At 58.6% G+C, this 56126-nt stretch carries 55 protein-coding genes (2 of these 55 only partly in view); 34 read left to right on the top strand and 21 right to left on the bottom strand.

Annotation, left to right across the window (positions count from 1 at the left end; genetic code table 11):
* Positions 1-199, bottom strand: the 5' portion of a protein-coding gene (pnuC, locus tag ACP7AJ_RS12025; protein ID WP_426060448.1) for a nicotinamide riboside transporter PnuC. It extends 452 nt beyond the left edge of the window; only the first 199 of its 651 coding nucleotides appear in the window; the start codon lies at positions 197-199; the stop codon falls past the left edge of the window.
* Positions 200-267: 68 nt separating this feature from the next.
* Between pnuC and ACP7AJ_RS12020 the strand changes: the two genes are divergently transcribed.
* Complete coding sequence (locus ACP7AJ_RS12020; protein WP_426060447.1) at positions 268-600, top strand: rhodanese-like domain-containing protein; 333 nt, start codon at positions 268-270, stop codon at positions 598-600.
* Positions 601-603: 3 nt separating this feature from the next.
* On the opposite strand, the gene ACP7AJ_RS12015 is transcribed toward ACP7AJ_RS12020, so the two are convergent.
* Positions 604-951 carry a hypothetical protein gene (locus tag ACP7AJ_RS12015; RefSeq protein WP_426060446.1) on the bottom strand — a complete coding sequence of 116 codons (348 nt, stop codon included), beginning with the start codon at positions 949-951 and terminating at the stop codon, positions 604-606.
* 301 nt (positions 952-1252) lie between these two features.
* Here ACP7AJ_RS12015 and ACP7AJ_RS12010 point away from each other — a divergent pair, with 301 nt between their 5' ends.
* From ACP7AJ_RS12010 to ACP7AJ_RS12000, 3 genes are all read left to right on the top strand, one after another.
* Entirely contained in the window at positions 1253-2041 is a 789-nt protein-coding gene (locus tag ACP7AJ_RS12010) for a YqjF family protein (RefSeq protein WP_426060445.1), read from the top strand.
* A gap of 9 nt (positions 2042-2050) precedes the next feature.
* Positions 2051-4654 (top strand): ATP-dependent helicase HrpB, encoded by a 2604-nt coding sequence (gene hrpB / locus ACP7AJ_RS12005; protein WP_426060444.1) that lies wholly within the window; start codon positions 2051-2053, stop codon positions 4652-4654.
* A gap of 108 nt (positions 4655-4762) precedes the next feature.
* A complete protein-coding gene (locus tag ACP7AJ_RS12000; RefSeq protein ID WP_426060443.1) occupies positions 4763-5500 on the top strand; it encodes a DUF2490 domain-containing protein in 738 nt (245 codons plus the stop codon).
* An 8-nt stretch (positions 5501-5508) separates the two neighbouring features.
* Here the strand turns inward: ACP7AJ_RS12000 and ACP7AJ_RS11995 are convergent, their stop codons facing one another.
* Positions 5509-6351: an FRG domain-containing protein gene (locus ACP7AJ_RS11995; protein ID WP_426060442.1), complete on the bottom strand. Its 843-nt coding sequence runs from the start codon at positions 6349-6351 to the stop codon at positions 5509-5511.
* Between the two features lie 111 nt (positions 6352-6462).
* Complete coding sequence (locus ACP7AJ_RS11990) at positions 6463-7314, bottom strand: oxidoreductase (RefSeq protein WP_426060441.1); 852 nt, start codon at positions 7312-7314, stop codon at positions 6463-6465.
* A gap of 597 nt (positions 7315-7911) precedes the next feature.
* On the opposite strand from ACP7AJ_RS11990, the gene ACP7AJ_RS11985 reads away from it, so the two are divergent.
* The 10 genes from ACP7AJ_RS11985 to ACP7AJ_RS11940 all read left to right on the top strand — a co-directional run bounded on the left by ACP7AJ_RS11985 (position 7912) and on the right by ACP7AJ_RS11940 (position 20268).
* On the top strand, positions 7912-8886 hold the full coding sequence (locus ACP7AJ_RS11985) for an alpha/beta hydrolase-fold protein (RefSeq protein WP_426060440.1): 975 nt from the start codon (positions 7912-7914) through the stop codon (positions 8884-8886).
* Positions 8887-8974: 88 nt separating this feature from the next.
* Positions 8975-10453, top strand: coding sequence for an IMP dehydrogenase (guaB, locus tag ACP7AJ_RS11980; RefSeq protein WP_426060439.1), 1479 nt, complete (start codon positions 8975-8977; stop codon positions 10451-10453).
* A gap of 176 nt (positions 10454-10629) precedes the next feature.
* Positions 10630-12723 (top strand): PP2C family protein-serine/threonine phosphatase, encoded by a 2094-nt coding sequence (locus ACP7AJ_RS11975; protein ID WP_426060438.1) that lies wholly within the window; start codon positions 10630-10632, stop codon positions 12721-12723.
* Between the two features lie 21 nt (positions 12724-12744).
* Positions 12745-13074 carry an STAS domain-containing protein gene (locus ACP7AJ_RS11970; RefSeq protein WP_426060437.1) on the top strand — a complete coding sequence of 110 codons (330 nt, stop codon included), beginning with the start codon at positions 12745-12747 and terminating at the stop codon, positions 13072-13074.
* 101 nt (positions 13075-13175) lie between these two features.
* Positions 13176-13589, top strand: coding sequence for an ATP-binding protein (locus tag ACP7AJ_RS11965; RefSeq protein WP_426060436.1), 414 nt, complete (start codon positions 13176-13178; stop codon positions 13587-13589).
* Positions 13590-13965: 376 nt separating this feature from the next.
* Entirely contained in the window at positions 13966-16296 is a 2331-nt protein-coding gene (locus ACP7AJ_RS11960) for a peptidylprolyl isomerase (protein ID WP_426060435.1), read from the top strand.
* Positions 16297-16522: 226 nt separating this feature from the next.
* Entirely contained in the window at positions 16523-17914 is a 1392-nt protein-coding gene (locus ACP7AJ_RS11955) for a peptidylprolyl isomerase (RefSeq protein ID WP_426060434.1), read from the top strand.
* 129 nt (positions 17915-18043) lie between these two features.
* Positions 18044-19009, top strand: coding sequence for an AAA family ATPase (locus ACP7AJ_RS11950; protein ID WP_426060433.1), 966 nt, complete (start codon positions 18044-18046; stop codon positions 19007-19009).
* Between the two features lie 61 nt (positions 19010-19070).
* The gene (locus tag ACP7AJ_RS11945; RefSeq protein WP_426060432.1) at positions 19071-19520 is read left to right on the top strand and encodes a hypothetical protein; all 450 of its coding nucleotides are present in this window, start codon (positions 19071-19073) and stop codon (positions 19518-19520) included.
* Positions 19521-19701: 181 nt separating this feature from the next.
* Positions 19702-20268, top strand: coding sequence for a GNAT family N-acetyltransferase (locus tag ACP7AJ_RS11940; RefSeq protein WP_426060431.1), 567 nt, complete (start codon positions 19702-19704; stop codon positions 20266-20268).
* A gap of 3 nt (positions 20269-20271) precedes the next feature.
* Here the strand turns inward: ACP7AJ_RS11940 and ACP7AJ_RS11935 are convergent, their stop codons facing one another.
* Positions 20272-21300, bottom strand: a complete 1029-nt coding sequence (locus ACP7AJ_RS11935) for a hypothetical protein (protein ID WP_426060430.1) — start codon at positions 21298-21300, stop codon at positions 20272-20274.
* A 391-nt stretch (positions 21301-21691) separates the two neighbouring features.
* Here ACP7AJ_RS11935 and recA point away from each other — a divergent pair, with 391 nt between their 5' ends.
* The 5 genes from recA (at position 21692) to ACP7AJ_RS11910 (ending at position 26688) form a co-directional block, all read left to right on the top strand.
* Positions 21692-22789 (top strand): recombinase RecA, encoded by a 1098-nt coding sequence (gene recA, locus ACP7AJ_RS11930; RefSeq protein WP_426060429.1) that lies wholly within the window; start codon positions 21692-21694, stop codon positions 22787-22789.
* Positions 22790-22964: 175 nt separating this feature from the next.
* A complete protein-coding gene (locus ACP7AJ_RS11925; RefSeq protein WP_426060428.1) occupies positions 22965-23783 on the top strand; it encodes a DUF3108 domain-containing protein in 819 nt (272 codons plus the stop codon).
* A 137-nt stretch (positions 23784-23920) separates the two neighbouring features.
* Positions 23921-24616 carry a response regulator transcription factor gene (locus tag ACP7AJ_RS11920; protein WP_426060427.1) on the top strand — a complete coding sequence of 232 codons (696 nt, stop codon included), beginning with the start codon at positions 23921-23923 and terminating at the stop codon, positions 24614-24616.
* 135 nt (positions 24617-24751) lie between these two features.
* Entirely contained in the window at positions 24752-25804 is a 1053-nt protein-coding gene (locus ACP7AJ_RS11915; protein ID WP_426060426.1) for a sensor histidine kinase, read from the top strand.
* Between the two features lie 170 nt (positions 25805-25974).
* Entirely contained in the window at positions 25975-26688 is a 714-nt protein-coding gene (locus ACP7AJ_RS11910) for an RluA family pseudouridine synthase (RefSeq protein ID WP_426060425.1), read from the top strand.
* A gap of 6 nt (positions 26689-26694) precedes the next feature.
* On the opposite strand, the gene ACP7AJ_RS11905 is transcribed toward ACP7AJ_RS11910, so the two are convergent.
* Positions 26695-28158, bottom strand: coding sequence for a hypothetical protein (locus ACP7AJ_RS11905; RefSeq protein WP_426060424.1), 1464 nt, complete (start codon positions 28156-28158; stop codon positions 26695-26697).
* A 210-nt stretch (positions 28159-28368) separates the two neighbouring features.
* Between ACP7AJ_RS11905 and rplM the strand changes: the two genes are divergently transcribed.
* The 5 genes from rplM (at position 28369) to ACP7AJ_RS11880 (ending at position 31385) form a co-directional block, all read left to right on the top strand.
* Positions 28369-28821, top strand: coding sequence for a 50S ribosomal protein L13 (rplM, locus tag ACP7AJ_RS11900; protein WP_092670442.1), 453 nt, complete (start codon positions 28369-28371; stop codon positions 28819-28821).
* A 36-nt stretch (positions 28822-28857) separates the two neighbouring features.
* Positions 28858-29244, top strand: a complete 387-nt coding sequence (gene rpsI, locus ACP7AJ_RS11895; RefSeq protein WP_035563789.1) for a 30S ribosomal protein S9 — start codon at positions 28858-28860, stop codon at positions 29242-29244.
* An 18-nt stretch (positions 29245-29262) separates the two neighbouring features.
* On the top strand, positions 29263-30030 hold the full coding sequence (gene rpsB, locus ACP7AJ_RS11890; RefSeq protein WP_426060423.1) for a 30S ribosomal protein S2: 768 nt from the start codon (positions 29263-29265) through the stop codon (positions 30028-30030).
* A 152-nt stretch (positions 30031-30182) separates the two neighbouring features.
* A complete protein-coding gene (tsf, locus tag ACP7AJ_RS11885) occupies positions 30183-31019 on the top strand; it encodes a translation elongation factor Ts (protein WP_426060422.1) in 837 nt (278 codons plus the stop codon).
* Between the two features lie 75 nt (positions 31020-31094).
* Positions 31095-31385 (top strand): hypothetical protein, encoded by a 291-nt coding sequence (locus ACP7AJ_RS11880; protein ID WP_426060421.1) that lies wholly within the window; start codon positions 31095-31097, stop codon positions 31383-31385.
* On the opposite strand, the gene ACP7AJ_RS11875 is transcribed toward ACP7AJ_RS11880, so the two are convergent.
* From ACP7AJ_RS11875 to ACP7AJ_RS11865, 3 genes are all read right to left on the bottom strand, one after another.
* Positions 31371-32390 carry a DUF3089 domain-containing protein gene (locus tag ACP7AJ_RS11875; protein WP_426060420.1) on the bottom strand — a complete coding sequence of 340 codons (1020 nt, stop codon included), beginning with the start codon at positions 32388-32390 and terminating at the stop codon, positions 31371-31373. The genes ACP7AJ_RS11880 and ACP7AJ_RS11875 overlap by 15 nt on opposite strands.
* Before the next feature lie 116 nt (positions 32391-32506).
* Positions 32507-33514, bottom strand: coding sequence for a hypothetical protein (locus tag ACP7AJ_RS11870; protein ID WP_426060419.1), 1008 nt, complete (start codon positions 33512-33514; stop codon positions 32507-32509).
* A gap of 117 nt (positions 33515-33631) precedes the next feature.
* Complete coding sequence (locus tag ACP7AJ_RS11865; protein ID WP_426060418.1) at positions 33632-34033, bottom strand: hypothetical protein; 402 nt, start codon at positions 34031-34033, stop codon at positions 33632-33634.
* Positions 34034-34204: 171 nt separating this feature from the next.
* On the opposite strand from ACP7AJ_RS11865, the gene ACP7AJ_RS11860 reads away from it, so the two are divergent.
* Positions 34205-34573: a hypothetical protein gene (locus ACP7AJ_RS11860; RefSeq protein ID WP_426060417.1), complete on the top strand. Its 369-nt coding sequence runs from the start codon at positions 34205-34207 to the stop codon at positions 34571-34573.
* Positions 34574-34730: 157 nt separating this feature from the next.
* Here the strand turns inward: ACP7AJ_RS11860 and ACP7AJ_RS11855 are convergent, their stop codons facing one another.
* Positions 34731-36326, bottom strand: coding sequence for a hypothetical protein (locus tag ACP7AJ_RS11855; protein WP_426060416.1), 1596 nt, complete (start codon positions 36324-36326; stop codon positions 34731-34733).
* Positions 36327-36562: 236 nt separating this feature from the next.
* Between ACP7AJ_RS11855 and ACP7AJ_RS11850 the strand changes: the two genes are divergently transcribed.
* From ACP7AJ_RS11850 to ACP7AJ_RS11830, 5 genes are all read left to right on the top strand, one after another.
* Complete coding sequence (locus tag ACP7AJ_RS11850) at positions 36563-36847, top strand: hypothetical protein (RefSeq protein ID WP_426060415.1); 285 nt, start codon at positions 36563-36565, stop codon at positions 36845-36847.
* 276 nt (positions 36848-37123) lie between these two features.
* Positions 37124-37900, top strand: coding sequence for a hypothetical protein (locus ACP7AJ_RS11845; protein WP_426060414.1), 777 nt, complete (start codon positions 37124-37126; stop codon positions 37898-37900).
* Between the two features lie 69 nt (positions 37901-37969).
* The gene (locus ACP7AJ_RS11840; RefSeq protein WP_426060413.1) at positions 37970-38548 is read left to right on the top strand and encodes a hypothetical protein; all 579 of its coding nucleotides are present in this window, start codon (positions 37970-37972) and stop codon (positions 38546-38548) included.
* A gap of 172 nt (positions 38549-38720) precedes the next feature.
* The gene (locus tag ACP7AJ_RS11835) at positions 38721-38939 is read left to right on the top strand and encodes a CsbD family protein (protein WP_426060412.1); all 219 of its coding nucleotides are present in this window, start codon (positions 38721-38723) and stop codon (positions 38937-38939) included.
* Between the two features lie 179 nt (positions 38940-39118).
* Entirely contained in the window at positions 39119-39949 is an 831-nt protein-coding gene (locus ACP7AJ_RS11830) for a DUF1206 domain-containing protein (RefSeq protein ID WP_426060411.1), read from the top strand.
* 3 nt (positions 39950-39952) lie between these two features.
* Here ACP7AJ_RS11830 and ACP7AJ_RS11825 read toward each other — a convergent pair whose 3' ends face one another.
* Positions 39953-41176, bottom strand: a complete 1224-nt coding sequence (locus ACP7AJ_RS11825; RefSeq protein WP_426060410.1) for an NAD(P)-dependent oxidoreductase — start codon at positions 41174-41176, stop codon at positions 39953-39955.
* 283 nt (positions 41177-41459) lie between these two features.
* Here ACP7AJ_RS11825 and gcvP point away from each other — a divergent pair, with 283 nt between their 5' ends.
* Positions 41460-44378 (top strand): aminomethyl-transferring glycine dehydrogenase, encoded by a 2919-nt coding sequence (gene gcvP, locus ACP7AJ_RS11820; protein ID WP_426060409.1) that lies wholly within the window; start codon positions 41460-41462, stop codon positions 44376-44378.
* A 113-nt stretch (positions 44379-44491) separates the two neighbouring features.
* Here the strand turns inward: gcvP and ACP7AJ_RS11815 are convergent, their stop codons facing one another.
* Entirely contained in the window at positions 44492-44803 is a 312-nt protein-coding gene (locus tag ACP7AJ_RS11815) for a hypothetical protein (RefSeq protein ID WP_426060408.1), read from the bottom strand.
* A 231-nt stretch (positions 44804-45034) separates the two neighbouring features.
* On the opposite strand from ACP7AJ_RS11815, the gene ACP7AJ_RS11810 reads away from it, so the two are divergent.
* The gene (locus ACP7AJ_RS11810; RefSeq protein WP_426060407.1) at positions 45035-45637 is read left to right on the top strand and encodes a DUF4136 domain-containing protein; all 603 of its coding nucleotides are present in this window, start codon (positions 45035-45037) and stop codon (positions 45635-45637) included.
* A 79-nt stretch (positions 45638-45716) separates the two neighbouring features.
* Here the strand turns inward: ACP7AJ_RS11810 and ACP7AJ_RS11805 are convergent, their stop codons facing one another.
* The 3 genes from ACP7AJ_RS11805 to ACP7AJ_RS11795 all read right to left on the bottom strand — a co-directional run bounded on the left by ACP7AJ_RS11805 (position 45717) and on the right by ACP7AJ_RS11795 (position 47998).
* Complete coding sequence (locus ACP7AJ_RS11805; protein ID WP_426060406.1) at positions 45717-46076, bottom strand: DUF805 domain-containing protein; 360 nt, start codon at positions 46074-46076, stop codon at positions 45717-45719.
* A gap of 57 nt (positions 46077-46133) precedes the next feature.
* Positions 46134-47027: a lipoyl synthase gene (lipA, locus tag ACP7AJ_RS11800; protein WP_227784670.1), complete on the bottom strand. Its 894-nt coding sequence runs from the start codon at positions 47025-47027 to the stop codon at positions 46134-46136.
* A gap of 152 nt (positions 47028-47179) precedes the next feature.
* Complete coding sequence (locus tag ACP7AJ_RS11795) at positions 47180-47998, bottom strand: hypothetical protein (RefSeq protein WP_426060405.1); 819 nt, start codon at positions 47996-47998, stop codon at positions 47180-47182.
* Positions 47999-48104: 106 nt separating this feature from the next.
* Between ACP7AJ_RS11795 and ACP7AJ_RS11790 the strand changes: the two genes are divergently transcribed.
* Positions 48105-48515: an OsmC family protein gene (locus ACP7AJ_RS11790; protein WP_426060404.1), complete on the top strand. Its 411-nt coding sequence runs from the start codon at positions 48105-48107 to the stop codon at positions 48513-48515.
* A 94-nt stretch (positions 48516-48609) separates the two neighbouring features.
* Here ACP7AJ_RS11790 and ytxJ read toward each other — a convergent pair whose 3' ends face one another.
* The 6 genes from ytxJ to ACP7AJ_RS11760 form a co-directional block, all read right to left on the bottom strand.
* Positions 48610-48957, bottom strand: a complete 348-nt coding sequence (gene ytxJ, locus ACP7AJ_RS11785; RefSeq protein WP_426060403.1) for a bacillithiol system redox-active protein YtxJ — start codon at positions 48955-48957, stop codon at positions 48610-48612.
* Between the two features lie 158 nt (positions 48958-49115).
* Complete coding sequence (locus tag ACP7AJ_RS11780) at positions 49116-49496, bottom strand: hypothetical protein (RefSeq protein WP_426060402.1); 381 nt, start codon at positions 49494-49496, stop codon at positions 49116-49118.
* On the bottom strand, positions 49471-49962 hold the full coding sequence (locus ACP7AJ_RS11775; RefSeq protein ID WP_426060401.1) for a hypothetical protein: 492 nt from the start codon (positions 49960-49962) through the stop codon (positions 49471-49473). Before ACP7AJ_RS11775 ends, ACP7AJ_RS11780 begins: the two co-directional genes overlap by 26 nt.
* Before the next feature lie 448 nt (positions 49963-50410).
* On the bottom strand, positions 50411-52411 hold the full coding sequence (locus ACP7AJ_RS11770; protein WP_426060400.1) for an alpha-ketoacid dehydrogenase subunit alpha/beta: 2001 nt from the start codon (positions 52409-52411) through the stop codon (positions 50411-50413).
* Positions 52412-52472: 61 nt separating this feature from the next.
* Complete coding sequence (locus tag ACP7AJ_RS11765) at positions 52473-53072, bottom strand: hypothetical protein (protein ID WP_426060399.1); 600 nt, start codon at positions 53070-53072, stop codon at positions 52473-52475.
* An 82-nt stretch (positions 53073-53154) separates the two neighbouring features.
* A complete protein-coding gene (locus ACP7AJ_RS11760; RefSeq protein WP_426060398.1) occupies positions 53155-54813 on the bottom strand; it encodes an FAD-binding dehydrogenase in 1659 nt (552 codons plus the stop codon).
* 100 nt (positions 54814-54913) lie between these two features.
* Between ACP7AJ_RS11760 and ACP7AJ_RS11755 the strand changes: the two genes are divergently transcribed.
* A protein-coding gene (locus ACP7AJ_RS11755) for a M16 family metallopeptidase (protein WP_426060397.1) crosses the window boundary here: on the top strand, positions 54914-56126 show its 5' portion. It continues 23 nt past the right edge of the window; 1213 of the gene's 1236 nt are visible here — the first part of the coding sequence; it begins with the start codon at positions 54914-54916; its stop codon lies beyond the right edge, outside the window.

Here is a 56126-nt window from a genome sequence, read left to right as displayed (position 1 = left end):
AATACAGCTTGGCTTGCTTAAACACCACCAGGTAGAGCAGCCCGTTGATGATGCCAATGGGAAAATTCCAGATGGAATTGCGGGCCGCCAGCCACACGCAGGCCACCCCCGTGAGCACGGCGGCTACTTCCAGGGAACTAGCCGATTGCACCTCGGCCCAAACGGCAGTAAATAAATCGGAAGAGAGAAATGCAGCCAACACCAGCAAGTAAGAAAGCCGCAAGGTAGAACGGCGAAACCTACTTTTGCCCTCTGTACTCTCAAACTATGGAAAGCGTATCCCTGGAAATCAGCGCCGAAGAGCTGCACCGCCGCCTGCAGGCCGGCGACGACCTGCAACTAGTAGACGTGCGTCAGCCCGAAGAATTCGACTATTGCCACCTTCCCGGCAGCGTGCTGCTGCCGCTGGACGAAGTGCCTCGTCGGGCCGATGAAATTCGACCCGACGGGCCTGTGGTTCTCATTTGCCACCACGGCGTGCGCTCCGCGCAGGCCCTGGGCTACCTGCGCCACCGCCTGGGCCGCACCAACCTGCTGAACCTGCGCGGCGGCGTGGCCGCCTGGGCTTCGCAGGTCGACCCGGAATTTCCGCGCTACTAAGCGCTACTTGGCTGGGGCTCCGGCTGCCCGCTGACGGCGGGCATCTTCCGCTTCGTAAAAGGCCAGCTCGGCACGGTAGGGCTTCAGGTTCCAGCTGGGCTGCGCGTTCGCGATATAGGCTTGGGATGCCTTGATGGCGGCCTTTTGGCTGGCCGGGCAAACCGCGCCCACCGAGTCGGCGATTAGGGCAGTATAGCACTTTTCGAGCTGGGCTTCCAGCATAACGATATAGTCGGCCGCCGGGCCGGTATTTTCGGCACCAGGCGTACGCTTCACGCTGAAGTCCTGTCCCCGGTAAGTGAGAGTTGTGAGGGAATAATCAGTTCCTTTTTTATTGGCTTTAACAGCCATTGCGCCGAGGAAAATGCCGTTTCGAACGCCATTAACCAAATTGGCTTGGGCATGGGCCGCAACAGCGCCGCTCATGAGAAAAAGGCTGAGTATCAGGCAACGCGACGGTCTAGACACGATAGAAAACGTAGTAATGCTATGGAAGACAAGGCACAATATACCGGCAGCCTTATAAGCAGCAACTTACAAGTAGCTGTTTCCAATCATAATGCAATAAAACCCTACCAAAGCACCGCAATCAACCTGAAATATCAGTCAGTTTCGACGCTGCTTTGTTATGCCTTTTCCTGATGCTCTGCCTATGCCTGACTTCCCAACTCCCACCATGCTAACACCAGCACCCGGGACCCCTACCCTGGCCAACCGACTGGCTATGCGCGACCGCCCGCCCGGCGCTCCCTTGCTGCGCCAGGAATGGGGTGACCTGCTGTTTATGCACTGGCCCGTGCCGGCCGAGCTGCTGCAGCCGCACCTACCGCCCCGGCTGCAAATCGATACTTACGACGGCATGGCATGGCTGGCGGTGGTGCCATTCCGCATGTCAAAGGTGCGTACCCGCGTCAGCCCGCCGGTGCCGGGCGCCAACGAATTCCTAGAGTTGAACGTGCGCACCTATGTGCACCTCGATGGTGTGCCAGGCGTGTGGTTCTTCTCGCTCGATGCCACCAACGCCCTGGCTGTGTGGGCCGCGCGCACGTTTTTCAACCTTCCCTACCTGCGCGCCACCATGAGCCTGGAAAGCCCAAACCCGCAGCTGCGGCAATTCAAGGCTGAGCGCAAGCACTCGGGAATGCCGGAGGCCACCTTCCGTGCCACTTGGACCATAGGGGCTCCCCTCCCACCTCCGGAACCCGACTCCCTGGCTTTTTTCCTCACGGAGCGCTACTGCCTCTACGCCAGCAACAAGGCCTGCACCAAGCTCTACCGTGGCCGGGTAGCACACGCTCCATGGCCGCTGCATGCCGCAAACGTGCTGCACTACGAATCGACACTCCTCGAAAGCCACGGCCTGCCTACGCCCGAGGGCCTGCCGCTGGTAAACGCCGGCGGCTCCGTCAGTGTGGAGCTGTGGCCAATGCAGCGGGTGTAATTTTGGTGGGTGAATTCCGCCTTTGCTCTCCCGCCTCTGCCCGACCTGCCCATTATCGCGGCGCTGCCTGCTCTACGGGCAGCCTTAGCCGCCAATGCCCGGGTGGTGCTGGAGGCTCCGCCCGGGGCGGGCAAAACCACGGTGGTGCCGCTGGCGCTACTGGCCGCGGAGTGGCGCCAGCCTGCCGACAAAATACTGGTGCTGGAACCCCGCCAGCTGGCCGTACGGGGCGCCGCGGCCCGCCTGGCTCAGTTGCTGGGCGAACCCGTGGGCCGCACCATTGGTTACCGCGTGCGCCTCGACAGCAAGGTATCAAAAGAAACCCGCGTCGAGGTCATCACCGAAGGCATTCTCACGCGCATGATTCAGGACGACCCGGCCCTGGAAGGCGTGGCGGCGGTGGTATTCGACGAATTTCACGAGCGCAGCCTCAATGCTGACTTAGGCTTGGCCCTAGCGCTGGATGCGCAAGCGGTGTTGCGGCCGGAGCTGCGCATCCTCGTCATGAGTGCCACCTTGGAGGCGCAGCGGCTGGGGCAGTGGCTGCCGGCACCGGTGGTGTCGTCGTCGGGCTTTTTGTTTCCCATTGACACCCACTATCTCGACCCGCGCCGGGCCGCGGCCCTCCCCAACAAGCCCACCGAGCGCCTAGCCGAGTTGGTGCCAGCGCAGGTGCGAGCCGCCTTGAACACCCACGCCGAGGGCGATGTGCTGGTATTTCTGCCCGGCGTAGGCGACTTGCAGCGCTGCGCCCGCAAGCTCGCCGACCCCCTGGCCGATACCATCGACCTGCACCTATTGCACGGCGAGCTGCCCCTCGAAACCCAGGATGCGGCCCTGCGCCCTTCCCGCGCCGGGCGCCGCAAGGTCATTCTAGCCACCAGCATCGCCGAAACCAGCCTCACCATTGAGGGCGTGCGCGTCGTCATCGACGGCGGATTTGCGCGGGTGCCGCGCTTTGTGCCACGCACGGGCTTCACCACCCTCGAAACCGTGCCCGTGGCTCGTGCGGCGGCCGACCAACGCCGCGGCCGGGCCGGCCGTCTGGCACCCGGCACCTGCTACCGGCTTTGGACCGAAGCCGAGGACCACAACCTCCCGGCGCATCGCCCGCCCGAGATTCATACCGCCGACCTAAGCAGCCTGGTGCTGGAGCTCGCCCTGTGGGGCGCAGCCGAACCGGCAAACCTGCGCTGGCTGGACCTGCCGCCCGCAGCGGCTTTCGCTCAGGCCCAGGAGCTGCTGCTGCGCCTGGGCGCATTGGAAAACACAGCCAAACCCACGGCCCACGGCCGGCAGTTGGCGGCCCTGGGCCTGCCGCCGCGCTTAGGCCACTTAGTGGTGCGCGGGCAGGAATTGGGTTATGGCGCGGCCGCAGGCTCTTTAGCGGCTTTGCTTGCTGAGCGGGACTTGTTGCGCTGGGCTTCCCCTACCGATACCCGCCCCGCCCCGCCCGACCTGCGCCTGCGCCTCGAAGCCCTGGACAACGGACGTCCACCGTTGCCGGGCCTGGCCCTGCACCACGCCACCCTGCAGCGTGTGCGCGACGTAGCTCGCAACCTCGCTGGCCGACTCCCCAAACCCGCAGCCTCATCAGCCCATACCCTTGCCAGTGCCCCTGTGGGCCTGCTCACAGCCCTCGCCTACCCCGACCGGCTGGCCCAGCGCGAAACCCACGACCGGCTGCGCTTGGTAACCGGCCAGCGGGTGAGCCTGAACACGACGGACGTGGATGCGCAGGCTGATTTTTTTGCGGTTGCACACTTGGCCGGGACGGCGTCGGCACCCCGCGCTACGTTGGCTGCCCCCTTGGGCAAAGACGAATTGGAACTGGCCTTTGCCGACCAGATTACCACCACCGACGAGGTGCGCTACGACCCTGTAGCGCAGCGCGTGACCGGCCGCCGCGTGCGCCGCCTTGGCGCCCTGCTGCTCGCGGAGGCCGTCATCGGGCAGCCCGACCCCGTGCTGGTGGGCCAGGCCCTGCTGGCTTATCTGCAGGAAGCCGGCCTGAACAAGCTGAACTGGACGCCCGCGGCCCGCCAGCTGCAGCAGCGCCTGGAGTTTTTGCGCCAGCACTTCCCAGCCCAGGACACTACCCCAGCAGAAGAAGAGTGGCCCGCCTACGACGAGGAAACGTTGACTCAGGAACTGGCAGAGTGGCTTGGCCCGCACCTCACCGGCCTGAAAACCCTGGCCGATGTTCAGCGTCTTGACCTCAGTGAGCCCCTGCTGAGCCGCCTGCCCGGGGGCTGGAACCAGCGCCAACTGCTCGACCGCCTGGCGCCGGCCGCCCTCGAAGTACCCAGCGGCTCCGATATCACGCTGGATTACAGCGACGCCGCGGCCCCAGTTTTGGCCGTGAAGCTGCAGGAGTTGTTTGGCCTGACCGAAACCCCCACGGTAGCCGGGGGGCGTGTGCCGCTTCTGCTGCACCTGCTCTCGCCCGGCGGGCGCCCCGCCCAGGTCACGCGCGACTTGCGCAGCTTCTGGGAGCGGGGCTACTTCGAGGTGCGCAAAGACCTAAAGGGCCGTTACCCCAGGCATCCCTGGCCCGACAAGCCCATGGAGCATATTCCAACCAAGCTCACCAAAAAGCGACTGGGCCAATGAGCCATTCCTGCTGATGCTCTATCCACCAAGGGCCTAGTATAAAATAAAGCTTAATTTATTGAGGTAACAATTGCGTAATGCCACATAACAATTACGTAACTTGTGGGTATGAAACACCTCTCCTCGCTAATGCTGCTGGTATTGCTGGCCTGGGCTGGGCCGGCTCTGGGCCAGGGCGGAGGAGCACCTGTGGGCTGGGTAAGGCTGAGCGCCGACATGCCGTTGCGCGGTCGCTGGAGTCTATATTCGGAAGTGGAAACGCGCCAAAGCAATGCCCAACTCACGGCCCAGCAGCTTGGCCGGTTGGGCTTCCGCTTCCACCTCGCGCCCAGCTTCACCCTTACCACGGGCTATGTGCTGGCCGGTAACGAATACGATACCCCCGGCGGCGATAATGCCATAGCGCCCGAGCACCGGTTGTATCAGGAAATAGCCGTCACCGACGTCACCGGACCGGTGCGGGCCAGCCACCGCCTGCGCGCCGAGGAACGGTGGCTCCGCCCTACCCCAGAGGCTGCCTTTGAGTTTGCGCCGCGCCTGCGCTACCAGCTACGGGTAGTGGTGCCCTTGCATTCGGGCGGAGTGTTGCCGCGGGGGGGCTTGTTTCTGGTGGCAGCCAATGAGCTATTCGCGGGCCTGGGCTCCAACGAGGGCCGAAGCTTTCTGGAAGAAAACCGCATCAGTGCCGGCCTAGGCTACCGCGTAAGCCGCCTTGCCACCGTAGAAATGGCCTACCTGCACCAAACCCAGGCAGCTGGAGCCGCCGGAGCGGCCCGGGCCCGCAATGCTGTGCAGGTAAGTGTGGCCATTGCTACGCCGAACCATGTTTCCCTGGTCCGGCGGTAGCGCCTCATCTACCCTGGCAACTCCCCGCCGGGCCCACCAGCGTCCTTGCCGCGCGCGGGGGAATAGTGGCGGTGCAGCCAGCGGCTCAGCCCGCCCAGGCCGGGCAACAGCACCCGCTCCGTAATGTTGGCCTGGTCGAGCTTGTCGCGTACTTCCCATTTGAGATGGGCCGGAATCACGATGCGGAAATACAGCTCCGGGCGTTCCGTCAGCCAGTCGTGCAGCACGCTTTGGGCCGTGCTCATCAGCGAGAACAACGCGTATTGGTGCACGATGCGGGCGTCGAGGCTCGGCGGCTCCAGAAACAGGACGTAAGGGGTTTCCTGCAGCTCTTCCAAGTCGCCGAGGTTATTGCCTAAGGGCTGAAGCAGCTCGGAGGTGAAGACGTTGGAGCCTTCTTTGCGCAGGGCCTGCTGCAGGCGCTTGGGCAGGTGCTCGGCGGCCTTCACGTAGTTGAGAGCCCATATGATGCCGTCTTCGTGGTAGGCGTCCAGGTCGTCGGTGGCAAAGTGCAGGGCTACGTAGGGCGAATACGTCCAATCGAGCAGGCGCGTGGGCAGGCCGTGGTGTTGGGCCAGGGCCAGCCAGTCCCAGGTGCTGGCCGCCTGAATGGTCTGGGTTGTGTCGTGGGCGTACTTGCGAAAATTGCGCAGCAAGTGGTTTTCCAGTTGGTGGTAATTGCCACCGAGGCGCTGCAGACTGGTGCTCAACTGGTAGTGGCGCGAGCGGCTGCCGCGGTACACAAACGGGGAACGGAATCGGCCCAGGCCTTCGTCCCAAGTTTCCTGAAACAGCAGGCGTTGCAGGTCTTCCCAGGAAGTGGCTTCGTAATCGTTGGAAGGAAGGGACATGGGGCGAAGATACGCGGCGCCCGCAGCCGCGGTTTGGTCGAGCTTACCCGGCCAGTGGGCCGATAGGCGAGCCTTCTACCTGATAGTTAGAAGGCTCGCTACGCGCATTTATTACTCGCCCGCCGCAAAATCGGCCGCTTCGCCCATCTCCGCGTACTGCTCCAGCTCTTTGCTCAGGTTAGCAAACTTTTCGCGGGCGCCTTTCACGGCTGCTTTGCCCAAGGGCAGGTGCAGGGGCGGGTTTTCCATTTGCACTACCTCGTACATGGCCTTGGCAGCCCGCACGGGGTCGCCGGGCTGCCGGCCGCTGTAACCCTGAATGGAGCGCATGTTTTCGCCCACCGTGGCTTGGTAGTCTTCAATTTTGGTATCGGCAAAGGTGGCCGACTCGCCCGCCCACTTGGTGCGGAAGCCGCTCGGCTCGATGTTGGTGACGTGGATGCCCAGCGGTGCCAGCTGCAGCGACAGGCTTTCGCCAATGCCCTCGAGCGCAAACTTGGAGGCATTGTATACGCCCACGCCGGGGAACGCCCGCAGCCCACCAATGCTGGTGATGTTGAGAATGTGCCCCGAGCGGCGCTGGCGCAGGTGCGGCAGCACGGCCCGCAGCACGTGCAGCGCCCCGAACACGTTCACGTCGAACTGTCGCTGCACTTCCTCGGCGGGCACCTCTTCGATGCTGCCCATGGAACCGTAGCCAGCGTTATTAACCACCACATCGAGGTGGCCGAAATGAGCAATGGCATCGGCTACAGCGGTTTTCACCTGCGCTTCGTTGGTCACGTCGCACACCACGCCGAAGGTGCGCCCGGCTTCTTTGCCGGTAAAGGTTTCGGCCTGCTCGGGCTTGCGGAAGGTAGCGGCCACGTGGCCGCCTTGCTCAAGAATATAAGTAGCCAGAGCTTCGCCGAAGCCCGACGAAGCGCCGGTAATGAACCAGGTTTGGGAGGTGGAATCAGCCATAAAAATCGTACTGTGAAATGGTAGGTGCTAAGACGGCGTGCAGCCTCGAATTGTTTGCGCTGTTTCCGAACATATCGCAAACATCCAGGCTCAGCACGACGCTGTACCTTCATGCCCCAACAAATCCCACCAACGCTCACTACCTCGCTTACTCCATAAAAAAGCTCTTCTCGCTGCTCCTGCTTTTCCTCGGACTCACGGCGCAGGCCCACGTCACTTTCAGGCTTACCGCCGTGCTGACCAACACCCCGGCTAGTACCACGATTTATATGGCTGGCTCTTTATAATAGATAGCTGGAACCCCGCCAGCGCAGTTCACGCCCTCACCTTCAACGCGGCCGATGGTAGCTATCAAATCACGCTGCCCGCCAGCACGGGCACCATCGAGTACAATTTCACCCGGGGTTCGTGGGCGACGGTTGAAACCACAGTTTCTAATGGCCAGGTGCCCAACCGCACGTTCACGTTTGGCAGCAGTACCGGCTCAGTCTTGCATTAGGTTCTGAATTGGGAAGACCTGGCGGGCGGCACGCCCAGCGGCCAGTTAACGGCCGCTGCCAATGTCAGCATAATTTCCACATTTCCACTGCGTTTCAGATGCCCCAGTTGGGCCATACCCCGCGCGTGTGGCTGTACCTGCCGCCCGGCTACGCCACCAGCGGGCGCCGCTACCCGGTGTTGTATATGCAGGACGGCCACAACGTCTTCGATAACCTGACCGCGTTTGCGGGCGAGTGGGTCATCGACGAAGCGTTGAATCTGCTACACACCAACGGGCAGGACCCCATTGGCTGCATTGTGGTGGCCATCGACAACGGCGGCAGCACCCGCCTCGACGAGTACTCGCCCTGGAACAATCCCCTACACGGCGGCGGGCAGGGCGACCTGTACCTGGATTTTCTTGTGCAGACCATCAAGTCCCACATCGACACCAACCTTTCCAACCGCGAAAACACCGGCATCGCCGGCTCCAGCATGGGCGCCCTCATTGCCACCTACGCGGCTCTGCGTCAGCCCATTGTGTTTGGAAAAGTGGGCGTGTTTTCGCCAGCCTATTGGTTTGCCGCCCAGCCCTTGTTCAACTACGTGCACACGCACCCGGCCAACCTCGATACCCGTTTCTACTTCGTGAGCGGCACTAGTGAAAGCACTTCCATGGTCCCGCAAATGACTGCCATGCGCGACTCGCTGCTACGCGGCGGCGTGCCTGCGGCCAACCTAAGCTTCAACCCGCGGGCCGATGGCCAGCACGCCGAATGGTTTTGGAAGCGCGAATTCCCGGCGGCTTACTCATGGCTGTTTGCGCCTGCCGTGGCTACCCCGGTGCGCAAAAGCCAGCGCCTCTCGACCAGCCTGTATCCCAACCCCGCCGCTCAGGAGTTGAGAATAGTCTTCCCCAATTCCCTGCCCGAGGCCGGAGTTGAAATCACGGATGCGCGCGGCCGCACGGTATTGCCAACCGCCGTGCACCATGGTGAAGCCGTGAATCTGCGCGGCTTAGTGGCGGGGCTTTACCTGTCTCGAATAAGCGCTGGCGCCGAGGTAATCGTGGTAAAATTCGTAAAAGAGTAACCCTGAACCTGCACTTAGCTGGGCTTCAACCCAACTTCTCACCGTATCTTTGACTGGCAAAAGGCCCCAACCCCCAACCCCTTTTGCTATGGCGGACTCCGCAACCCCCAAAATTGCCTTCGAGGCTCTGACCTACGACGACGTACTGCTGCTCCCAGCGTACTCCGAGGTACTGCCCCGAGACTGCGACACCGGCACCCGCCTCACCCCCAACATTCGGCTGCAAACCCCGCTCATTTCGGCGGCCATGGACACCGTTACGGAGTCGGACATGGCCATTGCACTGGCGCAGGAAGGCGGTCTGGGCATTATTCACAAGAATATGTCCATCAAAGCGCAGGCCGACCAAGTGCGGCGTGTGAAGCGCAGCGAATCGGCCCTGATTCAGGACCCCTTCACCCTCACCCCCACCAACACCCTGGCCGACGCCCGCCAACTGATGCGCAAGCACGGCATCGGCGGCATCCCCATCATCAGCGACGACCGCCGGCTGCAGGGCATTCTCACCAACCGCGACTTGCGCTTCGAGAAAGACCTTTCTCAGCCGGTAACTACGGTCATGATTCCCCTGGCGCGCCTTGTTACGGCCCCGGCCGGCATCGACCAAGCCGCCGCCGAGCAGCTCCTGACCGATAGCAAAGTTGACAAGCTGCCTCTGGTAGACAGCGACGGCCGCCTCGCCGGTCTTATGACTTACAAAGACATCCGAAAGCGCCGCCGTGCCCCCCACGCCAGCAAAGACCGCCAGGGCCGCCTGCGCGTGGGTGCTGCCGTGGGTGTCACGCCCGACCTGCTCCAGCGCGTAGCCGCCCTGGTAGAAGCCGGCGTCGACCTCGTCAGCCTCGATACTGCTCACGGCCACTCCAAGGGCGTAATGGACGCTGTGCGTGCCATCAAGGCCGCCTACCCCAACCTCGATGTGATGGCCGGCAACGTGGCCACCGCCGCCGGAGCCCGCGCCCTGGCCGATGCCGGTGCCGACTGCGTGAAAGTGGGCGTGGGGCCGGGCTCCATCTGCACCACGCGCATCATTGCCGGCATTGGGGTGCCACAGCTCTCGGCCGTGCTCGAAGCGGCCCGCGGCCTGGAAGGTACCAGTGTAACGCTGGTGGCCGACGGCGGCATTAAGTTTTCCGGCGATGTGGTGAAAGCCCTGGCCGGTGGCGCTGCCGCCGTGATGGTGGGCTCGCTGCTGGCCGGCACCGAGGAGGCCCCCGGCGACCTTATTATTTACGAAGGCCGCAAATACAAATCGTACCGCGGCATGGGCTCGGTGGAAGCCATGGAAGACGGCAGCAAAGACCGCTACTTCCAGGACGCTGAGGATGACGTGAAAAAGCTGGTGCCCGAGGGCATCGTAGGCCGCGTGCCGTTCAAAGGCAATGTTTCGGAGGTGATTTATCAGCTTGCCGGTGGGCTGCGGGCGGGCATGGGTTACGTAGGTGCGGCCAACATTGAGGCCCTGCAGGCCGCGCAGTTCGTGCGCATCACCGGGGCGGGCCTGCGCGAGTCGCACCCCCACGATGTACAAATCACGCAGGAGGCTCCTAATTATTCGAGCCGGTAGTTTTCCTTTGTTAAGCTTTAACAACCAACGGGCAACCTTGGCTTATGCCGGGGCTGCCCGTTGGCCTTGTAATACAGAGCGGAAGTTTTGCAAGGCCGATTGTATCTTGCATGCCGATTGGGCGTCGATGAAGACGCGGCGGGCTGGTGCACTTGTGTTTTTCCTGGTTTTTATCTGTGCCTAAACGCTTACATTCATTCCTGCTGCCGTTCAGCCTGCTTAGTTGGGTGCTATTGCTGCTTAGTGCGCTTAGTCACTCGGGGGCGGACGCGTGGCTGGGCAGCTGGCCGCAGTGGACCACCCAGCTCGCCCAGGGGGCCTTTGTGCTGAGTGTGTTCCTGTACTACCGCTACCAGCCCTCGCCGCTGCAGGGGCAGTCCTTTGTAAAACTATTGCGGCGTTTGCTGCAGGGGCCGGGCCTGCTGGCGCTAGGCTGCGTGCTGCTGCACATGCTGGAACGGGCTGCAAGAACCGAAGCTGCATTCGCAAGCAACTCACTGTTTTTCAGTAGCATTTACACCATCAACCTGGGGTTGTTCGTTATATTCCTGGCCCGCACCAACTACGCTTGGCGGGCGCTGGTGCTCTTCCGCTCCTCGGGCCGGCTTCAGCGCGAATGGACCGTATTTGAGCTGCTGTTGGGAGCAACCCTGCTGTTCCGCCTAGTGGGCGTGAATCCTCCCGACTATATCGGCATCCCCATAGTAGTATTGTTGGGTTTATATGGCGTTTACCTCAGCGGGCACCAGAAGTGGGTGGCCTACCTCAGCCAGCGCGATAAATGGAACGCGGTCCTCCTGCAGGCCGGCTTGCTCTTTGGGGTATTGGTGTTTGTGCAATACTTCCGCGTTACGCAGGCCGACCCGCAGCTCATCGCCCCGCAGCCGCAATATGCGTTTCTGCTGCTCACGGCTTTTTTCTCGGCTTTCTATGCCTTGATGGGCTTGCTGGTTACGTTTTTCAACATGCCCATTGCCGATATTATCGAGCAGCGGCGCAACGAGATTCTGCGCCTGCAGCGTCTCACCCAAATCATTCAGCGCGGTCAGACCTCGGCCGAGGTATACAATATTCTGCTGGAATCGGCGGTGCAAACCGTCCAGGCCGAAGCTGCCTGGCTCGACCTGGACTCTGCCCATGCCGGGGCCGATTCCACCGAAACCTCTTTCTACTACAACCTGCTGCCGGAGCAGGCCAGCGCCTTACGTGGCCTCCTGAAAGGGCACGAGTTGCCCGAAGGTGAATTCATTACCAACGACCTTAATCTACGGTTCGGCTCTCAGGGCCAGCCCCATGCCTTCAGTTCCTTGCTGCAGCTGCCTTTGCGGGGCTTGCACTATAACTACGGCATTCTCCACCTGCTGAAAGCGGAACCCCATACCTTCGACCGCGAGGACCTTAACATTCTGCAAACCTTCACCAGCCAGGCCGTGCTCAGCATCGAAAACCTGGAACTGGTGCGCACCTCGCTCGAGAATCAACGCACCCAGGAAGAGCTAAAAATTGCTTCCCAGGTGCAGGACAGCCTCATTCCGAAGAACCTACCCACCGACAACTGGTTCGAAATCAGCTCGCACTCGTTGGCGGCCAAGGAAGTAGGCGGCGACTTCTACGATTTCCTGCACCTGCCTGGGCGGCGGCTGGCCGTCATCATCGGCGACGTGAGCGGCAAGGGCGTGACCGCGGCCTTCCACATGGCCCAGATGAAAGGCATCTTTCATTCGCTGATGCAGGAGAACCCGCTGGCAAAGACCGAGCGCGACAAGTTCCCGGTTCCCAGCCGCTTCATGACCCAGGCCAACACCGCCTTGGCTCACTGCCTGGAAAAGTCCTCGTTCATCACCTCGTCGCTCTACATCATTGATTATGAACAGGGCGGCTTCGTTTTCGCCCGCGCCGGGCATTGCCACACGCTTTACTACCACGCCTTGCGCGAGGAGGTGTTCTATTTCGAATCGACGGGACTCGGCCTCGGCATCATCCGAAACGAGACCTATGAAAAGCACATCAAAAACCAGTTCTACGACTACAGCCCCGGCGATGTAATGGTAATTTACACCGACGGCATTGTGGAAGCCCGCGGCGAGGGTGGCGCCGAGTACGGCGAAGACCGGCTCAAGCTCCGATTGGAGGAAACCTATTACCAGGATGCCGACGATATTAAGTCCTTTATACTCAAGGACCTGAACGCCTTTACCCACGGCTACCCCATCCACGATGACCAAACCCTGCTGGTCATTAAATTCAAGTCGGCTCAACCCCCACTGTGAGCCTGACGTATCGCCCTCATTATGAAAGTCACTGCTCAACCCTCCGCCGATACTCTCACCCTCATTCTAGACGGTGAGCTGGACGCTAGCTCAGCCATTGTTCTTGACACTGAACTAGCTAAACCTGACATCCTTGAATACCGCAAAGTGCTGGTTGATTGCGCTAAGCTCAGCTACATTTCTTCGGCTGGCCTGGGCGTGTTCATTTCGCACCTCCAGCGCTTCCAGGATGCGCATGTGAAGCTCGTGTTTTTCAATATGCAGGAGAAAGTATTCAATGTATTCGAAATCCTGGGCCTCGATGCCCTGATGACCATCGTTTCCAGCGCCACCGAAGCCGAAGCCGCATAGTTAAGTTAGAGTTAAAAGTTATGGGTTATGAGTTGAAAAGAGGCTTTAACGCCCTTCAATTGCATAACTCATAACTCATAGCTTTTAACTCATTACTCAAAATGAAGTCTGCCATTCGCATTGCTTGCTCACGCAGCCACCTCCAGCAGGTGCGCGATTTCGTGCGGACTTACCTCAGCCACCGGCAACTGCCGGAAGTCGCTGTAAACCAAGTGGTATTAGCCATTGACGAAGTAGTGGCCAATTTTATCATTCACGCCAACGGCGAAGATGAAAACCAGTTTCTGGACTTGAAGCTCGATTTCAAGGAGCAGGAGCTAAATGTGGAGATTGCCGACCACGGCAACACCATCTACCTACCTGGGCCCCACCAGAACCCCAATTTGCGCGACTACATCCAACAGGGCCGCAAGGGGGGCATGGGCATGACGTTGGTAAACCGGCTCATGGACAAAGTAGAATTCTTTACCCGCGGCAACCATACTGTTTGCCACCTCAGCAAGCACTTGGCGTAGCCTGCAAGTGCTCCAGAGCATTTAGCGGCCCGAACCGACGCCGTGCAGAATAAAGCCAAAGCACCTTTACTACTCCATTCGTCATACCGGGTCCGTGAACTGGCAGTTGATGTTGCCCAGCATCCTGCCACGTTGTAACCTCTATTGGCATAAAGACATTCGTTAAGTCCAGCTTAAGAATGATGCGAGTAAGCGGCGTGAGCTTCGCTCGGCACGGTGTTCTTTTTTGGCGTGTTCCTCCAGAGACAAGGCAGTATTGTTCTACTCAGCAGTTCACTTCGTTTCCCTTCAAAAATTAGTTAATTTCGCACTGGCACTTTTATGCCCGCGCTATTGGCTTCTTCTTGCATGGCGCTCTCGTCTCCTATCTGTTAATATGCACAAACGCTTTCTGTACGCCGGCACTGCCGTCGTGACACTGCTGGCTGGCTGTCAAGCCTCAAAATCTGCTTCCTCGGCCACTAAGGGGTCTGCTTCCGCTGGTCCCGCTGTCGAAACCCTGGGCAATTATCCGGTATCGGCCAACGAATTTGCCTACGTCTACCGCAAAAACAACAGCTCGGCCCCCGACTACGGCACCCGCCAAAGCGTGACAGATTACCTCGACCTGTACACAAACTTCAGGCTGAAGGTGCTGGAAGCCGAGCAGCGCGGCCTCGATACCACGCAGGCGTTCAAGCGCGAGCTCGACGGCTATCGCCAGCAACTGGCCCAGCCCTACCTCACGGAAAAGAGCGTGACCGACCAGCTGGTGCGCGAAGCCTACGACCGCATGAGCCAAGAGGTAAACGCCTCCCACATCCTCATCCGGGTCGCTCCCGACGCAGCCCCTCAGGATACACTGGCCGCTTATCAGAAAATTGAAGCCCTTCGCCAGCAAATTGCCAGCGGGGCTCATTTTGCCCAAGTAGCCAGCACGCAGAGCGAGGACCCCTCGGCCCGCGAAAATGCCGGCAAGCTGGGCTATTTCACCGCCATGCAGATGGTGTACCCGTTTGAGTCGGCCGCTTACAAAACGCCCGTAGGGCAAGTGTCTGCCCCCATCCGCACGCGCTTCGGCTATCACATCATCAAGGTTAACGACAAGCGCACTGCGCAGGGCGAAATCAAGGTGGCGCACCTCATGGTGCGGGTGAATGCCAACGCAGCCAAGTCCGACTCGCTCACCGCCAAAAAGAAGATTGACGAATTGCACAGCCGCTTGACAAAGGGCGAAAACTGGGACAAGCTCGTGGCGCAGTTCTCGGAAGATGCCGGCTCGGCTGCTAATGGCGGCGAGCTGCCTCCTTTCGGCACAGGCCGCATGATTCCGTCCTTTGAAGAAGTGGCTTTCAAGCTGCAGAAGCCCGGCGAAGTTTCAGCGCCCGTGCAAACGCCCTACGGCTGGCACATCATCAAGCTACTCGAGCGCCAGCCCCTGGCTCAGTTTGCCGACATGGAAGCCACGCTGAAAAGCAAAGTTTCCAAAGACTCTCGCTCGGAACTGAACAAGGCTGCTTTTTTGAAGCGCGTGCGCCAGGAAAACCAATTCATGGAAGTTCCGGCCGCGAAGACCTACGCCTTCAGCAAGGCGGATACTGCCCTGGTGGCGGGCCGCTTCAAATACGTGGAACGCATGTATCATGAGGGCAAGCCTACCAAAGCGTCTAAAGGCGCCGCAAACGACAACGTTGCACTGTTCACCATCAAGGGCAAGCCGTATCTGGTGAAGGACTTCCTGACCTTCGTGCAGCAGAACCAGCGACCCCGCACGGGCGCGCAGCCTTCCTTTGCCATGCAGCAGCTCTACGACCAGTACGTGGAGCAGTCGCTGACCGAGTTCGAGAAAAACAACCTCGAAACCAAGTATGAAGACTACCGCATGCTGGTGAAGGAGTACCGCGACGGCATCCTGCTTTTCCAGCTGATGGACGAAAAGGTGTGGAGCAAAGCCATTGAGGACACGGTAGGACTGAAAACCTACTTTGCCGCCAACCAAGACAAGTACCAGTGGGACCAGCGCGTGCAGGGCACCGTGGTGAGCGCCGCTACACCCGCGCTGCTGGCACGTGCCCAAAAGGAGTTGAAAGCCGGCCGCTTCCCGGTTACCAAGAACGTCCCCAAAATTGCCCTTTTCCCCACCGGCTCGGCTACCGTGGGCAAAGGAGTGGCTGGTGCCCTAGGTGAAGTTGCCAACCGCATGCTGCAAGACACCCTGGCCCGCGTCACCCTCACGGGCCGCGTGAAAAAAGGCGAAAAAGCCAGCCTGGCCCGGGCCCGGGCCGAATCGGCTGCCAGCTACCTGCAAGGCCGGGGCGTGCCCGCCAGCCGCATCAGTAAAGCGGCCCAAACCGCGGCAGGTGCCGAAGGCGGCGCTCAGATTGCGCTGGTTAGCGCCAACCCTGCCGCCATCGAAGCCGCTTTGAACGAGAAAAGTCCGCTGTCAGTACAAATCACCCAGCGCGTGTTTCAGAAAGGTGATAACAAGCTTGTCGACGAGCTGATGGCCAAAGGCCCCGGCACCTACACCATGCAGAAAGATGGCCGCCACAACGCCGTGACCATCGAGCGCATCTTGCCTCCCGGCCCCAAAACCTTGGCCGAAGCCCGTGGCCAAGCCACGTCCGACTATCAGACCCACTTGGAAAAAGAGTGGATTACCGAAATGCGCAACGCCCGCCCAGTAAAGGTGAATGAGCAGGAGGTGAATAAACTGGTAACCAAGTAATCTATTACCGACCGACTGAATGGGTGAAGGGTGAATGCTGGTAATTCACTTCTTCACCCATTCTCTTTTTGGCCAGCAGGCCTTGTTTGCAACCTTCCGGGCCGGGCGGCACTCCTTGTTTTTGTCTGCCCACGGATTTATCGTGAAATTTGTGGGCCCGTATGTGTGTTATGCGTCCGTGGCTCGAGCCTCGGCACCTGGCCGCTGGGCTTTACATTACTACTCTATGCTTTTTAAAGTAAATCGCGCTGCGGCGTTGGCTCTGCTTACGCTGCTGCTGCTATTGGGCTTTGCCCCCGCTTCCCAGGCCCAGTTGGGCATCACCCGGACCAGAGGTCAGCAGCTGCTGGATGGCATTGTGGTGAAGGTAGACAACCAGATTGTCCTCCAGTCCGATGTGGAGAACATTTACCTGCAGGAGTTGGCCCGGGCCGAAGGCAAGGCGCTGCCGCCGGACATGAAGTGCAAGATTTTGCAAAGCCTGGTGTTGAACAAGCTGATGCTCGCCCGTGCCGAAGTCGACTCCGTTACGGTATCCGACCAGCAGGTAAACGGCGAGGTAGACCGCCGCATGGCTTACTTCGTTCAGCAGATTGGTTCGGAAAAGCGGCTGGAAGAGCAGTACAACAAACCTATTAAGGCGCTGAAAGACGACCTGCGTCCTCAAATCAAGGACCAGCTAACCCAGCAGAAAATGCAGGAAACCATCACCGGCAAGGTGGCGGTGACCCCGCGCGAAGTGGCGCAGTACTTTAGCCGCGTGCCCAAAGACAGCCTTCCTTACTTCAGCACTGAAGTAGAAGTAGGCCAGATTATCATTACGGCCCAGGTAAACGACAAAGCCAAGCAGGCTGCCATTGCCAAGCTCAACGACCTCCGGGGCCAGATTCAAGCCGGCGCCGATTTTGCCACCCTTGCCAAGCAATACTCTGAAGACCCGGGCTCGGCTAAAGAAGGCGGCTACCTCGGCTTTTTTGGCCGCGGCGAATTGGTGCCGGAATACGAAGCTGCTTCGATGAAGCTGGAGCCGGGCCAGATGTCGCCGGTGGTGCAATCGCAGTTTGGCTTTCACCTTATTCAATTCATTGAACGCAAAGGCAACAAGTATTCCACGCGCCACATCCTGCTCAAGCCCGAAGCCGGCGCGGCAGATGCCAGTGAAGCTGCCAAAACACTAGCTAAGCTGCGTCGTCAGATTTTGTCCGACAGCATCAGCTTTGCCAAAGCGGCCAAGGAATATTCTTCTGACAAAGGCAGCTCCGCAAACGGCGGCCTGCTCCAGAATCGGCAGGATGGCGGCACACGCCTGCCTCTCGACAAGCTGGACCCGGCGGTGTTCTTCACCATTGACACCATGAAGGTGGGCAGCATCACGCGCCCACTGCCCTACCGCACCGACGACGGCAAGGACGCCATGCGCATCATCTGGTTGAAGTCGAACACGCCCCCTCACCAAGCCAACCTGCAGGAAGACTACCAGAAAATTGCCGCTGCCGCCCTCAACGAAAAGCGCAACAAAGCCCTCGACGAGTGGTTCCTTAAGAACCGCGGCACGGTTTACTTGGAAATTGCTCCGGAATACGCGCAGTGCAAAGTGCTGGACGTAGCGGAGCGCTAGAGCCCAACTAAAAAAAGAACGTCATGCTGAGCTTGCCGAAGCATCTCGCGTGGTGAAGTAACCATTTTTTAGGATTAGCCCCCCATGCGAGATGCTTCGGCAAGCTCAGCATAACGTTCTATTGTTCTTATGCCCACATTCGCTAACGACAAAGAAGCAGCTGACGCCCTGGCTGCCTCCTTCCAGAAGCTTCGCCAGGAAATTGGCAAAGTCATCGTGGGCCAGGATGAAGTGGTGCGGTTGGTACTCACCGCTGTGTTTTCGCAGGGTCATAGCCTGCTGGTCGGGGTGCCTGGCCTGGCCAAAACCCTACTCATCCAAACCATCGCCGACTCGCTGGACCTGTCGTTCAACCGCATCCAGTTTACGCCCGATTTGATGCCTTCCGACATCGTGGGCTCGGAAACCATGAACCAGCAGCGGGATTTTCACTTTGTGAAGGGTCCTGTGTTTGCCAACATCATTCTGGCCGATGAAATCAACCGCACGCCGCCCAAAACCCAGGCCGCGCTGCTGGAGTCGATGCAGGAATATGCCGTGACGGTAGCGGGCCAGCGCTATGCCTTGGCCCGTCCGTTCTTCGTGCTGGCCACCCAGAACCCCATCGAGCAGGAAGGCACTTACCCCCTGCCCGAGGCCCAGCTTGACCGCTTTATGTTCAACATCGAACTGGGCTACCCCAGCTACGCCGAAGAGCTGAACATTGTAAAGAACACGACCTCCGACCGCAAGCACAGCGTGAACAAGGTGCTGCACGCAGCCGACATTCAGGCATTTCAGGAGCTGGTGCGTCGCGTGCCCGTGGCCGACAACGTGGTGGAATACGCTGTGAGCCTGGTGCACAAAACCCGGCCCGGCACCGAGCGGGCCGCGCCCCGCGCTACCCAGCTGCTGGAATGGGGCGCCGGCCCTCGGGCCTCGCAGCACCTTATTGTGGGCGCCAAGTGCAACGCCCTGCTCAATGGTAAGTACTCGCCCGATATCGAAGACGTGCGCGCCGTTGCGGTGCCCATCCTGCGCCACCGTCTCGTGCGCAACTTCAAAGCCGAGGCCGAAGGCATCGGCGTGGAGCAGATTGTGAAAAAGCTACTCTAAGAACAACCAACAGAACGTCATACTTCATCTGGCGTCCGCTTGTCGAAGCGTGACGTTCTTTATGACTTCATTGCCTCGATTTAAAATGGAAGCCCAAGCCTACTACCAGCAATTTGAGCGCAACGTGCGCATCATCCTCGACGCCCTCGCCGCCGGCCTTGACCTGCGCACCACTGCTCTCGAAACCAGCCTGCCCATTGAGGTCTATGTGCTGTGTGAGGTGCTGAACCAGGGCGCTGGCGAAGACTTTGTGCTCACCGCCACTGGCGTGGCCCGGCTCGCAGAGTTTCAGCAGCAGTTCATGAAGCACGAGGGCCAAACCCTCGCCGCCATGGAACGTGTGCTAGCCGACAAGCGCGGCACCATGCGCACGCCCGAAGGCCGCGTCCTGGTAAAGGAAATGCTCATCCGCCGCCTGGAGTTTTTCAATGAAGCTGCTCGTCAGGTAAACGTGATGCGCACACAGCAGGCTCTCGGCAGCCCCAGTCAATACGAGGGGGTGAACAAGTAACGAAAATTTGCCAACAGTTGCCACAAAAGCCGCCTCTGAACAACAGAAGCGGCTTTTGAATTTTTGGTACTCCTTACATGGGACCACCTTTCAGTCAAAATCGGCAGCTAGATGTTATCCTTGTTCCGTTCCTGCCGTTTGCGGTAAACAGCGGCCTTATTCTCTATCCGACGATGCATTCATGTTGCCCCGAACCTCTTTATTTACGCCTCGTCTATGCTTGCGGCCTTATGAGCTAACCGATGCCCCCGCATTTTTTGGCTTGATTGACGGCGACCGGGCCCGCTTTCGCACCTCTTTTCCCGACCGCCTGCAGGCTGTGCGCTCCCTTTCCGACGCTACAACCGCCCTCCACGATTTTGCTAACGACTGGCGCACTGGCCGCTTCTACGTGTTTGGGATTTGGCACCGCCACCGCCCGGCCTACGTCGGCGATATCTGCATAATGCCCCAAACCAAGGGGCAGGCTGAAATCGGTTATTATTTGTCGGCCAACGCCGAGGGCAACGGCTACGCCCGAGAGGCCCTAGGCGCCATCGTTGCGTTTGGATTCGAAGACATGGGCAGCCAGCGCCTGCTCATCCGCTGCTACGCCGATAACGAGCGAGGTCAGGCCGTGGCTAAGGCAGTAGGTTTCGTGCTCGAGCCTCAGCCCAAGCGCCCCGCTTGGTTCCGCAACTCCGATGCCCCCCCCAACATCCGGCGGTTCGCGCTGACACGCGCTCAGTTCCAAGCCTCAGCAGACTGATTGCTATTGACCTGCCCGCACCCGCTGGCCCGCATTACCCAGCAGCCACTCCTGCCGGAAATTCAGGTACACGCCAAACGAGAAATCCAGCAGCCGGGCATTGAAATCATAAACCGGCTCTACGCGCACCGTAAGGGCCGCCGAGTCGGCGATGCGGAAGTCGCGCAGCAGGCGCACAAAAAGCAGGCGCCGGTTTTTATCCGTAAACTCTGGGCTGGACACCGAACGCGACACGCTCTGGTATAAATCGCCGCCTAGTGGCGCCACGAAGCGCTGCCCCTGCCAGTAGCTCAGCATAACGTCCGCGTAGCGTGTTTCCAGCGTGGTGTTCAAGTACAAGGCCCGGCCAAACTTGTAGGGAGTTTGGAACGTAGAGGAACGGTCCTGGAACCCCAGCACGTAGCCATTGAAGCGCAAGGCCTGCAAAATTGGCCCATTCAGGTAGCGCCGCGCTTCCAAGCCTACAGCTTCGTTGAGCAGCGTCTGCAGTGGCCTGTCCACGGTATCAATCTGCCCGCCCTTGTGCGTGGCCGTGAACTGAAACGGCACCGAAACCTGCCAATTCCCCTGAGTTTCACCAAGGCGGTAGCTGCTGCTTAAGCCCCCCGCTATTTCCTCTTGAAAATTGCTAAACCGGTACTGCTGGCGTTGCCAATCTACCCAGGCATCAACGAATAGCCGGCGGCCGACGTGGCGGTACTGCAGGCCTTCTTCCAGTGGCCTTAGCATCACCCGTTCGAAATTGAAAAGGGGCTCGATGTAGCCATGGGTCAGGTGCGCGCGGATGTTGCCCAGGATAAATTGGTTGTCCCCCCGCGTCCAGGTAACCCGATACGTGGGGCGCACTTGCTGCAGCCGGGGGTTGCCAAAGTCTTTCCATAGAAACACACCGGCTTCGAGGCGCAGGTCTTTGGTAGGATAATAGACGAGTTGGGGATTGAGCTGCGTTCCTAACAACGTGTAACCTTCAATAATGGGGTTGAAGTATTCGTTGTTTCTGAAGAAGGTGAAGGCGCCAAGGCTAAGTCGCAAATCTCCCGCTTGGTGAACATTTTCTTGTTTACGCTTTGCTTCTAATGCCTTAACGGAATCAAGTGCTTGAATTTCTTCGGGTGTGGCGTTATCAATTGGAAACCTAAGTACTAGAAGTGTATTACCCGGATAACTGTGTACAAACGCCGAATTATCCAGCTGCGCCCGGGCTTCTCCCACTGTAATTAGCACACCCACAAGGGCAACTAAAATTTTTAGATAATTCCTCATATATTTCCGCTTCAAACGGCACGAAACCGTAGCGCCTTGTGTTAGAAAAAGCCGCCGTAAAAGGGGCTAATCATCCTTCCAAGCCATGAATAGGTTTATTCGATTGGAACGGCACCAAAACACTTAACTTTACCAAACCTAATTCCTTTTTCCTATCCCCATGGCAGTAGCTACTGACAAAGCTTCAAAAGCGGACAAGGCCGAGACCAACGTCGCGGCCGAAAAAATGAAAGCCCTCCAGCTCACGCTTGATAAGCTGGACAAAGCCTATGGCAAAGGCACCGTGATGAAGCTCAGCGACAACAAAGTTGGCGACATCCCGAGCATCAGCACCGGTTCGCTCTCGCTCGACATTGCCCTGGGCATTGGCGGCGTGCCGCGTGGCCGCGTGGTGGAAATCTACGGCCCGGAATCGTCGGGTAAGACGACCCTGACCATGCACATGATTGCCGAGGCGCAGAAGAAAGGCGGCATGGCCGCGTTCATCGACGCCGAGCATGCCTTCGACAAATCTTACGCCGAGAAACTCGGCATCGACACCACCAACCTGCTCATTGCCCAGCCCGACAACGGCGAGCAAGCCCTCGAAATCGCCGACCAGCTGATTTCGTCGGGAGCCATCGACATCATAGTTATTGACTCCGTGGCCGCTCTGGTTCCCAAAGGCGAACTCGAAGGCGACATGGGCGACTCTAAAGTGGGCTTGCACGCCCGCCTCATGAGCCAGGCCCTCCGTAAGCTCACCGGCACCATCAACAAGACCGGCTGCTGCTGTGTCTTTATTAACCAGCTGCGTGAAAAAATCGGTGTAATGTTCGGCTCGCCCGAAACTACCACCGGTGGTAATGCTCTGAAATTCTACGCTTCGGTCCGCCTCGACATCCGTCGCATTGGCCAAATCAAAGAAGACAAAGACAACGTAACCGGCAATCGCACGAAGGTGAAGGTGGTGAAGAATAAAGTCGCTCCCCCCTTCAAGGTAGTGGAATTCGACATCATCTACGGCCAAGGCATCTCGAAAGTGGGCGAAATCGTTGACCTCGGCGTCGACATGGGCATCATTGGCAAGTCGGGTTCGTGGTTCAACTACGGCGATACCAAGATTGGCCAGGGCCGTGAGGCCGTGAAGACCTTGCTGCTCGACAATCCCGAGTTGGCTTTGGAAATTGAGAACAAAATCCGCACCATGGCCAAGGGCGACGAAGACGTCATTCCCGTTGACCTGACCATCGTGGAAGACGGCGAAGACACGCTGTAAGCACCGCTAAAAGACAAAGGCCAACGGGTTTAACTCTTAACCTATATCCTTTGACTTATCAAAGAAAAGCCCGCTGCAACCTGCAGCGGGCTTTTTTACGTCCGTATATTTGAAGAACCTGAGGATGGCACTAGGTTTGTCTATGTCGGGCTTAGCTTCCCTTCCATTTATAGTCATGAACCGTCGCTGGCTCCTGTTTGCTTCCCTCCTTCTACTCCTGACGGCCGCCGCGCAGCGGACGCTGGGCCCCGGCGATGCCGTTCGCAGCATCCCGCAGTCCAGCTTTGGGCGCGGCGAAGTAATTAAGTACACCGTGCACTACGGCCTCATCAACGGCGGCGAAGCCACTGTGGAAACCGACAACCGCCTGGAACGCGTGAACGACCGGCCCTGCTACAAAGCCACCGTGAGCGGCCGTACCACCGGCTCGTTCGACTTTTTTCTGCGCATCCGCGACCAGTGGCGTGCCTACATCGATACCACCAGCATTCTGCCCATTCGCTCGCAGCGCGACATTGCCGAGAAAAACTACCGCAAGAAAGAGACCGTCAACTTCGACCACGTGAACGACGTGGCCGAGGTGCAGGACCACGACAAGGAGAAGCCCAAACGCACGACCGTAAAAATCGGCAACAACTCTTTGGAACTAGTGAGCGGCTTTTACTACCTGCGCACCTTTAACTTTGACCGCATGCGCGTGGGCGAGGTCATTAAGATGCCCGCTTTATTAGATGGCGACAACTTTGTGCTTGAAGTCGTGTTCAAAGGACGCCAGATTGTGAGTACCAAAGCCGGCGACATCCGCGCCTTCAAGCTTGTGCCCAAAATGCCGGACAACAAGCTCTTCCGCGGAGAAAATGCCATTTCAGTGTATTTTTCCGACGACCGCAACAAGATACCGGTGATGTTTCAGGCCGAAATGTTCGTGGGTACAGTGAAGGTGGATATGATGAAGTGCTCCGGCTTGAAATGGCCGCTGAACCGGGTGAACTAGTGCGATTTGCGGCGCCAGCATTTGGCGGTGCAACCAGAAGCTTGGGCTTCAGGACACATAATCGTAACATAGCCATGGCGGCGGCAAGCGGTACTTTTGCAGAAACTAACGCATTGCTTCACTTAAGCCCCAACGCCGTGACTGCTCCCAAATCGCCCGTGTACAAGATTCTTGTGGTTGATGACGACCCGGACATCGTCGAGTTGCTGGAGTTCAACCTGAAGAAAGAGGGCTACCAGACTGCCTCGGCCAGCGACGGCCGCAAGGCCTTGGAAATCGCCGCCGATTTCCACCCCGACATCATCCTGCTCGATGTTATGATGCCTAACCTCGATGGCATCGCCACTTGCCGCCTCCTGCGTGAACAGCCTAAGTTCAAAGACACCTACATTCTGTTTCTGACGGCCCGCGCCGAGGAATTTTCTGAAGTAGCGGCGTTCGAAGCCGGCGCCGATGACTTCATCGCCAAGCCCATCAAGCCCCGCGCCCTGCTTGGCCGCTTGGCCGCCGTGAAGCGCCGCGACCAAGACCCCCACACCGCCATCGATGCCATCGACATCAACGGCCTGCGCATCGACCGCACCGGGTTTGCCGTGTACCAGGAAGGTCGCAAAATCACGCTGCCCAAAAAGGAGTTTGAGCTGCTGGCTTTCCTGGCTGCTTCGCCCCACAAGGTTTTCAATCGCGAAGAGCTGCTCCAAAACATTTGGGGCAACGACGTTTTTGTGCTAGCCCGCACCGTGGACGTGCACGTGCGCAAAGTGCGCGAGAAAGTGGGCGACCACCACATTCAAACCATTAAAGGTGTGGGCTATAAGTTTAACGCTGATTAAATTCAGACAGCCGTTTGCCACCCGGAATGAGCAATGGCCCCTACGGCTGTTGCTCATTTTCTTTACGTTCGAATTCAATCTCATACAAAGAGCCGTTTCTTTCCGAACAGCTCCCTGCTAACCGCCCGTTGATAAATGAACCTCTCTTCCCGCACCATTGCCATTCTCATTTCGCTGCTGGTGGCGGGTGTGCTCACTGCCTATGCTCATTTCGGCCCTACCCTTCCCTTTCGAGAAGCTTTTTTAGCGGCGGGGGTCACCGTAGCTGCATGTTTTCTGCTGATTTATCTGTCGTTTGAAGCTCTGATTTTTCGGGAAATCAACGGCATTTACGCGGGCTTGGAGCACATCAAACGCAAGGAGTTCAAGCATCTCAGCAACAAGTTCCTGTTTCGTCCCGAACCTGTGAAGCGCGTGCGCGATGAAATCCTGCTCATGGCTGAGCGCCGCCAACAGGAACTGGACGAGTTGGTGCGCCTGCAGGCCCTGCGCCGCGAGTTTCTGGCCGATGTGTCGCACGAGCTTAAAACGCCACTTTTCGCCGCTCAAGGCTTTGTTCACACCATCCTCGACGATGAAGACGACGACATTGACCTGGCTACCCGCCGCAAATTCCTGAGCAAAGCTGCCGCCAGCCTCGACACGCTCGATGCCCTGGTGCAGGACTTGGTCACGATTGCGCAGCTCGAAAAAGGCGTGGTGCGGATGCGTCGCCAACGCTTCGACCTGATTGCGCTGGTGCGTGAAATCTTTGAGCTGCTGGAGCAGCAAGCGGCCCGGCGCGGCACAGCCCTGGAGCTGTTCCCCCCTGACCTAGCGGCGGAGATGCCCGTTGTCGCCGACCGCAACCGCATCCGCCAAGTGTTGGTCAATTTGATTGACAACGCCATTAAGTACGGCCGCGAGAATGGACGAGTGGTCGTAGCGTTGGTAGAAAGTGGCCGCACGGTGCGCATCGCCGTGCGCGACGATGGGGCCGGCATTGCACCCGAACACCAGGCCCGCATCTTCGAGCGGTTTTACCGCATTGATAAAAGCCGCTCGCGCGAATCTGGCGGGTCGGGCCTGGGGCTCGCCATTAGCAAGCACATTGTAGAGGCGCATAAGTCCAGCATTAAGGTAAAAAGCACCATTGGCGAGGGCACTACGCTGGAATTCAAGCTGAATAAACCCAAGACCCTTGGGTAGGCAGAGGACGCAAATCGAATGGTACTGCTGAGCACCGGCCACGTATGGCTGCTGCTTGGCTTCGTTACTGCTTCATTGTAATTTGTATATCCCGCTGGCCTGTACCAGCAGCACAGGCATTGAGCGGCGTCACGCAGCGTGCCCCGTTAGCCGTACCTTTGGGGCTCCGTATGAAGCTTCCTAATTTTTCCGACCTCGTTATTTTCGAGAACGACGATTACCTCATCGTCAACAAGCCCCCGTTTCTGGCTACGCTCGACGAGCGGGTGGGCGGCGCACCCAACATGCTGCGCTTGGCCCGTCAGCACCACGACGACATCCAGGCGGCCCATCGCCTCGACCGCGAAACCAGCGGCGCGCTGGCTTTTGCCAAAAACCCCGAGGCCTACCGCCACCTCGCCATGCAGTTTGAAAACCGCGAGGTAAAAAAGCAATACCACGCCGTGGTGTGGGGCACTCCGCAATTCAACAACGAAGTGGTGGAGCGTAGCATCGAAAACACCACGCGCGGCAAAGCCCGCCTCGCCTACAAAGGCAAGCCGGCCGAAACGCACTTCACCACCCTCGAGAACTTTACCCGCCACTCGCTCATCTTGTGCGAGCCCATCACCGGCCGCATGCACCAGATTCGCCTGCACCTGATGTACCTGCAGGCGCCCATCGTGGGCGACACGCTTTACGGAGGCGAAGATTTTTTCCTTTCCTCGCTCAAGAAGAAGTTCAACATGAAGGCGGGGGAAGAAGAGCAGCCCTTCATTAAACGGTTTGCGCTACACGCCATGCGGCTTCAGTTTAGCGGGCTAAATGGCGAAGAAATCTCGGTAGAGGCCCCTTACCCCAAAGATTTTCGGGTGTTGGTAGAAGCCCTGCGGCAAAACCAGTAAGCCTCCTTAGCGCACGCGCTCAAAGATGATAATGCGCGTGGTATCGCGCTCGGGGCGCTCAGGGTGCCGAGGAAGCGAGTCCTGCCAGAGCTGGCGGAAGCGCGCATCCGAAAGCATCTTATTGAGTTGCACATGGCCCTCAACGGGCGCATACCAATCGTCCCAAACCAGCAGCCCGCCCACTGGCAGCGAAACTACTTGCCCGGCCTCATTCAGCACGATGGCGGGGTGCGTCTTGGGGTCGAAGAAGTTGTTGTTAGTTGCTACCGCCACGTAAGGGAACTCGTAGGCCAAGGGCCGTGCCTCCTGGCCGTAGGTCTGGCGCAACCAAGCGGCAGCATTTTCCACCACTTGCTGGTCGGGCGGGCGCGTAAGGTCGCGTTGCCAGGCAAAATCATGGCCCCGTTCTAAGGCGGGAAATAGCAAGATAGCTATGGCCAGCACCGTGCGAATGCCCCACCGGGCAGTGCGCGTCTGGCCCACGCTTGTCACGCCAGCTAAGCCATTGAGAGCCACTATGGCAAAAAGCGGGACTGTTACCGTGAGCACACGTGTCAAGCCGAAGGAATTAAACAAGCCATAGGCCCAGAATATGGAGTGAGCGACCACGAACACCGTGATGCTTCCGTAAACCAGAAGAAGTTCGGCACTGAACAACGGTGTCTGGCGGCGCTCCCGCTGGAAAGAGTCGTACACCATGCGCGCAGCGCCAATCAGGGCTAGCCCCCACAGCACCCGCCCCAGCAGGTTGGGCATGTAGTCTAGAAAATGGTCCCAGACTCCGTGCCCGTACACCGAGACCGTGGCGTACGGGTTATGGCCGAACACCCAGCTTGCATCGCCCAGCACTACCGCTCCTACCGCGCTGAACACCGCATACCCCAGCAGCAATAGCGGCAAGAGTTTCCATTGGCGCTGCACCATTAGGTACACTGCCCAAACACCAATAATGATAAACCCTTCGGACCGCACAAAAGGCAGCCAGGATATGAGGGCCGCTGACCAGCCAGGCCGGTGGGTAACAGCCAGTGCCACCGCCCCCACTAACACCAAGCCAAAGAGCGGCTCCGTAAGACCGGAGTATTGAATCAAGAAGTAGTCAGGAGCGGCATAGGCAAACACAATAGCCAGGTAGGGGGCAGGCAGACCCAGGGCGCGGGCTACCACGAATGCACACCAGGCCGATAACGCAACCACCCCACACTGAAACAGCTTCATTCCAATGAATCCAGCCTGTGCCGGGCCTGAAGCCAGCAAGGTAAACAGCGGCTTGGCCCAAGAATCCAGATAGTTCATGGGGTACTGGAAGGCATCCCGGGCAAACAGGAAGTGCTTAATGCTGTCGCCAGAATCGAACGTACTCTCGGTAATGAACGCCAGCACCACCGATACTGTCAGAAAGCCAGCCAGAAACACCTGGGCAATGCGCACCGAAGCAAAAGATTTAGGAATAACGTCGGGCGTGTTCATAAGCATTAATGGGCATAAAAGTACGCTTAGACTGCTGTGGCCGTCGTACTACTCCACCCGCCCTGGTCCATGGCTAGGACTAATCTAGAAAAACTCCTAGCATACGTTTGTCTATTTGCCCATAAATCAGTACCTTTGTGTCCGTTTTTCCCGAAGCCCAAGCAGCTTCGAACTCTTATTCAATAGTTTAGCATACCTTTTTTTCGACTCATGGACCACCTGAGCTTCAAGACGACCCACGTCAATAAGGCCAACGCCCAGAAGAGCTGGGTTATCGTAGACGCCAGCGTAGCCCCGCTGGGCCGCGTTTGCTCGCAGATTGCCAACATTCTGCGTGGCAAGCACAAGCCTTCGTTTACCCCCAACTCGGACTGCGGTGACAACGTCATCGTTCTTAACGCAGACAAGCTGCGCGTAACGGGCAAAAAAATGACCGAGAAGGTCTACATCACCCACTCGGGCTACCCCGGCGGCCAGAAGCGTCGCACCGTGCGCGAGCAGATGGACCGCGACTCACGTCGTGTTATCGAGCACGCTGTGAAAGGCATGCTGCAGGGCAACAAGTTGGGTTCGGCTCAGTACCGCAACCTGTACGTGTACGCCGGCACCGAGCACCCCCACGAGGCGCAGCAGCCCGTTGCTATCGAACTCAAAAACCTGTAAGCCACAACGGTTTACTTTCTTTAATTTTTCCACTAAATGGCAATTACCAACACCTCTGGTAGAAGAAAAACCTCGGTGGCCCGCATATACATGCAGGCCGGGCAAGGGAATATCACTATCAATGACCGGGACATGAAGGCGTATTTCAGCAACGAGTTGCTGGAAAACGTTGTGAACCAGCCCCTGGCAATTCTTGAGCAAGTCGGCCAGTACGACATCAAGGTGAACGTAAAAGGCGGCGGCATTTCGGCTCAGGCCGAGGCTATCCGTCTGGCAATCACCAAGGCTCTGGTTAGCGACAACGAAGAAACCCGTCCCGCTCTGAAGAAGGAAGGCTTCCTGACCCGCGACCCGCGCATGGTGGAACGCAAGAAATTCGGCAAGCGCAAGGCTCGTCGTTCGTTCCAGTTCTCGAAACGCTAAACCAGGAGGAAATATATCATGGCTCAGACGACTTATAAGGACCTGCTCGACGCAGGTGCCCACTTTGGTCACCTCACCCGCAAGTGGGACCCCAAAATGGCGCCGTACATCTTCATGGAGAAGAACGGCATCCACATTATTGACCTCAACAAAACGCTGGTTTCGCTTGACTACGCTGCCACTGCTATTCGCAACATCGCGAAGAGCGGCCGCAAAATCATGTTCGTAGCCACGAAGAAGCAGGCGCAGGAAATCGTTACGACGGAAGCCGAGCGTTTGAAGATGCCTTTCGTTACCGACCGGTGGCTGGGTGGCATGCTCACCAACTTCGCCACGGTTCGCAAGAGCCTGAAGAAGATGGCCACCATCGACAAGATGGTGAAAGAGAACACGGCCTACGCCGCTCTCGCCAAGCGCGAGAAGCTGATGATGTCGCGTGAGCGCGCCAAGCTGGACCGCGTACTAGGCGGCATCGCCGACCTCGGCCGTCTGCCCGCAGCGCTGTTCGTAGTAGACGTGAAGCGTGAGCACATTGCCGTGAAAGAAGCTCAGAAATTGGGCATCCCAGTGTTTGCTATCTGCGACACGAACTCGAACCCCGAATTGGTTCAGTTTCCGATTCCTGCCAACGACGACGCCTCGAAGTCCATACAGCTCATCGTAGGCGTGATTGGCAAGGCCATCGAAGACGGCCTGTCGGAGCGCAAAGTTGACAAAGAAGACGCCGACCGTAAGGAAGCCGATGAGGCTGCCATTGCTGAAAAAACGGCTGCTGACGAAGAATAGTCCCTTCTTAGCTCTTTGAAAAAAGGGAACCTTCGAGTAGCTAGGCTCCGGAGGTTCCCTTTTTCTTTTTGTAGCGCGGACTTTCAGTCCGCGACCCTTTTCAAAAACAACCCTTCACTTAATTCGCGGACTAAAAGTCCGCGCTACTTCCAATGGCCGCTATTACCGCCGCAGACGTAAACAAGCTCCGCACCATGACCGGTGCCGGCATGATGGATTGCAAAAAAGCCCTGACCGAAGCCGATGGCGACTTCGAAGCTGCGCGCGACATCCTGCGCAAGGCTGGTCAAAAAATCGCTGACAAGCGTGCCGAAAACGAAACGTCGGAAGGCTTTGTAGCCGTAAGCGTGAGCGAAGATGGCAGCAACGGCAAACTGGTTGCCCTGGCCTGCGAGACCGAGTCGGTAGCCAAAGTGGCTAACTTCCGCGAGCTGGTTCAGCGCATCCTGGACGCGGCTGTGCGCACCAACGCCACTAGCAAAGAAGAGTTGCTGGCTGTGAAGGAAGACGATGGCCTGAGCATTCAGGAGCACATCACCGACCTGATGGGCAAAATCGGCGAGAAGCTGGACTTGACCTACGCTACCCTGACCGCTGAGAAAGTAGCTTCGTACATCCACTCCGACAGCAAGAAAGGCGTACTCGTAGGCCTGAAGAACGTAGGCTCGGCCGACGCTGCTGCTGTAGGCCGCGACGTAGCTATGCAAATTGTAGCCATGAAGCCTGTAGCCGTTGACAAAGACGGTGTGGACTCGGCTACAGTTGAGCGCGAAATTGAAATCGGCAAAGAGCAGGCGCGTGCCGAAGGCAAGCCTGAAGCCATGCTGGAGAAAATTGCCCAAGGCAAGCTCAACAAGTTCTACAAGGAGCAGACCCTGTTGAACCAAGAGTTTGTAAAAGACAACTCGCAGACCATCGCCCAGCTGCTCGACAGCAAGTCGAAAGGCATGACGGTTTCGGACTTCAAGCGTGTAGTTATCGGCGCTTAATTGCGGATTTTGGCTTAAATAGAAAGCCCCGCTGGCATTGTGCCGGCGGGGCTTTTTTGTTGCCGTAATTGTGGTATGGACAACCTACGCAAAGCGGCATACCGAGGAATTCTGTACAACTTTCTTTTGAATGTCAGAACATTCCCAATGCCTTTAGTTGATGACGCAAGGGCCTCGACCATTGGAAAATATGCTGGACCAGTAGCTTATCAACTGCATAACTTAGCTCTTGCTTCAATGCATGACTTTGCGAACTTTAATGAAGCCGTTTTCTGGGCGTCAATAGATGTATTCAACAGCAATAATCCTGACACCCAAATCTCGCATTTCCGCATTGAGTTCGAGCAGGACTTACTTGATATTTGATTGCCACGCCCGAACCCGCGCCTTAGCATTCTGGCGAATGTTCATGTAGAACAGACCATAGTCGGCAATGTGGAAGGAATGTCGCAGTTCGGGGCGGCCGGGGAGCAGGAAGCGTGGGTAGCCGCCGAGCTTTGGTGGAGTTACCCAGAGCAAACCACGGTGGACTTTGGCATCAGTTACCTGGGGGTCGATGCGCTTAAAGTCCTGGCTCACGCCGCCGCGGTTGAGAGTGGCTGGGGCAAATAACGTATCGAGCGACCAGGTGAGGGGATTGGTAGAAGCAAACGTTTGGAAAGGCGTAAAATCATTGCCGGTAGCAACGGCATTGTAACTAACAAAGCAGCCAGTAGCCAGGGAGTCGGCGCAGGGACGGATGGTCTGGTACTCGTCGGGCTTCACCTTGTAGCCGATGAGGTATGCGGCCACGAGTTGGCGGCGCAGCTTAGAATCATTCTCAAAAAAGTCATGGAGCAGGCGCGTGGCGTGAGCCGTGCCCTGGCTGTGGCCGGCAATGATGATGGGACGCCCCTGGTTGTGGTGGGCCAGGTAGTACTGAAAAGCTGCTTTTACGTCGAAATATGCGAGGTCGAGGGCGGCTTGTCCATTGGGTGTTTGTTCGTCGAAAAATGAATAGAGCGTGGCTTGACGGTAGCGCGGGGCATAAATACGCCCTGCGGCGTTGAAGGCAGTCGCTTGGTGGCGAATGGTGCTGCGGTCGGTGAAGCGGTTGAGTTTGCTAACGGCAAGGTCGGCGTTCCAAGCCGCCGACCGATAGAACGTGGTGGGATGAACGAAGAAGACATCGGCCGCGGCCGTGGCTTGTTCGTCGCGCAGGCCCGAGTTGTAAGGCACTGCATCGGCAGAATCGCGGCGGGTGGGCAGCGCGGCCCAGCAACTATCCAAGGCGTAATTGGGACCGGAGGCAGGCGTGTAAGCAGTAAAATCGCGGCGCGGCTTGAGCAGGGTAATACAAGAAGCAAGCGACAAACCAACGAATACCAGCACGGGAAGCCCACGCGCAACTGGTAAGCAGGCGCTGAGCAACTTATAAACAGGGAACACAGGAATAGGTAAACTAAGAGGTAGATCAGCCAGACTTATAGGGTCAAAAACGAACCCTTTTACTGGGCGGGTGGCCAGGTAGAAAGGTACTTAGGCTGGCCGTCTTCGCCGTATAACAAGCTCAGGGGCTCGGCGGGTTTCCGGACAACATCGGCCAGAGTGATGTTCCAGCGCTGCCACATTTCGGCCAGGGCCTGGGTGTAGGCGCTGTTTTCCCAGGGGTTAAAGATGGCGCCGGTCACGTCGTCAATCAGCGCATCGAAAACTAGTTTCGTATCGCCGGGACGGGGGGCCCGGGGATAGATGTCGGGCACGACGTGCAGCAGGTGAGCGGCGTAGTACACGCGGGCCTTGAACTCGGCAATCTGCACGGGGTGCAGGGGCCGTTGGGCATCTTGGTACACCTTGCCCATGGCTTGGCCGATGAGGCCGATGTCTACCAAACAAGCTACCAGCACAGTCTTATCAAGCTTGATGCTGAAGACGAGCGTGTTGAGGTCGTCGTCGTACTCGAAGGGCGTAACGTCTTCGGTGGGGTCAGCTTCGAGCACGAAAACCGACCCAGGCACGAAATCGGCATATTCGGTGGGCACGCGCAGGCCTTGCAGCAACTGAAAAAATGCCTGGAAGCGGCGAACGAGGGCCGCGTTTTCGGCCAGGGGGTACTTGGGCTTTATCAGCGGCTCGAACTCGTTCAGCAATTCGGTGATGAAGATGCCGTAGAACATCTTGCCCATCCACAGGAACAAGGTGTCGTCGCCGAGGGCGCGCAGGGCGGCTGGGCCCTCGGCTGCCGCCGCCGCTACACTACTCTCCAGCTCGTGTATGCGTTGCTGCACGGCGGGGCTGGCGGGCAGGCGCAAGTCGCTAAACTGCACCGTACGCTGGTCGAGCAGCTGTATGGGGCGCTCGGCCAGCTGGTAGCGGGCCTGCAGCCAGTCGGCAAAAACGGGAAGGGTGTCGTCGGGGCCTACGGGCTGGCCGCTGAGAAAGCACGTAGTGGAGCCGAAGCGCATGCCATCGAACGGGTCGTAGGGAATGAGGTCGGTGGGGGTAAGCTGGGACATAAAGAAGTAGCGCGAACTTTGTAGCGTGCCACTGCACCCTGGGGACGAATCCGGAAGGGGCAGCGGCGCGCTACAAAGTTCGCGCTACGGCGGTTAGGGAACCAGGTCGGACTGAATTTAGCGCGACAGCGACGAGCCAGCCTTGATAAGCATTTTGCTCAGATTATTCAGGGGCCCGCTGTATTCGCCGGGGGCGTCTTCGGCTACTTTAGCGGTTTCGGCGCCGAGAGTAGCCAAAACCTCGGCAATGTCGTGCGAAGGGCTTTTGGGGTCGGCCAGCAGCTCATCGAGCTGACGCAGCCCTTGCTTGATTTTGGCCAAGCCAGGGCGGTCTGAAGAGGACAGAACCGCCTCCCAGCGCTCAATTTCGACGCGGCCCTGAGGCCCGGAATTAGTGGGCGTACTGGCTGTCAGAAACGTGAGCGTATCGTCGAGCAGGGCAGTATTTTGTTGGTCGGTCACAGCCAGTGGCACTTCGGGTGTGGCGGGCGTGTGCGGGGTGGCAGCGGTGGAATCCATGGTGGGTTGGAAGTAAGGAGGATACAAGAGGGCTATACTAGTGCGGAGACTAAAAAGTTAACTTGCCCCGGGCTTGTCTGGTGTTTGAGGTAGCACGTATGACCGTAATCGGGTTACCTTTCCGAGGTGGTTTTGATTAATTATTATTCGTTCACTGTAATTTTTTTTCTCGTGAAAACCTCGCTCAAAACATTGCTCGCCGCCACAATAGTGGCTTTTAGCAGCGCTTGTACCGAAACCGAAAAGCAAAATGCCGACGCAACTGGCGACCGAGTGGAAGCCGACCTCGACAGAACTGGCGACAAGATGGAAGCCGCCGCACAGAAAGCCGGTGACAAAATGGAGGCTGCTGCCGAGAAGCTGGAAGCCAAAATGGAAATTGCCGGAGATAAATTGGATGCCAAAATGAAAGCTGCCGGCAGCAAGATGGAAGCCGCTGCGGACAAGTTGGATGCCAAAATGAAGAACAGGGGCAATGCCGACAAACGCTCGAATGCACAAGCAAAAGAGAACGCCGAGGACGCTGCCCGCAGAAACTAAAAGGCGCTTTCCCGTACGCCCCAGGTCTACTGAAGAGTTGCCAGCTGTCAGGCCGTGAAGCGTCTTATCGGCTAGAACAATCGTTCTCCAATGTTTAGGATGCTGCGCAGCTTGGCAGCTGGCAATGGCTCATAAGTGGCGTTGGCCCTTTAATCAACTACAGCGTGGAGGCTTCCATCAGCACCTCATAGTAAGGGCGGCCGAGCATGCGGGCCCGCAACCAGGCATAAAAGCTGATGGCCTGCAAATCTTCGCGCTGCAGGGGCAGCGAATCCGGCAAGTCAGCCACCTGGGTCGCGAAATCGGGTTGGCGAGCAGTTGCGGGATTCTCAATGATTTTACGCACCAGGGCCAGGTAGCTTAGCACATAGAGATAGGGCCCGCCGCTGGGGCTGGCCACGGACAAGGCCAGGTTAGCGTCTCCGGAAGCGGCTTCGGCACTGGCAGATTCGGGGGCAAGGGCGGCGGGAAAATGCTCGCGCAGCGTACGCTCAACAGCATGCAAACGGCCCAAAGCCAAATCGGGGTTGCCAAGCTCAATCTGGATAAGCATCTCGCCCAGGTTGCGATTGAGCAGCCACTCCAGGCCCATGTGCTGTTCCAGCCAGTGGTCGGTGCGGCCCAAGCTTATCAGGGTGTGGTTGGCACGCTGATACATGCCCTCGGCAAAATAGTGGAAGCTAAGCTGCAAACGCGCCGTGAGGTCATCACCCAAAGGCAGGGTTACCGGTCCCTTCAGCAGCTTTTCCAACAACCCAATGCTATCGGCGTTGCGGCGCAGAAAGGCGTAGTTAGCACCCAGCAGCATGGTAAAGCGAGGCCAAAACTCGGTTTGCTGCCGGCTGGGCATAGCGGCCAGCAAGGCCCTACCCTGCTCCAGGTACTCCACCGACTGGGCAAAATGCCGCGAGCGGTACAGCGCATGGGCCAGCATGTAAAGCAGCTTGAGCTGGTAGCCGCGCTGAGCGGGCGCAAACCCGTGTCGGCGCTCCATTATCTTATAACAACGCTCGATGAAAGGCGCAAACGAGGCAAAGTCGCGGCGCACCAACATGGCGCTGCGGGCAATGGACATAAGCCGGCTCAAAAGCGAAGGGGAACGGGCAAAGGCTTCCTGCAGGTCGTACTCGGCGAGGATTTCGCGCATAATGGCGTCGAACGACACGCCGGCCCGGCCCCGAACCCGGGCTTCGCGCAGGCGTAGGCGCAGGAGGCTATCGGCAATATTGGCGCGCTCTTCCTCATCAGCGGCTTTTTTGTTGATGTGACGGCGGGCAATAATTTCAGCCAGCGGCTCGGCATGGGGCGAGTTGGCGTACTGAATCTGCAGGTTGTACACCGCGTTCAGGGGCTCGTACTGCTCGTTGTCGCGGGCCAGCTTTTCGGCTTTGCGCAGGGTGCTCCAAGCTAGGCGCGGAATACCGGCCTCGAACAAGTACTGAGCCAGGGTGAGTTGCCCGCGCACCGAAGCGGCGGCCGTGGTGTCGAGTTGGCGCTGGCGCAGCAGCAGGAAGTCGGTGAGGTGGCGCAGCAGGCGCTTGCGCAGCGCATAGTAAGCCACGGGGTTGGGCTCGGCGGGGTAGAGCTTGGCTATTAGCTGAGGAGCGCTGAGCTCTTTGGGCTGCACCAGCAATTCGTAGAGGCGGGAGTCCTGCCGACCTGAGGTTTTGCGCCGCTGGCGCTGAATAAATACTCCGAAGTCGCGCCGCTCATCGGGGCCCAGCGTTAAAAGCGTCGTGCGCAGGTCATCCATGCAAGCAAATTACGAAGCGAACACCATGCAAGACAACATCGAATTTTACCTATTGATAATCATAGGATTATGCATGGACAAAAGACCAGCTAGCACACTCAGCCGTGGTGTAAGGTCGGAGCTACAATTGCTTAGCTACTCGTAACCAAACTTCTATATACCGGGTAAAAGCAGGTTACCTTTTGGTAGATTCTTGATTAAAGATGACTTTTCATCAACTCTTTCTTTCCAATACTATGAAACTTTCCCTCAAATCCCTGTTCGTTTTGGCTGCATTTGGTGCTTTTGCTACCACCTCCTGCTCTGAGCAAAAAGCTGAAAACGCAGCCGACAGCGCTGAAAACGCTGCTGAAAACGCTGGCAACGCAATGGAAAATGCTGCCGAAAATACTGGCAATGCCATGGAGAATGCTGTTGACAACGCCAAAGAGGACATTGCTCGTGAGCCCGGCGATACCGCCATCGTGCGCAACCGTCCTGCCAACAAGATTGTAGAGCAAACTCCTGATAAAAAAGACTAGTTAAGCCTCGGCTTAACTGTCCCCCAAAGCCCTGCTACTTCAGTAGCAGGGCTTTTTGTTTATACATGCCCAAGTTTGAGAGAGACACACAGCTACTATAGCAATAAAGCAGACTTCTTGCTAATATCTCATAATAATTATCTTACTTACTGATTATAAACCTAATATATAGCGCATGCGTGCTTTTATAAAGTCTGATAAACTATAAAATGAGTTAGCGTTCTGTAGATGGTTAGTTCACCTTTACGCATGGTTTCACCTAATCTCTATTTCACCATGTACACGCGTTTACTCTTCACCTTACTGGCCTGCCTGATGCTGATTAGCTCGGCGCACGCCCAAGACCTGCTCACCAAGCGCAACGGCGACGAACTGACTGTTAAAGTGGTTGAAATCACCCCGGCTGAGGTGAGGTACCGGCGCACCGACAACCCCGACGGCCCGGTCATCAGCGTGTGGCGGTCCGACGTGTTTATGATACGCTACGCCAACGGCACCAAGGAAGTGTTTGGCAACGGTGCGGCACCTGCCAGTTCGACGGCTCCAAGCTCGGCGACACGGGAACCCCTGCCGGGCGAAGTACCCGTAGTGAGTAACGCCTCGCCCAACGACGCCATTCTTTCCGAGCCCATTCATCTCGACGGACCGCGCATAGGCTTCACGGTATTGTCACCGGGTGTGGTGGACAAAGCGCGCGATAGGGGCACTGAGCTGAACCCCTTTCTTACGCAGTTTGGCTGGCAGTTTGAGAGCCGGCTCTTTCGGCTGCCCAACGGCTTGAGCGGGCTGGTAGAGTTTGTGCCCCTGATTGGCGGGCTCGAACAGGGCAAGTTCATCCCCAGCATCAGCGGCTTGGTGGGCATTCGGGGGGCCAAGGGCTTCGAATTTGGCATGGGCCCAAACCTCACGCCGCTAGGCGCCAATATTGTACTGGCCATGGGCACATCCATTCAGTCCAATGGCATCAACTTCCCCATCAACCTGGCCGTGGTGCCGGGTAGCGATGGTGTGCGCTTCAGCTTGCTAGTAGGCTTCAATGCCCGCCACCGCTAACAAGGCCCGGCTATGGGAACCCCTGCCCCGCTTCCGAGGCCCATCCGCAGGCCTATCATTTGTTTGCTGATGGCCTTACTGAGCCTGCTGGCCGGCCCCGCCCTGGCCCAGAACGACACCATCCTTCGCACCAACGGCGACGATATACCCGGCCGCGTACTTTCTGTGTCGCCACTGGAAATCAGCTACGTGGCAGGCACCGATACAGTGCGCGTGCCCTCAGCCAGTGTCTTTTTAATTCGCTATGCCAACGGCACAAAGGAAGTTATTGCGCGCCTCACCACACCGCCCGAGGACCCAGCAAAGCTGCTGGAAGGCCTGAGCGATGCCCAGTTGGCCGCCCGCGGCCGCGCCGACGCGTTGGTCCGCTATCGAGGCAGCAACGTGGTAGCCGGCTCCGCAGTTACTACCTTCTTCTGCGGTCCCCTGTTGGGCTTGGTTTCTACGTCTATCATCGCCAACTCGCCGGTGAAAGCGCGCAGCTTCGGCACGCCCGCCCCCGCCCTACTGCCCAATGCCAGCTACGCGGCCAGCTACTACCAGCAAGCCAACTCCACAAAGCGCCGACAGGCCTGGAAAGGCTACGGCATTGGAGTGGGCTTGCAGCTATTGCTGATAGGCGTGCTGATTGGCACCGCGGGGCAATAAGCCCGGCTGATAAGTGAAGCTCGCTCACGCAAAACGAGCTTGGCGGTGAGCCAACAAGATTCCGGCTTTGGGGAGCGGTAGCTCAACCCTAACCCTAGCTAGGGCGTACATATACCACGAATTCCACCTTCCCACCCATCTTTCCTTCCTTCCATATTTCCTCTCCTCACCCATGGACCTCAACCAGAATAACCTCAACTACCAAACCGAGCTGAAAGCTCGCGGTAACTGGAACCAGCTCAAGGGCGAAGCCAAGCAGAAGTGGGGCAACCTCACCGACGACGACCTCAATTACGAGGATGGCAAACAAGACGAGTGGTACGGCCGCTTGCAAGAGAAGACCGGCCATGCCGTTGAAGACATCAAGAGCTGGTTTAACCGCACGTTCTAACCCGTAGCAACACCGATGAGATAATGCGCCTTCCAATCCACACGCATTACTTCATTTAGAAAGCTCTTTCTGGCAACAGAAGGGGCTTTTTGCTTTGGGCTTAGTCCTAACACCCAACCTTTGCCTGCGGGTAGCGTGTATTCGAAATCATCACTCAATTCTTTTGACCAGTACCTGCTATGTCTGCCTCCGATACCCTTCTTTCAGCCGTTCCCCAGTCGCCCTCAGCCGGCATTAAAGCCTTGGCCCGTTTTGGCTTTGCCGCCATCGGAATTGTGTATGTATTGATGGGCGTGCTAGCCCTACTTGCCGTTACGGGCTTGGGTCGTGGCGCCCGCGCCGACCGCGAGGAGGCTGTGCAGCGCCTGCAGGACCTGCCGGCTGGCAACGTTATGCTCGGGCTGATTGCGTTCGGCTTGTTGGGGTACATTGTGTGGCGCTTCACCCAAGCGATTCGCGACACCGAAGACAAGGGAACGGGCCTAAAAGGCGTGGGCACGCGGCTCTGGTACATCGCCAGCGGTTTGCTCTATGGAGGCCTGGCCCTCTATGCCGGGCGCCTCGCCCTGAACGGCCGCACCAATAAAGGCGCCGACACCTCCCAAACCCTCACAGCCAAAGTGCTGGGCTGGCCCGGCGGCGACTGGCTCATCATCATTCTGGGAGTGGTGATTATTGGCGTTGCCATCTTTCAGGTGTACCGGGCTTATTCCGGCCAGTTTCAAAAAGACGTGAATGCCAGCGGCCTCTCGCCCAATCAGGAACAACTCGTGTACCGCGCTGGTCAGGTTGGTTTCACGGCCCGGGGGCTGGTACTGGCCATTTTGGGCTACTTTTTTGTGCAGGCAGGGCAGCAGTCGCGGGCTTCGGCCGTGGGCGGCACAGGCGAAGCCTTTGACTTCCTGGCCAAAATGGGCCCGATTGCGCTGGGCACCGTGGCGGCGGGGCTGGTGGCCTACGGGCTGTTCATGCTGGTGCAGGCCCGCTATCCCGTGTTGCGCGGCCTCTAGCGCTTAGGCTTTTGCGGTTTCAGCCACGTAGTCGGCCAGGTATTGGTAGCGGGGCATCAGCTCGCCGTCTCGGGCAATGGTGGCGCGGGCAATGATGCCTTCGCTGTCGTTGCCTACTAAGTGGGGCAGCACGTTATCGAGCAGCTGGCGGCCGAAGTCGCGGCTGGCGTTGCGGGGCAGTTCGCAGGGCAGGTTATCGACGGCCATCACCGTGATGTTGGCGGGGCGGGCGTAAGGAGCCTCCAACTCGCCGGTGAGCGGGTTGTAGTCGAATGCCGGGTCGGCAATGGAGCTGCTGCGCTTGGTGGTAGGCACCGAGCCGTTGACGTCGCAGGTGACATCGGCAATGGTATTGATGCGGAAATCCGGCCGCTGGGTGTCAGCCTCTTCAAACAGCCTCGGCGCCGAGGGATGCCAGTAGGCGCAGGCAATGAGCAGGTCCGTCACGGGCAGAAACAGGTCAAAGGTGGATTCGTACTCCTGCGGATTGGCATGAAAATCGGCGGTATCCCACACGCGGCCGTCGCGCCGGCGGTTGTAGTCGGAGCTACGCAGCTGCGTGTACACTGGCTCCTTGAAAGTCAGGTACAGGTAGTCGTACACGCTCACGCGGCGGATGCCCATGCGGTCGAGCACTTCCAAGGCGCCTTTGGCTACCCGGCCCGAGCCCGTGACCACCATTTTGATGGGCGGCAGCTTTTTCACCTTGAAAAACTCTTCCTGCATGTCGTCCATGTCGAGGCATTCGTGGGCGGGCTTGAGGGCAAAGAGCCGGTGCTTGCGGCCGTAGGTGAGCAGGGCGTTGTAGGCTCCCACGATGCCCGCGTACCGCCCAAAGGCCACAATGCGCTCGCCCTGGGCATTGGTTAGCAGCTCATAGTCAATCAAGGTTATCTTTTTGTTGAGCACCTCGCGCAGCAGGTTGCGGTTGGCCGGCTGCTTCTTCACGGTATGGGAGAAAAAGAGGTAGGTTTTCCCTGCTATGAGTTGGGCTGGAGGTACTTCCTTCACGCCCATCAGCACATCGCAGCCGGAAATATCCTCCCGCACTTCGAGGCCCAGGTCGCGGTACTCCTGGTCAGAGTAGCCGCGCACGGGACTGCTTTGCACTACAACGGTCAGGTTGGCAAAGGTGGCCTGAGCTTCTACGCACTTCTTAGGGGTGAGCGGTACGCGCTTGTCAGGAGGCGTTTTGCCTTCGCGAATGAGGCCGATGGTGAAAGACATAGCTGGAATTGGGGATGGAAGTGATTGGTCTGTCGTCCGGAGCTTGCGAAGGGCCTTATCAAGGTTGAACAACGGGCAGTGATTACCGAAGACGCGAGCGTGATAAGGTCCTTCGCAAACTCAGGACGACAGACAATGCGCTCAGTACGACAGGCGCCAACGCAGCAAAATTACGGTTTTGCTACCAGTCGGCCGGACCTTTTAGGGCTTACCTTTGTTAAGGAATCTGAACCTGAAAATCACCACGTCAATACCGTTTCCCATCCCACCATTTCTCGCCTTTATGACGCTGAAACCCCAGCTTGCCGACGTTTTTGAACACCGCCATAACGCGCCTGGCGCCGACGAGCAGGCGGCCATGCTCCGCACCATCGGCGTGAGCAGCATCGAGCAGCTTATCGACGAAACCGTGCCGCCGGCTATCCGCCTCAAGCGCCCCCTGGAGTTGCCCGAAGCCCTCAGCGAGCGTGCCTTCTTGGCCAAGTTCAAGCAGATTGCGGGCCAGAACCAAGTGTTCAAGAGCTACATCGGCCTGGGCTACCACGACACCACTTTGCCTCCGGTTATTCAGCGCAACATTCTGGAAAACCCGGGCTGGTACACGGCCTACACGCCCTACCAGGCCGAAATTGCCCAGGGCCGCCTCGAAGCCCTCATCAATTATCAGACGATGATAATTGACCTCACCGGCCTCGAAATTGCCAACGCCAGCTTGCTCGACGAAGGCACCGCTGCCGCCGAGGCCATGCATATGCTGCACAGCCAGACCAAGAAAAAAGGCGCGCACCAGTACTTCGTGTCCGACCAGGTGCTGCCCCAGACCATCGACCTGCTGCGCACCCGCGCTACGCCGGTGGGCATTGAGTTGGTGGTGGGCGACCACCGCCAAATTGACCTGAGCAACGAAGGCTTCTTCGGCGTCATGGTGCAGTACCCCGCCGCCGACGGTGAGGTGTTCGACTACAGCGACTTCATCAGCCATGCGCGCGCCAACAACGTTTTTGTGGTGATGGCTGCCGACTTGCTGGCGCTCACGCTGCTCACCTCGCCCGGCGAGCTTGGTGCCGATGTCTGCGTGGGCAACTCGCAGCGCTTCGGGGTGCCCATGGGCTACGGCGGACCGCACGCCGGCTTCTTCGCCACCAAAGACCAGTTCAAGCGCGTGATTCCTGGCCGCCTCATTGGCCAGAGCGTCGACGCCGCCGGCAACAAGGCCTACCGCATGGCCCTGCAAACCCGCGAGCAACACATCCGCCGCGAGAAGGCAACCTCGAACATTTGTACCGCGCAGGTGCTGCTGTCCGTGCTGGCCGGCATGTATGCCGTGTATCACGGCCCGCAGCGCATCCTGCAGTTTGCCGTGAACACCCACAGCCTAGCCCAAACCCTGGAAGCCGGCCTGAAGAAACTGGGTGTTGACCAGACCAACGAGAACTACTTCGATACCTTGAACCTGCGCCTCGAAAGCGCCGAGCTGCAGCAGTCGCTGCGCCAGGAGGCCGAAGCTGCCCGCATCAACTTCCGCTACTTCGACGAGGTGCGCGTGGGTATTTCGCTCAACCAAAATACCGAGTTGCACGATGTGAATGACATCCTCGATGTCTTTGCCAAGGTGCTGGGTAAGGAAGCCGAACAGCTGATGAGCCTGCCTGAGGAACTGGAACTGACCTGGCCCAAGAGCCTGATTCGTACCAGCGAATACCTCACTCACCCCGTCTTCAACACGCACCACGCCGAGCACGAGCTGCTGCGCTACATGAAGCAGCTGGAAAACAAAGACCTCAGCCTCGCGCACAGCATGATTCCGCTGGGCTCGTGCACCATGAAGCTGAATGCCACCGCCGAGATGATTCCGGTGACTTGGCCCGAAATTGGGCAGCTCCACCCCTTTGCGCCCCTCGACCAAACCAAAGGCTACCAGCAGATTTTCTCGGACCTGCAGGCCTGGCTGTGCGAAATCACTGGCTTTGCTGCCGTTAGCTTGCAGCCCAACTCGGGCGCGCAGGGTGAATACGCGGGCCTGCTGGCCATCCGGGGCTACCACGAGGCCCGCGGCGACCACCACCGCAACGTGTCCCTGATTCCGGCTTCGGCCCACGGCACCAACCCTGCCTCGGCCGTAATGGCCGGCATGGAGGTAGTGGTGGTGAAGAGCACCGAAGATGGCAACATCGACGTAGCCGACCTCAAAGAGAAAGCGGCCAAATACGCCGACCGCCTCTCCTGCCTGATGGTGACCTACCCCAGCACGCACGGCGTGTACGAGGAAACCATCATTGACATCTGCAAAACCATTCACCAGCACGGCGGCCGCGTGTACATGGACGGCGCCAATATGAATGCCCAAGTGGGCCTCACCTCGCCCGCCAACATTGGCGCCGATGTGTGCCACCTCAACCTGCACAAAACCTTCTGCATTCCGCACGGCGGCGGCGGCCCCGGCGTGGGTCCCATCGGCGTAGTGGCCGATTTGGTTCCTTACCTGCCCGGCCATGCCGTGGTAGCCGTAGAGGGCCGTTCCAACGGCTCGGTTTCGGCGGCGCCCTGGGGTTCGGCGAGCATTCTGCCCATCAGTTACGCCTACATCTCGATGATGGGCGGCGACGGCCTGCAGCGCGCTACGCAACTCGCTATTCTCAACGCCAACTACATCAAGGCTCGTCTTGAAGAGCACTACCCGGTGCTGTATTCGGGCAGCCACGGCCGCTGTGCCCACGAGATGATTCTGGAGTGCCGCCACTTCAAAAAGGCTGGTATTGAAGTGGAAGACATTGCCAAGCGCCTGATGGACTATGGCTTCCATGCTCCCACGGTGAGCTTCCCGGTGGCCGGCACGCTGATGATTGAGCCCACCGAAAGCGAAAGCAAGGACGAGCTGGACCGCTTTTGCGACGCCATGATTTCTATTCGCAAGGAAATTGCCGAAATAGAGTCGGGCAAAGCCGATGCCAAGGACAATGTGCTGAAGCACGCCCCCCACACTGCCGCTACTGTGCTTGCCCACGAGTGGAATCGCCCCTACACCCGGGAGCAGGCCGTGTACCCCATGGAGTACGTGCGCGCCGCCAAGTTCTGGCCCAGCGTCAGCCGAATTGATTCAGCCTACGGCGACCGCAACCTCATTTGCAGCTGCACGCCCATTGAGCAGTACGCCGACAAAGAAGAGGAATTGGTTCAGGCCGATAAAGGCCCATCGTACTAATGCCTGACCTGGTGTTGCGATAGCACCGACTGAAAACAAGAAAGCCCGATTCGATGAATCGGGCTTTCTTGTTTTCAGCAACCTAAGTTTGCTTCGAATCAGGCGATAATATGCTATTTGTTCCCCCGCTCGCCGAAGCAACGACGGTCCATGTAGCCAACTTTAGTTTGGCCGTCTTTGTCGAGGCGCACCCGCACGAAGTAAGCGTTGATGGTGTCAGTTACTTGTACTTCGTTGCCGGCCGTGGTTTGCGCCAGCACAATTGATGTTTTCTTCATTCCATCGTACACGGGGCAGTTCACAATGGTATTATACGCCACGGGAGTCCGGTTTCCGGGGGTCGTCTGCATTTGTCCGTCGCGGGTGGTAGAGCAGGCAGCTAGCAGGCCGGTGATTGCCAATAGCAAAATGGCGGTACTTTTCATTGACGACGCGAAGGTGTTGAGTGGAAATTCGGGGGTAAGGTAGGACAAAATCCGTTTATACCAAATTAAAATGCAGATATCTGCCGTTAAGAAGATAGGCCAGCACGCTGCCAGAAAGTTGAACGCCAGGGCATGTTTCATCGTTATAATTGCAACTCCTAAACCTGCTCTTTTCTTCCCGAAATACAGCGCTTTGGGCCCGTCAACTAACCTGTCTTTTTCTAAGATTATATGAACCGCATCACCCGTTTCCTGGCTCGCCCAGCTGCTCTGGCAGCAATGAGCATTGCGTTGTTGCTGGGCACCAGCGCTTGCTCTACCTCTTCTCGTGTGGGCGTGACCAACGATTTTGACCACTCGGTCAACTTCCGTGCTTTTAAAACCTGGGCGTGGTATCCACAGCAGCCCGTCGACACCGAGGGCGGCCCCGCCAAAGGCTATGAGTCGTTCCTAGATAAGCGCATGCGTGCGGCCGTTTCAGCCGAGATGACACGCAAAGGCCTTACCGAAGTAACGAAAGCTCCCGATATCTACGTGGCCTACAGCGCCCGCGTAGAGGACAAGCAGCAAGTATCTCCTTACTACAACGGTATGGGTTATCCTTACGGCTACGGCTGGGGCGGCTTCTACGGCCGCGGCATGCAGCCCGTGACGCAGTACAAAGCTGGCACAGTCGTGATTGATATCATCGACGCTCGCCGCAAAGAACTTGCTTGGCGTGGTACCGGTCAGGCTCAGGTCGACCAGAATACCATCAACGAAGCTGAAACCCTGCGCATCGTGAACGGCATCCTGGGTACTTACCCTCCCCAGGACGGCAACGCCCGTCGTTAATTCTTCTTCCAGTCAAATGAAAGGCCGCTCCAACTCTGGAGCGGCCTTTTTTTCTAGTGTTATCGCGGCGAATGCAAACTCATTCAGGAGCCTGGCTGCTGGCAATATCAGCCGACAAAAGTAGGGTTGGGCGCTTGGGGTCAGGGCCAAAACGGTTGGGCCCTATTGTGCCTTGCACAAACTGCAAACCAGCACCCATTACGTAATTGCCCAAGGGGAACAGAATTACCAAGAGCCACCACGCGCTGAGGCCAAGGTCGTGCAAACGGCGCAACATCTGCACTACTACCAAGTAGCTAATCCCCATCAGCCCTAATGTGGCAACCAGTTCAGTTATGCTGCCAAGCACCGTTGCTGGCAAAAGCGAAGGCAAAGCATAAAACCCGAAGCCCAACACGTAGAGCAGCGGCACGACTCTAAAGAAGTGCCGCCGCCGCATGCGCCCCCTGGCGCCGCATGCGCCCCCTGGCCGTGAAGAAGACCATGAGACGACTGACTAAACCGGAACGTTTACGTGGCGCTCGGCGTGGTAGGAGCTGCGCACCAGCGGGCCGCTTTCCACATATTTCAGGCCGCGCTTCAGGCCCTCTTCTTTGTAGTGGGCAAACTGGTCGGGAGTGATGAATTCAGCCACGTCGAGGTGGCGCTTGGTGGGCTGCAGGTACTGGCCGAGGGTCAGAATGTCGAGACCGTTGGCCACGAGGTCGTCCATGGCCTGGTAAAGCTCGTCGGCCTTTTCGCCCAAGCCCAGCATGATGCCTGACTTGGTGCGGTGCCCAGCCAGCTTGGTGCGCCGAATCTGCTCGAGGCTGCGGTCGTAGCGGGCCTGCGGACGCACGAGGCGGTAGAGGCTGCCCACGGTTTCGATGTTGTGCGAAATCACCTCCTGGCCGCCCGAAATCATCACATCCAGCGCGTCCCAGTTGGCTTTCACATCGGGTATCAGCGTTTCGATGGTGGTGCCGGGGCTTAGCTGCTTGGTGAGCACCACGGTTTCGCGCCACACGCTGGCGCCCCGGTCCTTGAGTTCGTCGCGGTTCACGCTGGTAATGACGGCATGCTTCACTTTCATGAGCTTGATGGCCTCGGCCACGCGCCGGGGCTCATCGAGGTCGTACTCGGTGGGGCGGCCCGTAGCTACCGCGCAAAACGAGCACGAGCGGGTGCAGATGTTGCCCAGAATCATAAACGTGGCCGTGCCGGCGCCCCAGCACTCGCCCATATTGGGGCAGTTGCCGCTCTCGCAAATGGTGTGCAGCTTGTGCTCGTCCACGAGGCGGCGCACGGCGGCGTACTCTTCCCCCACGGGCAGCTTTACCCGCAGCCAGTCGGGCTTGCGGGGGCGGGCAGGCGCAGCCGTTTCGGGCTGAATAACGGGCAAATCAATCATTGTATAAGAAGGAATGAAGAATGAAGGAGGAATTTATCCTCGGCCCATTCGATACTATGCACTAACAAATTTACGGTGCAATTGATGCGCCTTACCTATCTGCCGGCACCGGGTCTTCGTTCTTCATTATTAATTTCTCACCGGGCGTAGCCCTAGGAGCGGTGCCCAAAGTAAAGAGTGAGGTACACCGAGGGAAAAAATTGCCGGTTCAGCACGTCCTTTTCGGAAAGAATGGTGGGGCTGAGTATGAGCAGGCGCTTGGTAAAACCTTCCACCAACACCCCTACTTCCATGCCCGTAACGGCATCGCGGTAGCGGCCGTATTCGAAACTAAGGCCCCCGCGCAAATGAAAGCCTGGCACCACTTTGGTTTGGCTAATGCCGCTGAAGAGAGGCCCGCGGTCCAGAATGGAATTGATGTCGGTATGCTTGGTCGGGTCGAACTGCTCGTTCACAATTTCGTCGGCAGCCAGGTTAGGCGGTGTCCCCGACTTGGCCGAGGTGCGGTCGTAGGCGATGTAGTAAGGCAGAAGCAAGCCAAACGAGGGACCTGCACTCAGCAAGGCATTTACCTGCACGCCGGCATCGGCAGCTTTGCGAAACAGGACGCGCTGCACGCCCACCGAGGGCCGTAGCACAAATGCGTAATTAGATTTAAGGTAGATGTAGCTACCGCCTACAATGGTGTTGCGGCGCTCCTCTTTGGCGTTCTTAAGCATAACGCCTTCGATGCTCCAGAAGCGCAGCATCTGGTCGTCGAGCACGCGCGTAGAACGCACCGACACGCCGCCCAGCAGGCCACCCTGGGTGTTGAAGTTGACCCCGTACACGAACTCCTTATGGTAGGACTGTTCATCGGACGGCGCCGCTGACAAGGCCTTGGACCGCGCTGGGGCCTGAGCCTGTGCTTGGGCAGCGACGAGCAAAACAGCGCCCAAAGGCCCCAGAAAACGAGAAGTGAAGAAATACATAGTCAACCAGAATTGAGCCCGACCTGACGCCACAGGCGCGGCGCATAAAGTAGTACGTAAATTAGCTAACGAAGAAACAACTTTTTAAAGGTAACTCCCTGACTTGATGAACACCGCTACTGCCCGCTACGCGGGCCAACTCCGTACCGAGGCCACCCACGTAGCTTCGGGCAACGTTATTCAAACGGATGCCCCCACTGATAATCACGGCCGAGGCGAAGCTTTTTCGCCAACCGATTTGGTAAGCACTGCTCTCGGCTCGTGTATGATGACGGTAATGGGCATCGTGGCCGAGCGCCATCAACTGAGCCTAGCTGACAGCACCTTTGCCATAGTGAAGCACATGAGCGCCGAGGCTCCGCGCCGCATTGCGCAAATTGATGTGACATTTACCTTGCCCGCCGCCCTCTCGCCCAGCGACCGGGCCCTGTTGGAACGCACCGCCCGCACCTGCCCCGTTACGCTGAGCTTGCACCCAGACATCCGGCAGAACGTGGTGTTTTTATACGAATCGTGAGAACGAGGCGGTAGTGAGGGGAGCAGTGAAAAGGCGCTTCGTTTCGTAAGTGTGTGTGGATAGGGAGCAAGTAATAGCATCCCTTCGCACTTGCTTACCCCGCTACCTTCGCCGATACATCACTGAGGCGAATCCCCATGTGCGAGGCATCGTACTGGCATTCGCCGTTTTTGATGAGCAGCAGTTGGGGCGACTCGTGGCGAATTCCGAACTGGTCGGCAATCTGGGCTGAGAGCGGACGAAAACGCAGCAAATCGAGGTAGTAGATGGGCACATTGGCCAAGCCACTGTCGGCCCACTGGCGCTCAATCTTGCTTTTGGCAGCAGCGCTGATGGAGCACGTAGTGCTGTGCTTAAAGATGAGCACAGGCTGTTCGTGGGATGCCTGCGCCAGTTCGGTTAGTTGTTCGGGCTGGGTTAGGGGGAGCCAGGGAGTAGACATTTTTGCTTGTAAAGTGTAAGTAATTATCGGTAATTTGCTGCTTGGAAAGTGGAGCTAGGCCTTCGGTTCCGGAGGCAGCTCGGCAGGTTAGCATTGGTACTACGGGAAACAGTAGCACTTGCACTACAACTGTTTTACAACAGTTGATTCCCCTGGCATCATTCATTTTTTCCCAACTGCCGTGGTTTTGCCGGGCTGAGGCTTTTTTTACCAAGGCGCAGACCCAGAAAGCCGGACTTTTTTGCCTGGACCACCGGCTCTGGCTCGTAATCGACTTCGTTGTCGAGCTCGTCGTAAGGCTGAAGTTTGGGCGGGTCGCTCTGGCCACGCTTGAGGCGAGCAGCCGTAACCCCGAGGTGGCTATCCTTGTAGGGCGCGTCGGTGCGCTTTGCATCGCGCAAGGCCCGCCGGGTGGCAGCCTTGTGCTTGGCGGTCTTCTCGTGCACAATTTGAGCCGTGGCTACTTGGCTGCTTAGCAACAGCGCCAGCGCCAGCAGCAGGCCCAGCCGTAGGCTACGACTTACCTGCCGGGGTAGCACCGGGAGTGGGGTCGGGCATGGCAGTGGGCTCCACAGGTTGCTTGGGAGCAGGCCGATGGTCGGGGCTGTAGTTGGGTTTGCCATGCTTAATGAATTTGAAGAAGTGACGAATTGCCTTCCAGGGGCGAAAAGGCTTGGGAGCAGGCTTGTTGATGCGCCGACGCATCAGTTTGGGCTTTTTCATCAGCCCGTTTTTATCGTAGCGAATTGTGGAGCGCTCGGGGAGTGTACGGGCTTCAGGCGTAGTGGGTGGAGCTTTTATGGCGCCCCCGGTGGGAGTGGAAACGTCGGTGGCGGCTTCTTCTTTGGCCCGGGCTCGCTTGTTGAGGAAATTAGGGGGCTCGTTTTTTTTGCGCGCAGCCACTGCGGCTTTTTGCTGGGCCTTGAATTCGGGCGAGGGTTTGGGCGTGGGAAGGCGGTAGGGCCGAAAAATGCTACAGCTGCCCAGTACAATAAGCAGCAGCAAGCCTAATACCGAACGAATTGTAATAGAAGGTAGACAGTATATCACCGTATAGCGCGCAGAGTTAGAAAAATAAACGAGAGAAAGATACGTGAAAGTAAGCGCGAAAACCGCGCCAACCCATCGTGACTGGTTACCGCCTAAATCCAATTGCGCCGTTGAGCTCAGGCATCTACTGCCAAGCAGTGGCGTTTTTATTGCTTCGTTAAACCAAAGCTGTCATACTTTTTCGGCTTCTGCCTGCGAGCTTGCTAACGGACCGGACCAGGGCTTGGCAGTAGATAAAAAGCTGTTTGCGCTAGTTGTCTTCCGCCATTAAAGCGGTGTAGAGACACCACACCTGGCGTCTCGGCGTCCGCGCCGTTGATACACATGCATCGTTCAACGAAGAGACGCTGGGTGTGGCGTCTCTACACTGTTCTGACAAATTCTTTTGCTACCTCAAAGCACTCTAGTAGTTGCGCAGCGCTTCCACTTGCTCGCGGAGGCGCTGCTGGGGTAGGAAGGCAGCCTCCAAGGGTGGCGCAAAGGGAATGGCGGTGTCCAGCGAAGCCACGCGGCGCACGGGGGCGTCGAGGTGCTCGAAGCAGTTTTCGCCAATCCAAGCCGCGATTTCGCCGCCGATGCCGCCGGTCAGGGTGTCTTCGTGCAGCACGAGCACACGGCCGTTTTTCCCTACGGTTTGGCGCACGGCCTCCTGGTCCCAGGGCAGCAGGGTGCGCAGGTCGAGGATGTCGGCCGACACCTTCAAGTCTTCGCACACCTGCAGGGCCCAGCGCACGCCCATGCCGTAGGTAATGATGCTCAACTCGTCGCCTTCGGCCGCCAGCGCAGCTTTGCCGATGGGCGTTGTGTAATAGGCCTCGGGCACGGGGCCACTCAGGCTGCGGTAGAGCATCTTATGCTCGAAATACATCACCGGGTTAGGGTCTTCGATGGCCGCGCAGAGCAGGCCCTTGGCGTCGTGCGGGTTGCTGGGGTACACAACTTTCAGGCCGGGCACGTGCGTAAACCACGCCTCGTTGCTCTGGCTGTGGAAGGGGCCGGCGGCGCTGCCGGCACCAGTGGGCATGCGCACCACCACATCAGCGTTCTGGCCCCACCGGTAGTGGCTTTTGGCGAGGTTGTTTACAATCTGGTTGAAGCCACAGGTTACAAAGTCGGCAAATTGCATTTCGACCATGCTTTTCTTGCCCTTGATGCTCAGGCCCAGACCCGCGCCCACGATGGCCGACTCGCACAGGGGGGTGTTGCGGACCCGCGCCTTGCCAAACTCGGCCACGAAGCCCTCCGTGATTTTGAACACCCCGCCGTAGTCGGCAATGTCCTGGCCCATGAGCACGAGGTCGGGGTAGCGCTCCATGCTTTGGCGCAGGCCCTCGGAAATAGCGTCGATAAAGCGCTTTTCGGGGGCAGGCCCGTTGGCCGGTGCATCGTTTTTCGGCGCCTCGAAGGGCTGGTACATGTCGGCAATTTCCTCCTGCACGTCGGCCGTGGGCATGGGCATGGCGTCGGCTTCCTGCAAGCCAGCTTCGATGGCGGCCTTGATTTTCTCGCGGATGCCGTGCTTGGCGGTTTCGGTCAGGATGCCTTCCTCCAACAACCACTTCTCGTAGTTTTCCACCGGGTCTTTAGCGGCCCACTCTTCCATCAGGGACTGGGGCACGTACTTGGTGCCGCTGGCTTCTTCGTGGCCGCGCATCCGGAACGTGAGGGCTTCAACCAGCACGGGGCGCGGGTTTTGGCGGAGGTCTTCGGCCAAGCGCTTGACGGTGGTGTACACTTCCAGCACGTTGTTGCCGTCGACCTGCACGGCTTCCATGCCGTAGGCCGGGCCTTTGTCGACGAAGGACTTGAAGCGGAACTGCTCGTTGCTGGGCGTGCTAAGGCCGTAGCCGTTGTTTTCAATCACGAAAATGACCGGCAGCTGCCATACGGCGGCCACGTTTAGGGCCTCGTGGAAGTCGCCTTCGCTGGCGCCACCGTCGCCGCTGTAAGTCAGGGTCACTTTGGGCTTTTGGTCGAGCACGTCGGCCAGGGCAATGCCGCCGGCTACGGCCAGTTGCGGCCCAAGGTGCGAAATCATGCCTACGATGTGGTGCTCGTTGCTGCCGAAGTGGAAGCTGCGGTCGCGCCCCTTGGTGAAGCCCGTGCGCTTGCCCTGCCACTGTGCAAACAGCCGCCCCAGCGGCACCTCGCGCCCCGTGAACACGCCCAAGTTGCGGTGCAGCGGCAAAATGTATTCGTCGGGCTCCAGGGCCAGGGTGCTGCCCACCGAAATGGCCTCCTGCCCAATGCCCGAAAACCACTTGCTTATCTTGCCCTGGCGCAGCAAAATCAGCATTTTTTCCTCAATCAGCCGCGGCCGCAGCAGGTGCTGGTAGAGGTGCAGGAGGGTCTCGTTGGAATGGTCGAGGCGGTCGAAATGGAGCGCAGTGGCAACTGGAGTCATGGGTGGGAGGCAAGAAACGGAGGAACCCGACAAAGGTAACAGGGCTCCGCTTGCTCCGTTCCTAGTGGCTCAGCTGAATATCGAAACGGCCTTCGGCTACCTGCAATTCGGCGGGCAGCTCGGCCGAGCGCCTAGCGCCGTGGCGCGGTGCAGCCTGCAGTTCAAAATGGCCTGCAACAAAAGGCTGCGCCCCGGTGGTATCGAGGCGGGTGATGGTGAGCGTGCCCGTGTGCTGGCTGTCACTGACGTAATCCATGAGGCCGTTGGCCGCTTTGAGCTCTGCGAAATTGCCTGCCTCGGCTACGCCCAACTCGTACACTCCTGGTCCGGTCACGCGGCTGAGGCGGAAATGAAAGTTGGTAACCGGCCCGACTACCTGCAGGCGCCGAAAGGCATCGAGGCGCAGCTCGCCGTTATGGTAGCGGGCGGTGGGCGTTATCACCTTGCCGGCGAGGGTGCTGGCATTGTTGGCCTCCCACACCTGGTCGTTTACGCGGCAGCCGAAGGTGTTCAGGCCGGCTTGGGTGGCGGCGGGCACCTGCACGGGCTGTACTGTCGGATACAGGTTGTCGAGCGAGTCTTCGCAACTCATGAGCAGCGGGAGCAGCAGCAAGAAACCTGTCCGTTTTAGCTGGGTGGCAGCGCGTAAGATGTTGTGCATAGCGTGGCAGAAGAAAGGGTTAGGACGGCCCCGGGCGAAAGTACATAGCAACCTCTAATTATTATTTTTAATTAACCTCTACTTAAACATTGCCTGCCGCCGCTCGCCCTGCCGCCCGGCCCGAGAAAATACAGCCGCCCAGAAACGTGCCTTCAAGGGCCCGGTAGCCATGCATGCCGCCCCCACCGAAGCCAGCCACCTCGCCGGCCGCGAATAGCCCCGGCAGGGGCTGGCCAGCCGCGTTCAGCACCCGGCCTTCCAAGTCGGTGTGCAGGCCGCCGAGGGTTTTGCGGGTGATGATGTGCAGGCGCACCGCCATGAGCGGACCGTTGGCCGGGTCGAGCAGGGCGTGGGGCTTGGCCGTGCGAATGAGGCGGTCGCCGAGGTACTTGCGAGCGCCGCGCAGGGCCGTGAGTTGTTGGTCTTTGCCGAAGGGGTTGAGGAGCTGCCGGTCACGGCTTTCGATTTCGGCTTGCAGCGTGGCCAAGTTCAGCAGCGGCTCGGGGGTGAGAGCGTTCATGCCGCGCACTAGGTCAGGCAGGCTGTGGCGCACCACAAAGTCGGCTCCTTTTTCGATGAAGGCCCGCAGCGGCGGGGTGCCACCCCCGCGTACCCGGCCCAGCGTTTGAACAATGCTTTTGTTGGTAAGGTCGGGGTTTTGCTCGGAGCCCGATAGGGCAAACTCTTTCTCGATAATCTTTTGGGTGAGCACAAACCACGTGTAGTCGTAGCCCGTTTTCTGAATGTGAGCCAGCGTGCCCAGCGTGTCGAACCCCGGAAACAGTGGCGCGGGCAGGCGCTGCCCTCGAGCATCGAACCACAGCGACGACGGCCCCGGCAGAATGCGGATGCCGTGCATGGGCCAGATGGGGTTCCAGTTCTGGATTCCCTCGGTGTAGTGCCACATACGGTCGGAGTTTATCAGCTGGCCACCCACGGCTTCGGTGATGCCCAGCATGCGGCCATCGACGTGGGCCGGCACGCCCGAAATCATGTGGGCCGGGGCCGCGCCCAGCCGGGCAGGCCAGTTGCGGCGCACCAGCTCGTGGTTGCCGCCAATGCCGCCCGCCGTCACGATAACTGCTCCAGCGCTCAACTCGAAGTCGCTCACCACCGTGCGGCTGCTGGAGACGCCGCGGGCAGCGTCGCTGGCTTCCAATATTTCGCCACGCACGCCGGTCACGGCACCGTTAGTTAACACCAGCTCGTTCACCCGGTGGCGAAATTTGAAGCCTAGCAGGCCCTTGGCCTCCGCAGTGCGGGCCTGAGTAATGAAGGGCGCCACCACGCCCGGCCCGGTGCCCCAGGTCACGTGGAAGCGTGGCACGGAGTTGCCGGAGCCGCTGGCCCCTGCCCCACCCCGCTCGGCCCAGCCCACGATGGGGAAGAACCGAATACCCCGCTCGCGGAGCCAACTTCGTTTCTCGCCTGCGGCCCACTGCACGTAGGCGTCGGCCCAGCGGCGCGGCCAAGCGTCCTCGGGACGGTCGAAGCCGGCGGTGGCTTGCCAATCGTGCCAGGCCAAGTCGACGTTGTCGCGAATACCTAAGCGGCGCTGCTCGGGCGAGTTCACCAGAAAGAGTCCGCCAAATGACCAGAACGCCTGACCGCCAAGGTTCTGCTCGGGCTCCTGGTCGAGCACAAGCACCTTTTTGCCCGCGGCGGTGGCTTCGGCCGCGGCTACCAGGCCCGAGAGGCCGGCCCCGATGATGAGAACATCGCAGAGAAGAGAGGTTTGCATACGGTAAGATAGTAAGCAAGCCGGCCTCTTATTGCGTACACCTTTTTGGGGCCTGGGCTGTTAAGTTTGCTCCAGCGGATATTCTCAACCAGACTTTGTAATGATTCATTTCCAGGAATTCACCCTCGATAACGGCCTGCGCTGCATCGTACACGAAGATTTCTCGACCCCCATGGCGGTTCTCAACGTGATGTACGACGTGGGGTCGCGCGATGAGGACGCTGAGCACACCGGCTTCGCACACTTGTTTGAGCACCTCATGTTCTCGGGCTCGGTAAATATTCCTAGTTACGACGAGCCGCTGCAGCGCGTGGGAGGCGAAAACAATGCCTTCACCAGCTCCGACATCACCAACTACTATCTCTCGCTGCCGGCCGCCAACCTCGAAACCGGCTTCTGGCTGGAGAGCGACCGGATGCTGAACCTGGCTTTCTCCGAAAATGGGCTGGAAGTGCAGCGCAAAGTAGTGGTCGAAGAATTCAAGCAGAACTACCTCAACCAGCCCTACGGCGACGTGTGGCTCAAGCTAAAGCCCCTCGCCTACCAAACCCATCCCTACCAGTGGAACACCATCGGGAAGGAGATTTCACACATCGAAAACGCGGTAATGGACGACGTGCGCGGGTTTTTCCAAAAGCACTACGCGCCCCAAAACGCTATTCTGGTAGTGGCCGGTGCCGTGAGCACTGCCGAAGTTCGACGCCTGGCTGAGAAGTGGTTCGGCCCCATTCCCGGTGGGCCGGCCTATAAGCGCCAGCTCCCCGTCGAGCCCGCCCAGCAGGAGCCCCGCCACCTGCGCACTTCGGCGCCCGTGCCGCTGAGTGCTTTGTACAAAGCCTACCACATGCCCGCCCGCTCCGACGAGCGCTACCACGCCGTGGATTTGCTGAGCGACGTACTAGGCCGGGGGAAATCGGCGCGCCTGCACCAGCGCCTAGTGAAAGAACTGGCCCTGTTCAATAACATTTCGGCTTCTCCCACAGGCTCTCTCGACCCCGGATTGCTCGTCATCAGCGGCAAGCTGAATGCGGGGGTGAACTTGCAAGAGGCCGATGCCGCCGTGGAGGCCATTGTCTCCGAGTTTGTGCAAGAAGACGTGGACGCCCAGGAGCTGGAAAAAGTAAAAAACCAGGCCGAGAGCAGCCTGGTTTTCGGCGAAATCGACTTGCTGAACCGGGCGCTGAATCTGGCGTATAGCAAGCTGCAGGGCGATGCCAACCTAGTGAACGACGAGAGCCGCCGCATTCAGGCCGTGACCGTGGCCGATGTGCGCAGTGCCGCGCAGTTGGTGCTACGGCCCGAGAACTGCAGCA

The organism is Hymenobacter sp. B1770 (genome assembly GCF_049896385.1).
In the GTDB taxonomy this organism is placed as follows: Bacteria; Bacteroidota; Bacteroidia; order Cytophagales; family Hymenobacteraceae; genus Hymenobacter.
The sequence above is the reverse complement of the archived record's forward strand: the minus strand, read 5'-3'. Positions and strand labels throughout refer to the sequence as shown.

Bases quoted from the DNA above. Each gene is read 5' to 3' on its own strand.
- ACP7AJ_RS12020 (WP_426060447.1), top strand. From the start codon at position 268: ATGGAAAGCGTATCCCTGGAAATCAGCGCCGAAGAGCTGCACCGCCGC.
- ACP7AJ_RS12015 (WP_426060446.1), bottom strand. From the start codon at position 951: ATGGCTGTTAAAGCCAATAAAAAAGGAACTGATTATTCCCTCACAACT.
- ACP7AJ_RS12010 (WP_426060445.1), top strand. From the start codon at position 1,253: ATGCCTGACTTCCCAACTCCCACCATGCTAACACCAGCACCCGGGACC.
- ACP7AJ_RS12000 (WP_426060443.1), top strand. From the start codon at position 4,763: ATGAAACACCTCTCCTCGCTAATGCTGCTGGTATTGCTGGCCTGGGCT.
- ACP7AJ_RS11995 (WP_426060442.1), bottom strand. From the start codon at position 6,351: ATGTCCCTTCCTTCCAACGATTACGAAGCCACTTCCTGGGAAGACCTG.
- ACP7AJ_RS11990 (WP_426060441.1), bottom strand. From the start codon at position 7,314: ATGGCTGATTCCACCTCCCAAACCTGGTTCATTACCGGCGCTTCGTCG.
- ACP7AJ_RS11985 (WP_426060440.1), top strand. From the start codon at position 7,912: ATGCCCCAGTTGGGCCATACCCCGCGCGTGTGGCTGTACCTGCCGCCC.
- guaB (WP_426060439.1), top strand. From the start codon at position 8,975: ATGGCGGACTCCGCAACCCCCAAAATTGCCTTCGAGGCTCTGACCTAC.
- ACP7AJ_RS11970 (WP_426060437.1), top strand. From the start codon at position 12,745: ATGAAAGTCACTGCTCAACCCTCCGCCGATACTCTCACCCTCATTCTA.
- ACP7AJ_RS11965 (WP_426060436.1), top strand. From the start codon at position 13,176: ATGAAGTCTGCCATTCGCATTGCTTGCTCACGCAGCCACCTCCAGCAG.
- ACP7AJ_RS11960 (WP_426060435.1), top strand. From the start codon at position 13,966: ATGCACAAACGCTTTCTGTACGCCGGCACTGCCGTCGTGACACTGCTG.
- ACP7AJ_RS11955 (WP_426060434.1), top strand. From the start codon at position 16,523: ATGCTTTTTAAAGTAAATCGCGCTGCGGCGTTGGCTCTGCTTACGCTG.
- ACP7AJ_RS11950 (WP_426060433.1), top strand. From the start codon at position 18,044: ATGCCCACATTCGCTAACGACAAAGAAGCAGCTGACGCCCTGGCTGCC.
- ACP7AJ_RS11945 (WP_426060432.1), top strand. From the start codon at position 19,071: ATGACTTCATTGCCTCGATTTAAAATGGAAGCCCAAGCCTACTACCAG.
- ACP7AJ_RS11940 (WP_426060431.1), top strand. From the start codon at position 19,702: ATGTTGCCCCGAACCTCTTTATTTACGCCTCGTCTATGCTTGCGGCCT.
- recA (WP_426060429.1), top strand. From the start codon at position 21,692: ATGGCAGTAGCTACTGACAAAGCTTCAAAAGCGGACAAGGCCGAGACC.
- ACP7AJ_RS11925 (WP_426060428.1), top strand. From the start codon at position 22,965: ATGAACCGTCGCTGGCTCCTGTTTGCTTCCCTCCTTCTACTCCTGACG.
- ACP7AJ_RS11915 (WP_426060426.1), top strand. From the start codon at position 24,752: ATGAACCTCTCTTCCCGCACCATTGCCATTCTCATTTCGCTGCTGGTG.
- ACP7AJ_RS11910 (WP_426060425.1), top strand. From the start codon at position 25,975: ATGAAGCTTCCTAATTTTTCCGACCTCGTTATTTTCGAGAACGACGAT.
- ACP7AJ_RS11905 (WP_426060424.1), bottom strand. From the start codon at position 28,158: ATGAACACGCCCGACGTTATTCCTAAATCTTTTGCTTCGGTGCGCATT.
- rplM (WP_092670442.1), top strand. From the start codon at position 28,369: ATGGACCACCTGAGCTTCAAGACGACCCACGTCAATAAGGCCAACGCC.
- rpsI (WP_035563789.1), top strand. From the start codon at position 28,858: ATGGCAATTACCAACACCTCTGGTAGAAGAAAAACCTCGGTGGCCCGC.
- rpsB (WP_426060423.1), top strand. From the start codon at position 29,263: ATGGCTCAGACGACTTATAAGGACCTGCTCGACGCAGGTGCCCACTTT.
- tsf (WP_426060422.1), top strand. From the start codon at position 30,183: ATGGCCGCTATTACCGCCGCAGACGTAAACAAGCTCCGCACCATGACC.
- ACP7AJ_RS11880 (WP_426060421.1), top strand. From the start codon at position 31,095: ATGGACAACCTACGCAAAGCGGCATACCGAGGAATTCTGTACAACTTT.
- ACP7AJ_RS11870 (WP_426060419.1), bottom strand. From the start codon at position 33,514: ATGTCCCAGCTTACCCCCACCGACCTCATTCCCTACGACCCGTTCGAT.
- ACP7AJ_RS11865 (WP_426060418.1), bottom strand. From the start codon at position 34,033: ATGGATTCCACCGCTGCCACCCCGCACACGCCCGCCACACCCGAAGTG.
- ACP7AJ_RS11855 (WP_426060416.1), bottom strand. From the start codon at position 36,326: ATGGATGACCTGCGCACGACGCTTTTAACGCTGGGCCCCGATGAGCGG.
- ACP7AJ_RS11850 (WP_426060415.1), top strand. From the start codon at position 36,563: ATGAAACTTTCCCTCAAATCCCTGTTCGTTTTGGCTGCATTTGGTGCT.
- ACP7AJ_RS11845 (WP_426060414.1), top strand. From the start codon at position 37,124: ATGTACACGCGTTTACTCTTCACCTTACTGGCCTGCCTGATGCTGATT.
- ACP7AJ_RS11840 (WP_426060413.1), top strand. From the start codon at position 37,970: ATGGCCTTACTGAGCCTGCTGGCCGGCCCCGCCCTGGCCCAGAACGAC.
- ACP7AJ_RS11835 (WP_426060412.1), top strand. From the start codon at position 38,721: ATGGACCTCAACCAGAATAACCTCAACTACCAAACCGAGCTGAAAGCT.
- ACP7AJ_RS11830 (WP_426060411.1), top strand. From the start codon at position 39,119: ATGTCTGCCTCCGATACCCTTCTTTCAGCCGTTCCCCAGTCGCCCTCA.
- ACP7AJ_RS11825 (WP_426060410.1), bottom strand. From the start codon at position 41,176: ATGTCTTTCACCATCGGCCTCATTCGCGAAGGCAAAACGCCTCCTGAC.
- gcvP (WP_426060409.1), top strand. From the start codon at position 41,460: ATGACGCTGAAACCCCAGCTTGCCGACGTTTTTGAACACCGCCATAAC.
- ACP7AJ_RS11815 (WP_426060408.1), bottom strand. From the start codon at position 44,803: ATGAAAAGTACCGCCATTTTGCTATTGGCAATCACCGGCCTGCTAGCT.
- ACP7AJ_RS11810 (WP_426060407.1), top strand. From the start codon at position 45,035: ATGAACCGCATCACCCGTTTCCTGGCTCGCCCAGCTGCTCTGGCAGCA.
- ACP7AJ_RS11805 (WP_426060406.1), bottom strand. From the start codon at position 46,076: ATGCGGCGGCGGCACTTCTTTAGAGTCGTGCCGCTGCTCTACGTGTTG.
- lipA (WP_227784670.1), bottom strand. From the start codon at position 47,027: ATGATTGATTTGCCCGTTATTCAGCCCGAAACGGCTGCGCCTGCCCGC.
- ACP7AJ_RS11795 (WP_426060405.1), bottom strand. From the start codon at position 47,998: ATGTATTTCTTCACTTCTCGTTTTCTGGGGCCTTTGGGCGCTGTTTTG.
- ACP7AJ_RS11790 (WP_426060404.1), top strand. From the start codon at position 48,105: ATGAACACCGCTACTGCCCGCTACGCGGGCCAACTCCGTACCGAGGCC.
- ytxJ (WP_426060403.1), bottom strand. From the start codon at position 48,957: ATGTCTACTCCCTGGCTCCCCCTAACCCAGCCCGAACAACTAACCGAA.
- ACP7AJ_RS11770 (WP_426060400.1), bottom strand. From the start codon at position 52,411: ATGACTCCAGTTGCCACTGCGCTCCATTTCGACCGCCTCGACCATTCC.
- ACP7AJ_RS11765 (WP_426060399.1), bottom strand. From the start codon at position 53,072: ATGCACAACATCTTACGCGCTGCCACCCAGCTAAAACGGACAGGTTTC.
- ACP7AJ_RS11760 (WP_426060398.1), bottom strand. From the start codon at position 54,813: ATGCAAACCTCTCTTCTCTGCGATGTTCTCATCATCGGGGCCGGCCTC.